The sequence below is a fragment of the Aquibacillus saliphilus genome, assembly GCF_020404745.1.
GTDB classification, from domain to species: Bacteria; Bacillota; Bacilli; order Bacillales; family Amphibacillaceae; genus Aquibacillus; species Aquibacillus saliphilus.
Window position 1 is genome coordinate 115,343 of sequence record NZ_JAIZAP010000006.1, and the last position, 57,671, is coordinate 173,013.

Below are 57,671 nucleotides of genomic sequence, written 5' to 3' on the forward strand. Positions count from 1 at the left end.
CATTTACATGGTTGATGCAAATACCAGAACCATTACTAGCCGCCAAAGCTTCTGCTGTTGAAATTACTGAAATGTTTTTACCGGCACTCCTAGTCGCTGGTGCACCATTAATTACGAAATTTGTTATTGCAGTCCTTTCCGTTTCAGCCATTTTGTTTTTCTCAGCCTTAATACCATGTATACTGTCTACTGAAATACCAATCAGTATTCCAAAATTAATCGTGATATGGATTGAACGTACTATTTTAACGTTGGTTATTGTTACTCCTATCGCTTATTTATTGCTTTAAAAGATTGTACAAAAAGCTAAAAAACTATAATAGGAAATAAATCGGGGTGTTTTACTATTTATAAATTACCGGATAAACAGCTTTGGAGTGGCCGGATTGATAGTCAGGAAAACCAAGATAGTTTTCGGTTCCATCAAATGGTTACTTTAAAATCAATCGAGAAACTATCGAAAGGTGAGAATGCTTTAAGTTTGATAGGTTTTGAGTCAGATGAAGGGGTTAAAAGAAATAACGGCAGGATTGGAGCTGCTATAGCGCCCAATGAAATTAAAAAATTTTTAGCGAAATTACCATATACTCCCGGTAAAGAAACGAGAGTGGTGGATATTGGTAATGTTGTTTGTGTAAATAGTGAGTTAGAGCAGGCTCAACAAGAATTTGGGGAGCATGTTGCTAAGCAGCTTAACAGTTCCTGCACACCGATAATTATTGGTGGTGGACATGAAACATTATATGGCCATTACCTAGGTGTAAGGGATTATATTGAATCCGATGCGACGCTTGGGCTAATTAACATTGATGCTCATTTTGATATGAGGGAAAGCGAAATCCCATCTTCAGGTACCATGTTTAAACAAATATTAACCCTGGATTCACGTGCAGGATATTTATGCCTAGCAATCCAAAATTTGGGTAATACAAAGGCTTTATTTAATGCGGCAGATAAATATGGTTGTACATATATTTTGGAAGAAAACCTCTCAAATGACTATTCGACCACCAAGATTATCGATGAATTTGCCGACAAGTATGACTATGTTTTAGTGACGTTATGTACGGATTCTATCATTTCTTCCGCAGCACCCGGGGTTAGTGCTCCATCACCATTTGGATTGGATCCAAAATTAGTGAGGTCACTTCTAAATTATATTATTTCAAAGGAAAACGTAACAAGCTTTGATATTTCAGAAGTTAATCCAATAGTAGATGAAAATGATAAAACTGTTAGATTGGCAGCACACCTATTAGCAGAAGTGATGAAAGCATTCAAAAGGAAATAAATCTAGGGTACTAGAATTATAAGAGTTGTTAGGTCTTGGCACTTTAATGCCCTAGGATCTAACAACTTTTGTCCTTCTTCCTTATTACCCATCTATATTTTGTAGTTTTATAAATTTGATTGTTACTTCGAAATGGACCAACCTAATCGACTCGTTAGTTCCTCTCTATTATTCTCAAACATCATGGCTGTTTCCATCATCTCAGGTCTACCCATAGGGCCATAAATGGTTAAAAATTTTAATTCTGAAGTAGGTATCTTATAAAGATGACTATATAGATGTTCAGTTAAACATGATTTATGGGGACGCTAGAAAAAGAAACAAAAGGTTTTATCATTATGATCTCATTCGTATAATGAATGAGTAAAAACCCATTGATGGGTTTTTACTCTCACTACCTTACACCGAGGGTATCATGTGTTTATGTCCATAAGGAAGATTATTACAAAACATCATTCGACATATTTCTACAATTCACAGACGATGACAGTCACAAGTCCGACTGTAAACTCTCGACCAGCTCGAATCACGTCTTTTTATGGTGTCTGTTACCAGAACTCATTAAAATAAAACAAAAAAAGCTACTATTACTACTAGCAACTCCACTTTCCACCTATAAGATACGAATCCGCTATTTGTATTTTTCCGGTGCTTGTCATCAGAATTTGCTCCACTAATTGTTCTCCCTACTGATTCAAATATCCCATTTTATCAACAGGTAGGGTCTGTAAGCTTACCCCTGTATTTACAAACTAAAGCATTTAACAAAAGCCTTTATCCATTCTATTACTCTTTCACAAACTTAAAGTACAAAAACTAAAACTGAAGCTGCTACCTAAAATCAACCCGCGAACTACAACTTTTAACTTTTTAAAATTTTTCACCCAAAACGCCCTTCAGGGCGTTCAAACTCTCCTATCACAACTTGTGTGAAAAAGTTCAAAAAGCGGCGGGAAGACTAGGCACTATGTTTATATATTTATTCCTACTATTAAATTCAAAATAAATATCAATAATTTTACATATATTACCAAAATAACAACTGTAGCTTGTGTACCTATTTTCTCCCTACCTTGATAATAGATTCAAGGAAAGGGAGATAGCCATGGATACTAATGTAGAATTTAACCGGTTATTCGGAAAATACATAAAATATATCCGACAAGAACATGGCATTACTCAACTGATATTAGCAGAAAGAGCAAGTGTAAGTACTAATAGTATTGGAGAAATTGAACGCGGGGAAACAGAACCAAAAAATTATACAATATTTAAACTTGAACAAGCCTTAAACATGAACGTCCATGAGATCTACAAGAAAATCAAAATAGAAATCGATCAACAACATCCTGAGTAATTTCGTTTTATCTTTCTACACAATACCTACCTCGTCCCATCTTTACGCCTCTCTTTGTGCAGCACACATTTCATCTTCATACCCCAACTAAAGGAGTTACCACAATGACAGAAATCCTATCTAACTACGACATTAACGAACGCACCATGGCAATCCTGCCTTCTTTTCAGATTGATTACGACGCCATTGTAATTGAACCAGGTCGAAAACTATTCGTCAAAAAAATGCCGATGGAACTAATTAGAACAGCCTGCCTTGAAGGTGGCGCATCTTATGAAGGAAGACGAACAGCCGTAATGTATAAAACCGAATCCCGGCAAAAAGTTCCGATTCCAGTTAACCCAAGCATGAACATCTACACCTTCCCTACCCACTCACCATCCCAATTCGAATGCAGTTGGATATTCTTCAACCACGTTAAGTCAGCAAAGCCCTACTATTCTGTACAAAAAACAAACCCACAATCGACTATCATCTTTAAAAACGGACAACAGCTTATATTGAACCAGTCTTATTACATGATCGAAAAACAAATGCAACGAACCGCTCTCTGTATGTTAAGATTCTCCGCTCCAACCACTATCAACCAAAAAGAAAGGAACATCCCCCTTGAATTATATTAAAGAAATGAACTCATTTTATTATCAAATTGAACTAAATCCACTGTCATCTTCTGCCGTTGCACTATGGCATACTTTAATGCATATAAACAATAAAACAGGATGGAAACAACAGTTTACCGTTGCTGCCTCTGTTTTAAGAATAAAGGCGGGTTTAAAAGAAAGCTCCTTTAAACGGGCACGTGAGGAACTAACAGAAAAGGGTTATCTTTCCTACCAATCTAGAGGTGGAAACCTGGCAGCTGTTTATCAGATGCAAAGCTTGTCGTCCATTATGGACCACAGCAGTGTCTATAGTGAGAACCAGAGTAGGGACCAACAAGCGAACCACAGTATGGCCCCATTAATTAAACAAAACGAAACGAAAAAGAAACAAAACAATACAACAACAACAGATGCAATTGCATTTTATCAGGATAATTTCGACCAGATTCGACCTTACATAGCTAATGAATTATTGGATTGGATCACTAACGTAGGTGATTCAATCGTTCTCGAGGCATTAAAAATAGCCCTTAATCGCGGGAAAGCGAACTGGGGCTATGTCAAAAGTATTCTTCAGGATTGGGACAAAAAAGATGTTACTAGCATTGACGATATACGAGCTGAACAATCAGCTTTTAAAAATCTAAAAAGGCAGAAGAAGCCGAACAACAGGAAAACGAAGCAGGAAGTAATTCCGGACTGGTTTAAGGAGCGAGCATCAAAAAAACAGTTGCCTAACAAACAATCGTTGCAACTGGAGCAAGTAGGAGTTGCTGATTTGTTAGCTAAATATAGAAGGAATAAAGCTTTGGGGTGAGACTGGTATATGGGGGTTCCATCTTGTCAATTTTCTCCACAGACGATTTGATAAAAGTGGTTTGGCATCCATATTCTTTGTTTTCTTCTCATCCAAGTGCCTTATCATCGTCTAAGTTTTATTTTCTTTATTCGTTTGTTGCATCGTATTTATTACAAGATAGCAAATATTGAACATAAAGTTGAAACAGCAAAATAAGAAAATCATGATTTTTCTTACTTTCGTTTCCGTTTTCCTCCTGATCTTGATGTGCCTGAAAACGCCCCGCCAAATACTTCCTTTCTTGATCTGTTACCGTCACTGTTTGGGGAGTGGTGGTAAGGAAACTTATCCGCATAGCGAAAATCACTCTTGCGTAAATCCTCAGAGGTGTAGGTTCCTTTATTCTGTTTCTGGGTTTTTACATGTTCTTCCTTGCTTCTCATCATTTTAATACGCGGAAGTATTACATTGTTATAAAACGCCTGTTTAAAGTGGCTCTTTACTTTTATCGCTAGCCTATCATCATCAATTAGAAAGTAGGTTATACGGTATCTGCCCATTTTTTTAGTGAAAATTTTTTCCGCATCTTGCTTTTCTATGAATATATTGATCTTTTTATCTTCGAATTTAACAGTAAAAGAATCTTTGCTAATACTTTGCCTATTATGAATTATAGACTTATCTAACGTAACTTTAACAACCGCTTTTTGATATGTATATTTTTTCTTGATCTTCAAAAAATATTTACTTCTTTTCTCTTTTAATGCTGACAATGGTACATCAAGAATATGTAGCTGATGTCTTATATCCTCCGAATTAATTACTTTTAATTTGGAACTTGTTTCCATCATTATTCCCCCAATCTGATTATTTCTTTGAAAATAACTAACACCTTCCTTTATCAGGGAAAAGCGTTTATTTATGCAAAATGTTTCACAATGACTAAACTTCATTAGACTTTTGTGTTCTTTTCGTTCTTTCGTTATGGCTTTTAAGTTAAGGTAGCTACCCTACTCGAGCTAGCTGGTAGCACGTTTCTTCAGACCTACCTTGCAGCCTTCTTTTTCAAAAGTAACAACAGAATAAAATAGCTTCTAAATTGGGTGAAAGGCAAAGATAACAAAATAAATTATACTTTTGTCTTAAAATTAAAAAGTATTTATATGAATTCGATGCAAGTTATAAATCACCTTCTTTTCGACAAATTAGTAGTATTATCTCTGGTTATATTTTAAATATATTTCCTATTCTTGGGAATGACAAATAGGGAGTACTAGTCATAGACTGGATTCGACGAACAGAAGGGAACCAAACCCATCTGCCGCAGGATGTCGACAGGCAGGGTCTGACCCATCTATCTTTTCTGTCACCTCTCTATGAGCGTACCACTGTATTCTTGTATTCTAGAGTCTGATTTATATATGATATTATCTCATGGTTGCGAGACGTTTGAAATTTTAAATTCCATTTCTTCTTGGAACTCTTGTACTTTTCCTTCAAACACGAAAGTATCACCAACCTCTATATATGGTACTTTTGTATCGCTAAAAATTACAGCTGGTATTGTCCCAGTTTCATTGGATATTTAATTCCATTTTGACTGTCATATTGAAAATCAATAACTTCAGCTTGAACTATTATCTTTTCATTATTTTGGTCATTAACCTTAATATTTGAAAGATTGTATTCAGTTGACAGAGTGGAATTTGATGGTTTACCAATACCGTCCTGTGATATATATACCAAAGTAGCAATTACCATTGCACCTAATATCCAATAAAAAATATTGCGTTTAACATTTGACACTGAATTAGATTTTTCTTTTTGTACTACCGCTTGAACATTAGCAGGTTTATTCTGTTCTTCTAGCATTTGCTTTGTTTGGTTGGTAAGTTGTTTTAATTCTTCAGTTTTTTGATCAATTTCACTAGATTTTACCTTAAAATTAATTTCATCTTCTGATAGCATCTCATTTGAAACTCTAATATTCCTAATAATATCTTCTATTTTATTCTTTGGAATGGCATTTGTTCGGAATTTACTTGCCCTAGCCAACCTTTCGTCTAACTGTGAATTCAGCTCATCTTTAAACATGTGAAAAGTAAAGAAATCATCTGCATTGTTCTTGTCCCAATTTTCAACAAACTTTTGCATATCGATTCTATTAAATCCATATTGTATGTTCACATAACCTATCAACTTATGCGGATCACCAAGATATTTATGGTTGGACAACAAGTATCCTTTTAAGTCATCTGCATGCTTTCGAACTTGTTGCAAAGGATTATTCAATTTATCTACTACAGAGAAGGATCCATTTGATTGGATACTTTTAATATAATTCAGGTTCCAATTTTTCACTTCAATCAATCGAAATCCGTAGCGAGGTGAAATTACTAGAAAATCCGGTTCATATTTTCCAATGACAGGTTGAGCTATAATATATGTATCTCCTGGTAAGTGGTTTGCTAAAAGATCTCCGACTTCAATTTCACCTTTAAGACCCTTTAGTTCATTATTGGTTCTACTCGATACTTGATCGATGTGATCAAGTAGTCTATCTCTCCCTATAAATTTCCCCATAGTAGTCCCCTTAATATTTCTGTTATTAACTAAAATTGTAACACATCAAAATTATTTCAATTAAACATAAAGGAACTAGGTGAGAAAATCTATAGAAGACATTGAATCGACTATCTAAAAACGAGGAAATGATTACTATGTAACCTCCATTTATTTCATCAATTTGTATTTTACAGAACTAAAAAGGGAGCTACTATTAATCATAGAAACTCCATTGTCCACCCATAAGATACAAATCCACCTTTTGTCTTTTTGCGGTGCCTGTCACCAATACGTGGATCTCTCACCGCACCGTGTACCGATCTTTTACCGATCTTTAGTTCTATACCGATCTTTTGGAGAAATATAAAAAGAAACCCGCCCAGGATAATATCTCAGGACGAGTTCTATGTTTTTAGACTACACAAAATTCAACGAAAGGGTCTGTTATATTTTCCCTAGGGAGCAGACACTCTTGAAAGGAATTAATACGCAAAGTAGAAAACCAGCACCTCCACTGTTAAATTACGTTTAACAATGGAGGTTCAAATTTATCCAAGTCTTTCTTTTGTTCTAAAAACCCATAGGCTAATTTATCTTTCTGTCTTCCTCAATTAAACCTCTGCTTTCTGTTTTTTGTTGGGAAAGACTAATGAAAACTGTTAACAATAGAGATACAAGTGCTCCTGCAGGTCCTGATAAGAAAGGTGACGGTAGATTAACCAAACCCATTGCTGGACTCAAAAGGGCTGAAGCCATAAAGCCACCTATCATGCCAATAAACGCTCCTTGTGAGGTTGTTTTTTTCCACCATAACCCTAATAATAAAGGGCATAAAAACGCACCAATAATCAAGGACTGTGCCAGCGCCATGACAAGGAAGATTAATTCAGGTGGCCTCAAGGTAACTAGAATTGTAAGTAAGCCAATAATAATTACAATCCACCTTGTAGCTTTAACTGCTTTATCCTTCGGTAAATCCTTTTTAAACAAAATAGGATATAAATCAGTCGTAATCGCAGATGCTGCAGTAAGTAATTGGGCATCTGTGGTAGACATAGCTGCAGCAATGACAGTTGCTACAAATAAACCAATCACAACTTTAGGAAACAATTCCTCTACTACTAGGAAAAATCCCATATCCGGATTAGATACCTCTGGAAAATTTGCAACTAAGTATAACCCGACAAAAACAGTTGCTAGATAAAAAACAGATAAATAAGTGATTGCTGATGATGTTGTTTTAACTGCTGTTTTTTCATCTATTGCTGCACTATAACGCATTACCACATGCGGGGAACAAATAACTCCTAAAGAAAGTAGTAAACCAAAACTTAAGCTAAATAAAGGTCCTGGCCCTCCCCAGATATTAATGGCAATTGGGTTATTAGACACAGATCCAGTGACTATTTGACTCCAATCCTGTGATAAAATAACAATAAGTGCTACAGCTACCATAGCTAAAATCATCATTAGGTTTTGCCAAAAACTCGTTGCAATAGAAGCATAAGAACCACCTAATGCAACATAGGCAATGAATACTAACCCTATAACCGCAACAGCAAGTTCGTAATTAATACCTAATACATACTGGATTGCAAAAGCCCCACCTTGTATTTGGGCAATCATATAGACAAACATAGTTATTACAGTAACAACTGCTGCTACGGCCCTCACTTTCTTATTAAATCTTTGTTCAAAAAATTGAGGAAAAGTAACAATTTTAGATTTTCTAATTTGAGGAGCTACAAATACCATTGCAATAATAAAGCCAAGTAGTAGTCCGATATTACCCCATAAAGCTGGTGCAATTCCAGCTGCAAACATCAATCCAAGTATTCCTAGAAACCCACTTGTGCTTGTATAAGTAGAAGCGAGCGCTCCTCCCCCAAGCCATGCAGGTATCGATCGGTTAGCTACTAAGAAACCTTCTTCGCCAGACCCAGCTTTTTTTCTATAAAAATAGCCAATTAAAATCATAATAGCTAAATAAATGATAACCATTGTTAGAATCATATAATCACCCTCCCATTATTCTTCATACTTAAATGTTTTTTTAGAAATAAACACTGCTAGAATCGCTACCATTGGTTGTAAGACCCACAAAAGAAACAATGATATTGGTAAGCTCATGATTTGTATATTAGAACTAGACAATAGAGTGTAAAATAAAATTGCACATAATATAAAAGTCATTATAGTAATAAGGGCTTTTCTGTATTTATGCCTTCCCATTTTTCCACACACCTTTCAATTTTATTGTAAACGCAATCATTTATTTGTTTATTCTAATGTATATCAACCTATAACTCTCTCAGTTGTTATAAAATAAAATCACTTCAAATAATCTGGTGTTTTTTCAGGTTTAATGTAAATACCTTTATCTATAAAATCTTTAATTGTTTCGAATGGGTCTCTAGCTTTTCTGGTCCTTGGTGATTCATTTAAAAACTGGTTTGGTTTATAAATGTCGTTTTCATAGATTTTCCTGTAAATATCATTCCTAAGCAAGGTTGGGAAATTCCTACTAGGATCTGTCCTCCTTCTTCTAAGTTCCTCTAAGTTTATAACAGAACTAATAATTCCTTCACCAGCATGATCTGCGTAAGCGGTTACAACTCCGTTATAGTTAACTATCATCGATTTACCTGGCGCGAAATTTTTAGGGCGTAAACCACCATAAATACCTCCCCAAGAAGCACCAATTAAATAAGCCACATTCTCCCAAGCTCTCATTTTGTTCATTGATTGCCAAATACTTTGTGGTTCTGACATCTGTGGGTCTGTTAGAAGTGGATGTAATATTACTTCAGCCCCTTGTATCCCCAAAGCTCTAGCAGTTTCAGGAAAATGACCATCCATACAGGTTATTGTACCAATTTTCCCTATTTCTGTATCAGTAACAGGGAAAAATGCAGATAAATCACTTCCATACATTTCAACATATTTATCATAAACATCATGAGGACTTACAGCCAATTCATAATGTGTTGCAACTGTGAGTTTCCGATACTTATGAATCACTACACCTGTTGGATCCATTACAAAGTGTGTATTAAAAAAATAGCCATCATCAATCCAATCTGGGTCTCTTTCTAAAATACAACCAGCTATAAATATTTTATGTTCTCTTGCTTTATCAGCAAGCAATTTCATTTCTTCCCCATCTAATTCAATTAATACCTCATTTACATAATGATCGTAAGACCAATGTCCCTCATGTCCCTGAATAAAAAATTCTGGAAATGAAACCAATTTAATTGGCGCCCAATTCCCTTCAAACCCTTCCTTGGCACTAGGCTGAACCTGCGGAGCAGCATCAACTAATTCTAAACACCTTTTTAAGTTTTTCATTATGTCCGCCCGTTTCTCTACCAATTTGATTTCTGGTTGAATCGCTACGGCAGTATAAATATCATAAACCATAAAACTTCTCCTCCTTTTCGATTATCGGAAACCTTTACCTATAATCGGTATTTATTTTATTTTAATTAAATAAAAAAAGAAAGTCAATACTAAATATTCAAAAAAATTTGACTATTTGTTTGTTTATTTTAGATAATGTACAATATTAGGAGACACAACTTAATTGTTTTTATTATTAATATTATATAAAAGAGGTTATAACATGAGTTCAAAAAGTTCTGGTTCTTTAGTTGCTGAACGGACACTCCAAGTCATTCTACTTTTCCAAAACAATAAAAAACTAACCCTATCAGAAATTGCAAAATCCTTAGAAATAAGTAACACTGCTACACATCGAATTGTATCAACACTTTGGGAACAAGGATTTTTATTGAGAGATGAATCCAAACGTTATATGCTGGGGTCAATTTTTATCAAACTGGCTCAGATGGTTGAACCCAATCTCAGAAATACTGCATTACCAATTATGAAAAAATTATCCAAAGAAACACAGGAATCCATTTATCTCAGCATTTCGCACAATCCAAGCTATTATGTTTTCATTGAGGGTGTAGAAAGTCCCCATCCATTAAAATGGTCTGTTGATTTTGGAAACCCCGCTTCAACATACGCTGGTGCTGGTGGAAAAACACATTTAGCATTTCACAATGAAGATAGATGGTCAGAGGTTATACATGGAAACGATCTCACCCCTTATACAAATAACACTATTATCGACAAGGCTAAATTGCTTAATGAGTTAGAAACCATACGTACACAGGGTTATGCAATAAGTAAAAGTGAGCGTTACCAAGGAGTAATTGCCATTTCTGTACCAGTGAACAATATTTCACGACAAGCAACGTCTACGATGGCTCTTAGTATTTTCATTCCAGAGTACAGATTTGAGGACAACAAACTTGATTTTTATATTTCCATGTTAATGAAAGCAGCAAGGGAAATAACACTAAAACTATAAGTGATACTATATAATAATCGACAGACTTAAAAATTAACAGTTACACATTTCTAAAGCCAACTGATTAGCAACATTTACAAGTTAAATGTTGCTAAATTTGATTATTATTAAGCGAGAATTTTTTCAGTACTTTACTGAAGTACTTGTGCAACGGATTGTAAACGCATACAATTTAAAGGTGGTGAACAAATTTTTAAAAGGAGGTCTATCTTACGAAGGAAATCCTAAATTAAGAAATGGAGTGTACATGCAAATGAATTTGGATTTATATACTGCAATTACTATACAACCGGTGGTTAATACGGCAAGAAGCCCAAAAGAGGTAGAAGAAAATCTTGAAAGAGTCCTAACTTTGATTAACTCTGCTGGATTTGCAGGTTCATCAACAGCTAAGTCAAGTGGATCTGGTGGAGTGGCTCCTTATGCCCCGGTTAAACTGATCACTTTACCGGAATTCTGTATTCAGGGGGAACCGTTCGATTTAGACTTCCCCGAGCGTAAAAAGAATATGCTTATTACAATTCCTGGCGCAGAGACGGACAAACTTGCGAAAAAAGCAATAGAATTAGAGACTTATATTGTCGGATCATTCCTTGAAATTGATCCGCAATGGCCTGATCGTCAGTTTAATACTACCATTGTCATAGATACAGCAGGGGATATTATTTTGAAATATCGTAAAATCAATCCAGCTATTCATTTTGAATTAAGCGCAAGCCCACACGACATGTTGGAAGATTATATTGATGATTCCAATATTCCGATTAGCCAACAATTATATCCAGTAGTAGATACAGAGATCGGTCGAATTGGATGTTTAATCTGTATGGACGGTCACTTTCCCGAAAGTTTCCGAGCATTGGCCTTGCAAGGTGCAGAAATTATAATAAGAGCCAACTTTCCTGAACCACTAATTTCCTCACCTAATGATATTTGGGAAGTTCAAAATCGCAGTGGGGCACATGCAAATCTTGCTTACGTTGTAGCTCCAATGTTAGGCGGAATGGCCAACAATACTGCTCCACAAAATATTACGCCAGGCCATTCTATGATTATTGATTATAACGGCATGGTAGTTGCAAGAACACCTTACCCTGGAGAAGCTATTACTGGAACGGTCATTAATATGGAACAATTGCGAAGAAGAAGATTGGACCCTTCAAGAAATTTCTTGACCCTCCTTAGAACGGAAAGTTTCCGTGATATTTACGATCGCTCAATTCTTCCACCAGATTCTTACAGCGGAGGAAAAACCCCTCCTGAAACATTTACTGGGTTAACAGAAAGAGCCACCACTCCTATTATTCAGTCATTCATCGAGCAAGGAATTTATAAAAAGCCAAACAGGTAAATTTGTGGGTGACAGTAGATGGAATGCGCCATGTGACAAAGAGTCACCTCCCTGCAAGTAGTAGAATGAAAATAAGAGTTAAGGTAACAAAATTTATTAATAAAGATTCGTGGGATAGACAAAGAGCAAAACACAGGAGGTATTTCCAAAATGGAATACACCTAAAGTGGAAGGCCATTTAATTATGCGCATATCAGTATCTTTACATTTAACAATATCAAACCCTTTTATTTCTCATCGCTCATAAAAAATCCTGTACAATCTTATTTCCAAAATAACGAATTGATTCGCTTGCTTGTCATCTAGAAGCATCGACAATGAACAAGGACGCAAAAAACCGTTCCTAAGAGTTTTTGGAAAATACGAGTAGTCATTGAAAAGAGGATGAAGAAAAAACAATATCTCATTGTTTCCACCTGATTGTTCCATAACTGTTCTGTAAACGCTTTCGACTGAAATGAACTTGTTGTTAAGAAACCACATCCGTCTCTTTGAAAGTTCAAATAGAAATCATCACCATTTACTGGCTACCTAAATTTCCACGAACACCTTTTACTTTCTTTCGTAGATTATGGATAATTCTTTCTCGGTGGGAATCCCACCCACTATATGTTGCAACCTATGCTCGGTCGCTCTGCCTGTCACCAACACCCGTTCTAATACTCTAGCATGCAAAAACGTTAGATAACTTTCCACTTTAGGTTCTGGAAAAAAGGAAAGTACCCTTGCTTTTGTAACAATTGACTCCGAATCAGAGTAGCTGACATAATCGTGATAACTACTCCACCGATAATTAGCTAAGTCCAATACCATATTGGCACGAATCGGATTCAAATGAATATATTTATTCACTTCTAATTCATATTCGACTGTATCTAGTAATTCTGATCCATAACGACTTTCAAACACATGTCCAGAGTAATGATATTTTTTGGTTGAAGTATTTTGCATATTTGGTATGAAGGTACTTGATGATATCTCCCGTGGAATGATTAAGGGTCTCTAATTGAAGGTGAATGTGGTTAGTCATAAGACAATACGTGTGGAGAAAAAATGGCATCAGCATCATTGTTTCTTCTAACAATCTGAGATACTCTAAACGATCCTCTTCATTGTGAAACAAAGTAGTCCTTCGAATACCGCGACTAGTAATATGATATTTGGCACCTGGATACCAAATGCGTTTTTTCCTACCCAAATGCATACCCCCTTGTAATCTCAGTTTGACATTAAATCGATTTATTCTTCACCAAAGTCAATTATCCTGCATAGATTTACAAAAATAAACAAAAAAGAACCAATATTAATCATAGAAACTCCGGGTCCACCCATAAGATACAAATCCACCTTTTGTCTTTTTGCGGTGCCTGTCACCAATACGATTTAATACGATTTAATACGATTTAATTACCCTTTCATGGAATCTGTAGTTACAGACCAATAATTTTAACAATTAAAATAGGCCATTAATGCTAAAGCAAATCAGCACTAACAACCTTATAGAACACTACACACCCCACTCATGAAACAATATTTTTTGGGAAGTGAGTAGTCTATTACATTCAAAAAAACTTTGTTTATCAGTGAGGTCATCACTTTACAAAAACTCTTCTTTTTTAAGAGTAGCATCTCTAATTCGATTAGTACTTTTTTGTTTAGTAACGCTCTTTTTCGAATTAGTAATGTTACCTTTTAATTATAATTCCATTTATCTTGGTTTTCCATTTTCAAATCTGCGAATCACTTATGCTTAATTCAGCTGCAATCTCCTTTAATTTTCGTTCGCCTTTACTTTCTTCCATATTCCAAAAGCTTAATCTCGCCTAGGATCTCATTTTCTTGGCATTACATGGCACCTACCTCCCGATTTCAGTTTATTATTTTACAAAAGAAAATTATTTAAGTATAATTAGTTCATCCGATATATTCGGTACTATTTTTATAGCGTTGTAGCTCAGTTGGATAGAGCGTCTGTTTCGCAAACAGAGGGGCGGGGGTTCAAGTCCCCCTAACGAATATTATCCGAGGTCTATAGACCTCGGTTTTTGCTTTGCAAAAGAAAAAGCAACGCATTGGGTGCTATAATTCTAATTCATCCTTTATTTGTTCATACCTGTCATTTAACTCATCTAATACATCTTTCCTCAAATTAGATGTATCCCCATTTTTTTTCAATTCCTCAATAATAGAATATAATTTGAACAAGTCTTTTCCAAGTTTAGGATGTAGCCTAACTATTTCTAATTTAGTCTCATTCCAATTATTAACTAATAAAAAGTCATCTCCAAACAAGTAAATCTCATTATTTTGAATATAATCATTCAATGTCTTACCGTGTTTATTTCTTCGTGTAAGATTTTCATAATTACTTTTCAATTCATCTGATAATGCTACTTGAGCTACCCATTTAGCATTGTTGTTGTTTTTTGCATTCGCAACAACCTCCCTTATCAAAATTGTTATTGCTGCACCTGCAATACCTAATAAAAAATTTAAAGCATATAACATAACTTACCTCCTCCTTGAAACGATTAACTTCGACAAAAAGGAAGTAAATTCCTCTTTAATTTACCAATTAAAAGGAAATGCATACATAACTGTCGAAGTAACGATTGAGGAGGTGATTAGAATGAATATGGTTTCTGTATCTTCAAGTAACCTAAGAGCAATTGGATATGATGAGTCCAGCAGAAAATTAGTAATTCAATTCCATAGCGGTACCTATGAATACTCTGGTGTTCCGAGTTTAGTCCATCAAGGGTTGATGTCAGCTTCTTCAAAAGGGCAATATCACCATCAATTCATCATCGTACAGAAAAGTAGGTTAATCTTGGTTAATCATGATTATAGCTGGCCCGGTGAATTTCTCGTTGTTACCTCCAGTTGTAATCGTGATTTCACTATGAGGTTCTACTACTATATTACTAATTCCTTCTCTTACACATAATTCTTCAGTTATTTGTTTTGTGCTAATATCTTTCATCCATTACACCGCCTTTTTATAATCATTTTGCCAATTTTCATTTTAATTATACAAATAAGACACCAGAAAGGGTGCCTTGCGACACTTATTATTGAAACAATCCCTGTAAAACAATATTTATCGAGGAGTAACAGTGCACCAGTCCTCATAGCTTTTTTTCAGTTCATACCAATACTTTTTCCTAGCACCCATCCACATTTCTTATTTCTTAGAAGAAGTTTGGAATAGGACAAATGTATAATCTCATATATTTAATTAATATATTTGAAGGGGCTTGAACAACATGACTAACGCTTTTTTATCACCTAATCAGTTAATAACTTTTCATCAAGAGAAGGTGAACAGGACAACGGCATTAAACTATTCTGAAGAAATGGAAAAGGCAAAAACTCCCTTTATCACTGTTGAAAAAAAACTTGACAATAATTATAACATTATCGGTGGATTCAAATATATCAACGGATTAAGACTTTTAGGTAAAACATTCCCTCTATACTGTACCATCGTTAATTCATTCAAATCGGAAAAGGCTAGGAAAATCGCTATGTTACAACGTTGTTTAGCATCTAATGAGAAGAATATTTATAAGGAACTATTGGTTTATGAACTCACTCATGATTTTGGAATGAATGAAAATTTGATTTCTGTTGAATTAGGATATGATGCTAAAAAAATAAAGCGATATATGTATTTCCAGGTAATTCCTGAAAACTATTTGGAAAGAGCAAAAATATTTAATGCTAAACATTTGGTGCAAGCTATTTATTTAGCTAATTCATTTACATCTACTGAAAAAAGATTGTTAACAGAATTAAGTTTACAAGAAGAAGAAAATTTGCGTTTTAAAGGTAAACACTTATCACTATATAAACTGTATAGACGGAAATATCCTTTATATGAGGACTTTGCTATGGCTAAAAATCAAATTCAACAAGCTATTCGATTGGATAGTGCTACAGATGAATACTGGAAAGGTATCCCCCACCCTTTAAATTATCAAACCGATAACACCTTAGATATAGAAACTTTCGTCAATTGAACAAAAGATGGTAACTATAACCAACTCTCCAATTAAAATTGAGAAGTTTATTATTTTGAAAATAATAAACCTTTTCTTGACCACCACATGTTACAAAAATTGGGGAGTGACAGGCACCAGTCCTATTTAATAAAAGAAACTGTTCAAAATTAATGAGCAAAAAGTGTTCAATTTAACTTGACGGTTACAGTCTTTCTTTTGGATGGACGATTAGAGTTGGATAATAATCGTGCGGAGAGAGCAATTAAGCCCTTTGTTTTGGGAAGAAAAAATTGGCTTTTCAGCAACACGGCGAAGGGTGCAAAAAGTAGCGCTCTTATTTATAGTGTCGTTGAAACATCTAAGGCGAATAACCTTAATCCCTATGCATACTTAAAATATTTATTTGAAGAACTTCCGAATGTAGATCTGACAGATTCTAATGCAGTCAAAAAGTATCTGCCATGGTCAGACTATATACCAGAAGGTTGTCGCATACCAAGTAAGAAGTAACCCAATCATAGCATGAGCCCAGACCTGAATAATAGGTGTGGGCTATTTGACGTTTACCTTATAATAATGTCACACAATTAGGTGTGCGCATTAATTATACAAAGGTATCGTGGTAAACGCCTGTCACTTACTGGTAAACTCTCTGTCATTCGGTGGTAAATAGTATGGCGAGGGTGGTCATTTCATTGGCAGTAATCAACTTAATTCCAGATGAGCGCATCTACTGCCTTTCAGGTCTACACACACCATTCCACCTCTTATGTGTCTATAGTTGGTGGCGGATCCAGTCTGAAGTTCTGGAGAATCATTTTATTTTAGCACACCACGGTATGCTATTCTTTAATGAGCGCCCTGAATTCATCAAGTAAACGTTAGATATAATTTGGAGCCTAGAAAGTGGAAAATGCTCATATTAGTAGAGCTCACGCACAAAGTGTTTTTTATACAAAAAGATACCCGTTAAGCTAGCTTTCAGCCCAAACGTGTATCTTTCGATAACCTAAATTACTAGCCTCAACCTCTTAATCCCTACTAAACAAATCTCTCGTGTACACCTTGTCCTTCACTTCGAGTAAATCACCCGATATTCGATTCGCCACGATTACATCAGAAATTTTCTTAAATTCTTCAAAATCGTTCACGACTCTAGAATTATAGAATTCGTCCTCAATCATGGCTGGTTCATACACCACAACCTCAATACCCTTTGCTTTGATACGCTTCATAACTCCCTGGATAGCTGATTGTCTAAAGTTATCCGAGTCCATTTTCATCGTAAGTCGATAGATACCTACAATCTTAGGTTGCCTTTTAATAATCATTTCCGCAACATGATCTTTCCTAGTTCTGTTAGCATCAACTATTGCTGCCATTATATTATTAGGAACATCTTCATAATTAGCTAGTAGCTGCTTCGTATCTTTAGGTAGGCAGTATCCACCGTATCCAAAGGAAGGATTATTGTAATGAGTCCCTATTCGCGGATCAAGTCCAACACCATCAATAATTTGTTTAGAATCTAATCCTCTCACCTCGGCGTACGAGTCTAGTTCATTAAAGAAAGCAACTCTATTTGCTAAATAAGTATTCGCAAATAGTTTAATAGCTTCCGCTTCTGTTGAATTCGTGAACAGGACATCTACATCCTCTTTTAAAGCACCTTCTACTAATAAATTAGCAAATACCTTAGCTCTATCTGACTGCTCTCCAACAACAATTCGCGAAGGATACAAGTTATCATATAAAGCCTTACCTTCTCTTAAAAACTCCGGTGAAAAAATAATGTTTTCTGTTTCAAACTTCTCACGGACAGTCTCTGTATAACCCACCGGTACTGTGGATTTAATAACCATCACTGCATCTGAATTTATAGACAGAACGTTAGCAATAACAGCTTCCACAGTCCTCGTATTAAAGTAATTCTTTTCCGGATCATAATTGGTAGGCGTTGAGATGATGACATACTCAGCATCTTTGAACGCTTTATAATTGTCGGTTGTTGCAGTTATTTTTAATTCTTTCGTTGCTAAAAATTCTTCAATCTCATTATCAACGATTGGAGATCTTTTATTATTGATCATATCTACTTTTTCTTGAATAATATCCATTGCGATTACTTCATTATGTTGAGCTAATAATACAGCATTAGATAGACCGACATAGCCTGTCCCTGCTATTGTAATTTTCATTTAAACATTTCCTTTCCCTATCAATCCCCTCCTGTATAATACTTTTGTATCATACACAATTAAAAGGTCTTATAAAACAAACATCTAACTACTACACTTATATGCTATATTGCTTTTCAAAATAACTTTGATATTCACCACTAATAATTTGTTCCCACCATTTCTTATTATCCAAATACCATTGAATAGTCTGAGCAATACCTGTTTCAAAATTATAGGTTGGCTTCCATCCTAATTTTTCAAGCTTAGTAGGATCAATTGCATAACGTTTATCATGACCTAAACGATCAGTTACAAATTCAATCAAGTCATCAGACTTTTCTAGAGTGTTGATTATTGTTTTTACTACTTCCAAATTAGTACATTCATTATGTCCACCAACATTATATACTTCACCACTCGTACCATCATGTAATACTAAATCAATGGCAGAACAATGGTCTTGGACGTGTAACCAATCTCTTATATTTTTACCGTCCCCGTAGACTGGAACTTTTTCGTCATTCAAAACTCTTGAAATAGTTAACGGTATTAATTTTTCCGGAAAATGATAGGGACCATAGTTATTAGAGCATCGAGTTATGTTGACAGGCATTCCAAACGTTTCATGATATGCACGGACTAGAAAGTCTGAGGATGCTTTACTGGCACTATAAGGACTATTTGGTTGAAGAGGAGTTTCCTCTGTAAAAAATGTAGTTGGGTCAAAATCTAGCTCACCATATACCTCATCTGTTGAAACATGAACAAACTTAGTAATATCTATTGATTTTGCTGCATCTAATATTACTTGAGTACCTAAAACATTTGTACGGGTGAAAATCTCAGGATCTGTTATGGATCGATCTACGTGACTTTCGGCTGCAAAGTGTACAACATAATCAAATTTTTCTTTTTTGAATAATGGGATGATTGTCTCTCTATCAGCAATATCCGCTTTAACAAAATGATAGTTATCCTTTGATTCTATGCCACTATGCTTGGTTAAATCTCCAGCATAAGTTAATTCATCTAAATTATAAACATCATACTCTGGGTACCTCTCAACCATGTATTGTACAAAGTTACCACCAATAAACCCTGCTCCACCTGTAACTAATACTTTCTTTTTTGACAATCTATTTCACCTCTTCTTTTAACTGCTCTAAGTAGTGACCCAAAGCATCCTGCCAGCTTGGTAAACGATTGAAACCTTGTTCTTGCAATTTATCCTTAGACAAACAAGAGTTCTTTGGTCGCACAGCTCTAGTAGGATATTCCTCTGTCGTAATAGCATTTACTTTTACTTGCTTGTAACTCTGTTTAAATATCTCTTTTGCAAATTCAGCCCATGTGCAAAAACCTTCATTCGAAGCATGATAGATGCCATACTTTTCAGTCTGAACCATGTTGATCAACAATTTCGCTAAATCAAACGTATAAGTAGGGGAACCAAACTGATCACCTACCACATTTAATTCACTATGTGTTTCAGAAAGTCTCAACATTGTCTTAATGAAGTTGTTTCCATTGATACCAAACACCCATGAGATACGGACAATGAACCAGTCTTCTAGAATTTCTTGAACAGCCTTTTCACCTTGACTTTTGGTTAAGCCATAATAACCAACCGGGCTTATTTCACTTGATTCTTTAAAAGGTATTTCTCCAGTACCTTGAAATACGTAATCAGTACTAATATATATAAACTTTGCTCCCACTTCTTTGGCTACACCAGCTAAATAAGTTGTTCCATTAACATTTGCATTCCAGCATGATTCTTTATTATCTTCAGCTTTATCTACTGCGGTATATGCCGCACAATGAATGATTGCATCAGGCTTAAGCTCTTTCACGTACTCATAAACGTCTTGTTCTTTTGTAATATCTAGTTGCTCTCGTCCGACACCATGCATGTCCAACCCGTGTTGTGAGCCTTCTTTAACAACATCATAGCCAAGTTGTCCTGTATAACCAGTTACCAGTATCTTCATATAATTAATTACTCCTCAAACCTGAAATTGTTTTCTGCGTCTTCTAAAAAAGGTGCTTTCTCATCTTTCTCAGATAGTACGGGTTCAATATCAATAGGCCATTCAATTCCAATAGCTGGATCATCCCAAATGATTCCTCGGTCGCATTCGGGTGCATACACTTCATCTACTTTATATTGCACTTCCGTATCTGCAGTCAAGGTCATAAATGCATGGGCGAATCCTTTTGGAACTAATAACTGCTTTTTGTTTTCCGAAGTTAATTCTACGCCATACCACTGTCCATATGTAGGACTTTCTTTTCTAATATCTACCGCTACATCAAAAATTGCTCCTCGAGTACAGCGCACAAGTTTTGTCTGTGCTTTAGGGCTTAATTGGTAGTGTAATCCACGTAAGGTACCTTTCGTAGCTGAAAAAGATTGATTATCCTGCACAAAATCCAAATCCACACCTGCCTCTTTGAATTTATTTGCACTATAAGTTTCCATAAACCAGCCACGATGATCACCAAATACTCTTGGCTCTATAACTTTTACTCCTTGTAACTTTGTCTCTATGATATTCATTCAATCACTCCAAATCTAGTATTTTATGTCACCATTTGCTACTTTCAAGAGATATTGGCCGTATCCAGTCTTAGAAAATAACTCCCCAGACTCAATTAACTTATCTTTGCTTATCCATCCATTTACATAGGCAATCTCTTCTGGAGCAGATATTTTAATTCCTTGGTGATCCTCGACAGTTTTAACAAAGTTTGTAGCTGAGACTAAACTTTCATGCGTACCAGTATCTAGCCACGTGTAACCTCTACCTAACAACTCAACATCTAGTTCACCCGACTGTAAGTATGCTTCATTTATAGATGTGATTTCTAGTTCCCCACGAGAAGAAGGTTCAACATTCTTGGCAATTTCAACAACGCGATTATCATAAAAGTATAAACCAGTTACTGCATAGTTAGACTTAGGGTGCTTAGGCTTCTCTTCCACGCTTAGAACCTTACCGTCTACATCAAATTCAACTACCCCAAATCTTTCAGGGTCTTTAACATGATACCCAAAGACTGTTGCGCCAATTTTTTTTTCGGCTGCTCGTTTTAATATCTTCGTTAAACCACTACCATAATAAACATTATCACCCAATACCATTGCTACTGAGTCATTACCAATAAACTCTTCACCAATGATAAATGCTTGTGCTAATCCATCAGGATTTGGTTGAACTTTATACTCTAGGTTTATTCCAAATTGAGAACCATCTCCAAGTAATGAACTAAAACGAGGAGTATCTTCAGGAGTGGAAATAATTAGAATATCCTTAATCCCTGCCAGCATCAAAGTGGACAAAGGATAATAAATCATTGGTTTATCATATATTGGCAATAATTGCTTACTAGTCACCATTGTTAGTGGGTGTAAACGAGTTCCACTTCCACCGGCTAAGATAATTCCTTTCAATATGACCACGCTCCAACATTTATTTTTATTATTAAATTTATTAAACCCTAAACTTCTATTTTTATCTCAAATTAAATATGCAGGTTTTTCATATCTTCTTCCAACAACCATCATAAACTTTTTAACAGTTTATTTAATTGGCATTATAAGTTGACATGTATTTTGATTTTCTACTAAACTGAACAACACACTTTATATATGGACCAAAAAACGCAGAATTTAGGAATACTTATTCCTGATTCATATTATTTATATTAAACTTTAACCTATAAAAATTAATTTCTAGCAAATAAAGTTTTACCTTTTCTTTATAAACAGAGATTTTATTACTGTAAACTCATCTTTTTCAAAACTGAAAAACAAAATGACTATATAGATAATTGTAGTAAGCGTACCTGTTAATATCTTATATACAAATGGAAGTTCAGCTATAAAAATTGACAATATTAACAGTCCAATTAATAAAGGTAGATTATATAGAAGTTTCTTACTAAAATGTGATTTAGTCACATACTTATTTGTAAAGATTAAGTATCCTATCAATAACAAGAAATCAGTTATCACCATTAATATCGCCGCTGCTATAGCCCCATAATAAGGAACAAATATAATATTAGACCCAACATTCACTATAGCTATTATTGATTGAATTTTAATTTTTTTTCTTATGAGATTATCTGTTGTTAGAATTGCTCCAATTGAACTTGCAACAAACCGCAAAGGAACTCCAAATAGCATAATGCTCAAAAAAATTGCTGAAGATACCTCATTACTACCATAAACAATATATACAAGTTCTTTCGTAAACAATAATAATACACTACAAGCTAATATCCCTAGAATTAGCATTGATTTATTAATCATTTTATAAAAAATTAAATATTTTTCTCTATTATCCTTACTCCACTTGAAAAACTTTGGATATAAGACCTGATTAAATAATACTCCTGGAAAGAAATTTATCAAATCTGTAATTTTTACTGCAACTGAAAAATATCCTACTTCTAGAGGACTTCTGAATGCCGATAATATCGCTGCATCTGAACGATGATACATTTGTTGCATTGATCCAGCAGTACCAAACTCTAAGGACTGACCAATTAATTGCTTATATGTTCCTTTTATTTTCAATGAAGTAAACTTTGAAAACAATTTGATTTTCCTTCCTTCCCAAATAAATAATATTACCGTAATAAAGAAGGAAAAAACCTGAGGCCAAAAAACTAATTGAAAGATATCAACCTTCATAATAATACATACTACTGTTAATATCCATTGCATAGAATTAATTATTAGATTCCAACTAGCGATGCGAGAATATTTTTGTTTAATCTGTAACAATGTAGTCATTACCATCATAATAGAACTTCGAAAAAAACTTATCCCAACAATATAGGCTATTAATTTTACTGTATTATCATAATTAAATTCGTTCAACCAAAAATATAATAAAATAAAAGCTATCAAAGTGTACACGATACTGGTATTTACAGTTAATTTTATCAATTCACTAATTTTAACATTGGAATTAACAGATAGCTTAAGGGTAGATTGTTGTAGACCAAAATCCGGTAAAAATGACAAGAAAGATGTAACAGCAATTGCTGAAGCATACAAACCATAATCCTCGGACCCTAAATATCTAACTACCAAAAGGGCAACTAATGGTCCCATTATCTTAGTAATATATTGTGCTCCTAATAATAATATAGGACCTGAAGCCTTAGAATTTTTAATACCGTATATCTTTTTCATTATTTATCCCACTTCTTCAAGATTACTAAACTTGGTGATATTATAGACATTTAATCTATTAGTAAATTATCAAATAACTCATTAAAATTGTCATGTGTAAGTTTAATTAATTTATTAGAGTTTTGATATATAATTGTTTTATCAAAATTTTTGTTTTTAAAAAAGAAAGAACTCATTTCACTAAAATCTATATTCTTATTTAGTGGTTCTAGACCCCATGTTTCTAAATATTTATCTAGTTTTACAATATTCTTATTCAAGCCTATATGTGGTACATTATATGACATTGCAGTAATATTAGCATGCAAACTTGTTCCAAATAAAAACTTAGCCGTTCCGATTATGTACATAATTTCCCATATAGTTAATTCATCGAAAAATGTATGTGGGACTTTTATTTTCTTTGATATTTTCCTTAGTGCAATAACATCATCGTGATTTGTAGCAAATCCTACAGGTAATAAGACTATTTCATTATCACCTTGAGATGCTATTTCCTCAATTTGAGAAACAATTTCATCGAAATGATTTTTGCTTTTCCGTAAACCAAATTGAAATACAATATGATCTTTTCCTTTTAAATTAATAATTTTATCATCTGTAATTTTTGTTTCTAACTCTTCTAAAGGAAATAATTCTCTTACAATAGAAGCAGAGTCTGGTGCCAATTTGGCAGTTACACCATTATTTAATATAGCCTTATGTGTATTTTTATCTCTGATTGAAACAAATTTTGATTTCAAAAGTCTGTCAACTATTATTTTATTATCATCTTTTTTTATTTCACCACTTATCAATCCGGATCCACTAACAGAATTATAAACTATATTATCCACATTATTTAATCCTTGGATAGGTACATAAGGTAATAGATTAGTTACTTGAAATTTCTCAGCAGCCTTATTCTCTATATATTTATTAGTAAGAATTTTCCGCATAACTCTTGCAATAAAATGTTCATTGTAAGAGTTCAAAGAATCCATATATAACCCTGAAGTATTTGCTCCTAGAACATCTCCACCTGCTACAATAATATCTCTAGCCGTATTAGGATTTAAATCCTTCCATGCATGTGTAGTTAATCCCCCTGCATCACTTAAATCCTTCTTCTCTAAAGCAACTGGAACTATTTCAGAATAATGTTTCCTAACATCTAGTCTATATTTGTTTATATATTCTTGAATAATAATAGGAAATAGCAAATCACCAAAATTATAACGATCAAAAGCCCCCATAATAACTAATTGCTTTTTCATAATAACCATTAACCCTCCAATTATATCTTACAATATTCATTTCAATAACATATTCATGTATTAATTCAACTATGTTCAAAGCACCCTGGGATTTAAATAAAGGATTAAATTATTTTGCTTTTAGTTTTTCTTTGACGTATCAAATATTTTAGCGCAATTAATACCAAAGATACATGTTCCAATCAATTACTTTCTATTTAGTTAGTATTCGATTGTATTCTCTATATTCTCCACTTAAAATTTGCTTCCACCAAACTTTATTATTCAAATACCACTGTACAGTTTGAGCAATACCAACCTCAAAATCATAAGTCCCTTCAAACCCAGTCTTTCTATTTTAGTAGGATCTATTGCGTAACGCTTATCATGACCTAAACGATCCGTCGAACTCTATCAACTCGTCCGATTTATCTAGTGTTTTTATAATTGTATTTACTACATCCAAATTAGTTCTCTCATTATGTCCACCAACATTATAAACTTCTCCGCTATCGCCCTCATTCATCACTAAATCAATTGCAGCACAATGGTCATGTACATGCAACCAGTCCCGAATATTCTTTCCATCGCCATAAACTGGAATTTTTTCATCATTTAAAACACGAGAAATAGTAAGAGGTATTAATTTCTCTGGAAAATGGTAAGGGCCATAATTATTGGAGCAACGGGTAATATTAACTGGCAAACTGTACGTTTCATGATAAGCACGAACTAAAAGATCAGATGATGCCTTACTTGCACTATATGGGCTATTTGGTTGAAGTGGTGTTTCTTCCGTAAAAAATGTAGTAGGATCAAATTCCAATTCACCATAAACTTCATCTATTGAGACATGAACAAATTTAGTTGGCTTGAATTCTTTTGCCGCATCAAGAAGCACCTGTGTTCCCAATACATTGGTATGTATGAATACTCAGGGTCTGTGAATGAGCGGTCCACATGGCTCTCGGCTGCAAAATGAATGACATAGTTAAACTTCTCTTTTTCAAAGTGATTAAAAATCTCTTCTCTATTCGCTATATCTGCTTTTATAAAATGATAATTAACTTTATCTTCTATCTGCTTATGCTTTGTTAAATCGCCAGCATACGTCAACTGATCAAGATTATAAATATCATAATCAGGGTATTTATCAACCATATATTGGACAAAATTACCACCAATAAATCGTGCTCCACCTGTTACAAGTAACTTTTTTCTTTCCATATTAGTTCACCTCTTTTTTTAGTTCATCAAGATAATGCGCCAAGGCATCCTGCCACTTGGGCAAAGAGTTAAATCCATTAGCTTTTAATTTTTCTTTTGACATACATGAATTTTTTGGCCTCACTGCTCGGGTAGGGTATTCCTCTGTTGTAATAGAATTTACTTTTACCTCTTTGTTACTTTGCTTAAAAATTTCAGTCGCAAATTCAGCCCCGCTGCAGTAACCCTCATTCGTCGCATGGTATGTTCCATATTTTTCGCTTTGGATAATCTCAAGTAACAACTTTGCTAAATCATAAGTATAGGTTGGCGAGCCAATTTGATCACCAACTACATTTATTTCATTTTTACGTTCAGCTAAACGTAACATGGTATCAATAAAGTTATTCCCATTTATACCGAACACCCAAGATATACGAACAATAAAAGAATTATCTAGTAGACTCTTTACAATCTTCTCACCCTCATGTTTCGTAAACCCATAATATCCGACTGGATTTATTTCAGACGATTCTTCAAATAAGGAATCACCATTACCATCAAAGACATAATCCGTACTACTGTATATGCAGCACAGTGGATAATTGCGTCTGGATTTAACTCTTTGACATAATGGTTAACCGCCTCTTTATTCGTTATATCCAAATCTTTGCTTCCCACTCCATGCATTTCCATGCCATGGTTATTACCATCACGGACAACATCATATCCAAGTTGTCCTGTGGCGCCCGTTACCAATATCTTCATTATTTCATCCTATATGAAAAGTTATTATCTGCTTCTTCAAGTAATGGAGCTTTTTCGTCTTTTTTCGATAAAATTGGCTTTATATCAATTGGCCATTCGATTCCAATTGGATCATTCCAAATAATTCCTCGATCACATTCTGGTGAATAATCATTATCTACTTTATATTGCACTTCTACATCTTCTGTTAAAGTCATGAAGCCATGCGCAAATCCTTTGGGAACCAATAACTGCTTTTTATTTTCTTCATTTAGCTCGATTCCAAACCATTCGCCAAAATTTGGACTGCCTTTCTGATATCAATTGCCACATCATAGATAGCTCCTTGCGTGCAACGGACCAGCTTAGCTTGTGCTTTTGGATTAAGTTGATAATGTAATCCCCTTAATGTTCCTTTTGTTGCTGTAAAAGACTGATTATCTTGAACAAAAATTCATTCATACCTGCTTCTTTCAATTTTGTATCACTGTAGGTTTCCATAAACCATCCGCGGTGGTCTCCAAAAACTGAAGGTTCAAGTATTTTTACTCCATGTAATTCAGTGTCTATTAGTTTCATATTGTTCACCCCTTTTTTTTAGTATTTAATATCACCTTTTGCTACTTTTAAAAGATATTTACCATAGCCGGTCTTATTAAAACGTTTTCCAGATTCTGCTAAGTCTTCTTTCGTAATCATCCATTCACATAAGCAATCTCTTCAGGAGCTGATATTTTAATACCTTGATGTTCCTCAACCGTATGTACAAAGTTTGTAGCCGAAACCAAGCTTTCGTGTGTGCCTGTATCTAGCCAGGTATATCCCCTACCTAATAATCCCACATTAAGTTCTCCAGATTGCAGAAAAGCTTGATTAATAGATGTTATCTCCAGTTCCCCTCGTTCTGAAGGCACGACATTTTTCGCAATATCTACAACACGATTGTCATAAAAATATAAACCAGTTATTGCATAGTTTGACTTTGGTTCTTCGGGTTTCTCTTCCACACTTAATACTTTGCCTTCTACATCAAATTCAACAACGCCAAATCGTTCAAGGTCTTGAACATGATATCCAAAAACTGTAGCACCAGTTCCTTTTTTACTTGCTTTTTGCAGTTTTTCTCTTAAGCCACTCCCATAATAGATATTGTCTCCTAATACCATTGCGACTGAATCATTACCAATAAATCCCTCACCTAGGATAAATGCATGGGCTAAGCCATCTGGACTTTCTTGAATCTTATACTCTAGGTTAATCCCAAACTGAGAACCATCACCAAGTAATGAGTCAAAGCGTGGTGTATCTTCAGGAGTTTATATAATAAGTATATCTTTAATACCTGGTAACATTAATGTGGATAGAGGATAATATATCATCGGTTTATCATAAATAGGTAGCAACTGTTTACTTGTCACCATTGTTAACGGATATAATCGTGTACCAGACCCACCAGCTAGAATTATTCCTTTCATTTGTTTAACCTCCATCTATTTTTACTAATATATCCTTTATAACACCTTTAACGCCAATTCTTGCCATCTTAGAGATTGTAACTCTAATTTCGGTAATTGATTGAGCTATCCCGTTCATTTAAAGTTTCAATTATATGTTTATAACTGTTCCCCAAAATTGTTGAAGGTAGCAATTTATAATAAGAAATTAAACTTATAATAACAATTGAAAAGTTTTCACGGTACTTGAAATGATTTTATAATTAATTCTTTTTCCAGTCTTATTTATCATTTATTACCTCTTATTTTTTTCACTTTCTAAGATGTCTTTTAAGATTAAATAAGAATCCAGTTCATTTTTATAGATGAATTTCAATTTATTAGAATCACTTTTTAGTGCCTTATCAGTAGAAGCATCTTCTTTATGGAATATACTAGTAATTGGGCTATATACAATTTTATACCCTTTAAGTCTACAGTTGTGATATAGAATATGCTCTTCTCCAAACATAAACGTTCCCGGGTGAAAAGCGTTTTCCTCATCTTTTATATAGAGAGGAGAATATATTAACGCTGACCCGTGCAACACAATATCTTCACTTACTGCAGAATGGAGTCTATTAAAATCCTCAGGTGGGGATTTTCTGACTTTTTTCAGCAATTTTCTCCAAAGATTAATTCTTCTTAGCCTTACTTTCAATAAGCTCTTTAATAGATTTTTCTTATAGTTCCTTATATAATCATTAATTTCTTCTAAACTAATTCCCTTTAATTTATACGGATTTTGATGTTTCCCATCAATTGTAATAATATCGGGGCCCATTACATGAAATTTTTTTGAATCATAAAGGTTAGTGATTTTCTTAATAAACTGAGGATCCTCAACTATAGTATCATTATTAATACATGCTACAAAGTCAGCATTTAGCTTTTCTTTAGCGAACAGATATCCTATATTATTACCTTTTGCAAACCCTATATTATTTTCATTTAAAAGTACATAAATATTTTTATTACTTTTGAATTTTTCTTCTAATTGTTTCCCAGAGTTATTCGACGAATTATTATCAATAATTACTATAGAATAAAAATTATAATCAACATTATCTTTGATGGAATTAACGCATTCAATAGTTTCTTCCAATACCTCATAATGTAGTATTACAAAGCAAAAATTATAAATAATAGGATCCTCCTCTCTTCTATATAAAAAATAAGTTAATAGGAAATATTAGATTTTTATATTGTAATTAGTAAAGAAGTATAGATAACTTTAATCTAATTTGTCAGTAGTTACCTATGTGGTTGCTTTATTAATTAAAGTTTGAATAAAGTCATTCGAATTTTTCATTCTATTCGAAGCATTACATTTTTGAGTGTAAATATCTTCAAACTAAATAAGAGTATTAATTATAAAATCCTAGAACTTCATTAAACTCTAATAATGCCAGTGGCTCTAATCAGTTTGTAAAGTCTTAGGTTTTAAAAAATTATCACTGTAAGATTCTTTCCTTATTAATAATGTTAACAAGGAAAAATATAATCATTAATTCAAACATTCCTGTAGAAAACATAAAACTGAGTTTAATTTCCATTGTGATAGTTAATAAAGCTATGATAGCTGTGGAATAATTAATAATTTCTAAGTAAACATTTTGTTTTAATAAAAATGTTTGTTTTATATTTCTTAAGCACTTAATAAATATATAAACATAAAAACTATATACAACTAACAACCCAACATAACCTATTGAATATATAGTATGTAGATACCCTGGATCAGTAGGAGCTTTCTCTGCAATTCCAAATATATATTTAGTCTCATATGGAAATCCTACTTGGCTCATAATAGTATCTTTTATCTCATAGTTAGCATAGCTATGTACCATATCAGCATAAGTATCATATAAAAACGGGAATAATTGGAGTATAAAATTTCTTACACCTGGCATTATATCCATTGAAAGCACTAAAAATATTACAACACCAAAACTAACTAAACTTAGAGTGCCAATCAAAAATAAACTTAATAGCTTTTTACCATTTTTCAGAGCTATGAATACTAACAAAATTAATAAAACAACCGTTACTATTATACTAACCCTAGATGTCATAAATACACCCACTATAAAGAAAGCACTTAACAAGAAATATATTTTTTTTGAGGTTTTGATATAACTTATAATAGCAATGAAAATCGCGATATTTAAGTAAGTTCCAGCAAAATCATACCCTGAAACTAATCCGTTACCACGCAATTCTAAAGCTTTTTTAGAATAACCATTAATTAAAGAAGTATATTGTTCTACATTAGGAAATAAAATTTGCAATAATATTACACTCGAATGAATAGAAAATACAATTAATGATGCATTTATTAGTGATCTAGGAGAAATTCTATGCACTGAGAGATAAATAAAAATTGTTGTAAATGTTAATACTGCCCTTATATATCTAAATGAAATAAAAAAGTTATAATTACCATTTAGATATAATACGATTAAAGAATAACTAATTATAACTAAGAAAAATAGATAATAACGTGTAATTTTTTTATTTAATAATACATGCCCTTTAGCAAAAATAATAGATTTAATAATCCAAAAAAAGCAAATGATTATTCTCAAATCTATATCATTGAACTGCACAAAAAATATCATTGTAAAAATGAAAAAAGCCAACTCAAGTAATGAAACCTCTTTTTTATTTTTAATACCATAAGGCTCCAACTTTGGACCTCCTTAAATCAAAATTTCTATTTCAAAACATCCTTCATTATATAATCCCAGTCAAAATTCTTTATAGCCATTTCTCTAGAAATACTAAGATCTTGAAAACTCAAACTATCTGCAAAATCCATTAAATTTTTAATGTTCACTGGAGTATTGTCATTTGGAATTTTAATATATGTTTTCTTCACAGGATTCACATTTTCAATATGACCACTTGTAATAAAAGGCACGCCTCTAACAAGATATTCAATTACTTTTAAAGTAGTATCTATATCGGCATTCCTTCTATATAAAGCTAAACAACCTACTGCAATATCCACATTATCAAAGATTTCATCTAAGTTTTCCCCGGTTCGCTTTCCATGAAATACTATATGATCTTCTATATTAAGACTCTCAGTTAATAATTTAAGTTTTTCAATACATTCACTTTCGCCTACTATATGAAATTTTATTATTTTTTGCCCAATCTTACCATCACAGTTCTTAATGCTGTATAGTATCTTCTCATATCCATGATAATTATATATTGTACCTAGCCCTAATATTTGAAATTCGTAGTCATTATATTTACATAATTTTGCTTTGATTAATTTAGTATTTATTCCATTTGTAATATTAAACATTTTTTTATATATTTTAACATTACTATTGCTTCGTATAACTACACATTTATCTATCAATATATATATTAATGGCCACAAAATACACTCTACCATTAATTTAAGAGAAGTCTTTACTTTATTCTTACTTCCTTTATATTGTTCACCAAAGTAGGGATATGTTGGTATTTCATAAATGATTTTCTTGTTTTTTTTCTTTGCAAATAATAATAATTTTAATAATTCAAATCTAGGAATTAACGCATGTCTAATATAAATACTATCTACTTCGTCATTTATTATTTTTTTTGACTCCAATAAAATATTCAAATATAAAGTATGATTATTAGAGGATATTTTTTTATTAGGTATTACCAATTCCATTTCTTCTCCATTAACAAACTTCGATATTAATACTTGACCATTTTTTTTACAAACTAAATAACAAACACTCTTATATCTACTTGCAGCCATGGCTTGATGTTTAACTTTTTTATAAATACCTTCGGTTTCGCTTTTTTCAATGTTTGATATAAATAAAACACTCATACTAACCATTCACCTCAATTAAAAAAACTCATCTCGTACGATTTCAAGTGATTCCGCAATAAACTTAGACTTCTTTCTAAAAGCTAATTTGCTAGTAACAGTACTCTCTAAATGTAGTACTTCTATATTGGCGTCATAGAAACAACGCTTATCACTCTCTCTAATTAGTTCTGCTATATACGCCTCTTCACTATACATTAATCCTTTATAAGGTCTAGAAATTAATATATCCGCCAACTCCGGTTTAATAATAAAGAAGCAACCGTGAGCTGAATATACATAACAACTATCTTGCTTATTTGCCCGCTTAAACCTAGCCTTATATTGAGACAATTTCACATAGGGGTAACCTAGGTAAGGATTATTAAAAATAAAAATTCTTTTATCTAAAGAAGATTTAGTATATCTAGTTTTATATTGCGGATTATCATAAGATTTTTTTGTTGGAGAGTAAACGGAAGGTGCGACACACCAAACATTTTCATCATAATTCGTCATTATTAGTTTTTTTATAAAGGTATTATCCGCAAATTCAATATCGGTATTACTCATTATGACAAATTTCGGTTTCTCATTTCTCTTTATATAATGTTCATATCCATATATTAAACCATTTAGGTAACCCAAATTTTTGTCAGGAGTATGAATTTCTATAAACATATCTAAATTACTAAGCTTATCTGACATTAGTCTGAACTTACTCTTATTTGTTTTATTCACAACTATTATTAAAGCAAGCTGATCATGAATTTCCTGCTTTGACAATTGAACAGCGTAATCATATACTTCAGCTTCATTATCATATAAAATTACAACATTTAGAATCTTGGACATATCTTAATTCCTCCAAAACTAGTAGTGGATTTAACAATTTACCTAACCACCACAGAAATTACTTAGGTTACTTTCTCCATACATTTTTATTAACGTAGTCTGTATATGATAATATAATTCTTAATACCTTGTCTGAAACATTGGGCATAGAGTAATCTTTAACTAATCTTAATGTATCTTCTTTTTCCATTTTTAATACGCTTAACCCTTGCATAACCCGCTCAGGTTCCAAGCCAACCATTGGCACTACGGCCTCTTCCATTGCTTCGGGTCTTTCATGAGCTTCACGAATGTTTAAAGCTTTAAAACCTAAGATTGAAGCCTCTTCGCTAATAGTACCACTATCACTTAATACTGTTTTTGATTTAATTTGTAATTTATTATAATCATTAAATCCAAGTGGCTTAAGCATACGCACTAGAGGATTAAATTTAATCCCTTTTTCTTCGATCATCTTACGTGTGCGTGGATGTGCACTGATGATAACTGGCACTCTATATATTTCTGCAATTCCATTCAAGCTAGCTACTAAATTCAAAAAGTTGACATTCGAGTTAATGTTCTCTTCACGGTGAGCAGAAACTAAGAAGTAATTACCTACCTCTAAACCTAAGCCTTCTAACACATTAGATTTTTCAATGTCTTCTTTACGAGAATTAAGTACTTCAAACATAGGACTTCCGGTTTTAATAATTCTATCTGCAGGTAAACCTTCTCTTAAAAGATACTCTCTGGCTATATCACTATACGTTAAATTAATATCTGCTGTATGATCAACAATTTTTCGATTTGTTTCTTCAGGTACCCTTTGATCAAAGCATCTATTTCCTGCTTCCATGTGAAAGATTGGAATTTGCCTTCTCTTAGCTGCTATTGCACATAAACAACTATTCGTATCACCTAATACTAAAAAAGCATCTGGCTCAACTTCTTCCATAACAGGATCAATTTTCACTAGGATATTACCTATTGTTTCTACAGCAGTGCCGGTAGCTGCATTTAGAAAATAGTCCGGTTTCTTTAATTTAAAATCTTTAAAGAACACTTCATTTAATTCATAATCATAATTTTGCCCCGTATGAACAAGTGTATGTTCTATAGCATTTGATTCTTCTAGTTTATTAATTACAGCCGATAATCTTATTATCTCTGGTCTAGTTCCAACAACTGTCATGACTTTTAATTTTTTCATCCATTATACCTCCGAGTAGTAAGTGTCAGGCTTCTCTGGGTCAAAGAGCTCATTGGCCCACATAATAGTGACCATATCGGTATCCCCTAGATTTTCTATATTGTGGGTATAGCCAGTAGGTATATCTACTACTGCCATTTTCTCTCCGTAGACAAAATATTCAATAACTTCATCGGATTCAATTTTTCTAAAACGAATCACGCCATTACCACTTACGACAAGAAACTTCTCATTTTTTGTATGGTGCCAATGGTTCCCCTTTGTGATACCTGGTTTAGATATGTTAACAGAAACTTGACCTCTTTCTGGAGTTTTAATAAACTCTGTAAAAGAGCCTCTATGATCTACATTCATCTTAAGGTCATAACTGAATTCATCTTCTGGTAAATAACTGAGATAGGTACTATACAACTTCTTCGTGAATGTATTTGACATATCTGGAACTGATCGTTCTTCTCGACTTTGTTTAAATGAAGAAATCAATTCGACAATTTTCCCGAGGGTAACAGCATGGACTACCTGAACCTTACAAAAATCACCTGACGAATTCTCATTAGCATTTAAAGCATTGATCAATTCTTCGATTACATCATCAATATATACCAAATTCATCTCAACACTAGGATCATTAATAGTGATAGGTAAATCATGAGCAACGTTATGGCAAAATGTGGCTATTGCACTGTTATAGTTGGGCTTACACCATTTACCAAAAACATTAGGAAAACGATATACTAGAGCCTTTGCTCCTGTTTCTTTACTGTGTTCAAAGAGTAATTCTTCTCCTGCTTTTTTACTGATACCATATGGATTATCAAAATCAGCTTGGATTGATGAAGAAATCATAACCGGGCTAGTGTTTTGATGCCTTTTTAACGTATCAAGCAGAGTTGACGTAAATCCAAAGTTACCATCCATGAACTCAGACTGATCCTTGGGACGATTAACTCCTGCAAGATGAAACACAAAATCTACTTCTTTACAATAATCGTCTAGTAAACTAGGATCAGTATCCTTACCATACTCATAGATATCAGTATAATTTTGGTTTCTTAATTCTGCTACAAGATTTTTACCAATAAAACCCTTTGCTCCGGTTACGAGTATCTTCATTATTTATTCCAACCTTTCAATTCATCCTGAACAAAATCTAAATTTAACAATTTATCCTTTACCGCCTCTATAGATAATCTCTCTGTGTTATGAGAATTATACTCTTCTTCGGTAGATAACTGTTGGTCACCCTCTTCGAAATACTTATCATAGTTAAGATCTCTCTTATCAGCAGGTACTCTATAAAAACCGCCTAAATCTTGTGCAACAACGTGCTCTTCTCTAGTTAATAGAGTTTCATATAATTTTTCACCATGACGTGTACCAATCGTTTTTATTTCATTATCAGCATTGAATAACTCTTTAATAGCATGTGCTAAATCTCCAATAGTGGACGCTGGTGATTTTTGTACCATGATATCTCCAGCTTCAGCGTTCTCAAATGCAAATACCACTAGTTCAACAGCTTCTTCAAGGCTCATCAAGAATCTTGTCATATTAGGATCAGTGACCGTTAAGGGTTGACCACTTTTGATTTGTTCAATGAAAAGTGGTATTACAGACCCTCTAGAAGCCATTACATTTCCATAGCGCGTTCCGCAAATAAGAGTTTTATCTGAATCCACTGTTTTTCCTTTAGCTACAAAAACTTTTTCCATCATCGCTTTTGAGATTCCCATTGCATTAATAGGGTAAGCAGCTTTATCAGTTGACAAGCAAATCACTTTTTCTACTCCACTCTCCACAGCACCATTCAAGACATTTTCCGTACCTAAAACATTTGTTTTTACTGCTTCTAAAGGAAAAAACTCACATGACGGAACTTGTTTAAGTGCCGCTGCGTGGAAAATATAATCAACACCATGCATTGCATTCTTCACACTTGCTAAATCACGTACATCACCTATATAAAATTTAAGTTTGTCATTTTTATAAAGTTTTCTCATATCATCTTGTTTTTTTTCATCTCGAGAAAATATGCGGATTTCTTTTATATCTGTATCTAAAAATCTTCTCATAACAGCATTACCAAAAGAACCAGTACCACCTGTTATGAGTAGTGTTTTACCATTAAACATTTTAAATCCTCCGACTTTTTTTATTGAAAGTTCTTGTCCATTTTATCCAGAAGATACTTTTTATCAAAATTCTGTTCATAAAATGAACGAGCATTTTCCCCCATAGTTTTTCGTTCCTTCTCTTCTAAGCTCATTAAATTAATAATTGAGTTTACTAATTCTTCTTCATCCCCAGTTTCAGTACAAAATCCAGACTTTGATGTGGCTATTATATTTTTTGTTTCACCACTTGCTGATGCTAAGATCGGTTTACCGCAAGCTAAATATGACTGGAGTTTAGCTGGGATAGTCATATTAAATAATTTATTATTTGCAAAACTCAAGAACGCTGAATCACTATGACTCATAATAATAGGGATTCTCTCTGCTGGTTGCCGATCAATAAAATTAAACATATCTATTAATTTCATTTGTCTAATATGCTCAACAAGTGTGTCTTTATATCGACCATCTCCAACAATATTGAAACGGATTTGATTTTCATATCCTTTAATTTTCAAGATCCTCGCAGCTCTATGCAACACATCTAATCCTTGAGCAGTCCCGATGTTACCAGTAAATGTAATGTTGAATCGATCGTCATTTGGTATTTCTAAAAAATCTAAACCTACAACTGGTTGATAAAAACTCTCCGCATATTGCGGCCAATACTCAACCTTTGATTTTTCTACATTGCGGTTAACAATAGCTTTAACAAAACTTTCGGAGGTTGTGAATATTTTGTCGCAATGTATATATATATAATCTACCATTTTACCAATTGTGCCAATCACAAATTTATTCTTAATTCCTGTTACTATTTCTACATTTTCCGGCCATAAATCTTGAACATATAAATAACAGGGTATCTTTCTCTTCTTCGCAAACCATACACCTGGTAACGCTTGAGTCATCGGCGATACTTCAAAAATATATACATAGTCAGCTTTTAAACTAGTAAAAACCTTCCAAAAGAAACCTGAAACGACAAATGATAAATAATTTAAAGCTAACATAATAGCATTGTTTCCTCTTGGTATAAGAGGTAATCTAATTACTTCAACGCCATTGTATGTTTCTTTTCTTTTCTTAAAAAGCCCGTATCCTTCAAAAAATTTTCCATGTGGATAATTAGGTATACCGGTTATTACCGTAACTTTATATCCTCTTTTTACCCACTCACTACAAATATCATTTATCCTAAATTCTTCAGGGTAGAAGTACTGTGCAATAACTAAAATATGTTTTTTCAATCCCGTCCACCCTTTCAACTTTACTCTTCTGTTGCTATTATTGTCTCTTTCATACCTTTAACACGATAATTTTCTTTATAGTCACTAACACCTGTATCATAAACTAAATTACCAAACACCTTATTTATAATCCCTATTTTCCCAATAATTGGCTTTAGGATTGGATTGAACACTCTTGTTAATCTAATCTTTTTTCCATGTGCTTCAGCAATCATCTTTACCATTTCACTAGTCTTTACGTACTCACTATTCTGCGGGAAAAAAAGTCCACTTTCATCATTCTCCATCATTAACCGAATGAACTCGCAAAGATTGTCTATATGAAGCATACTGCGCTGGTTATCAATGTTAGGAAACACAGGGAGTTTCTGAGCTGCTTTAGCAAGTTTAGGATAGTTTCCTTTTGAGCCCTTTCCATATATCATCGGAGGCCTCACTATGACAACATTGAAGTTATTATTTTCAAGGGGATTGATGCCCAATTCCGCTTCAAGCTTGCTGTTTCCATAAAAATTACTTGGTTTTGGTTCAGTATTTCTATCTATCACTCTTTTGTCGCTACTACTATCTCCATAGACTATAATACTACTCATAAAAATAAACTGCTTAACGCCATCACTCTTAGCCTTCCTTGCAGTCTCAATTGTAAGATCGCGATTCACTTGGTAATACATATCTTCCATCTTAGGGTCTGACGATACATGTGCTATCCCAGCCACATGGAACACAACATCGTATTTCGAAAAATCCTTTTTTTTCCATGAGTTATCTCTAACACTTATAGCATCCATAGAATAATCATCGGGGTATTTTTCCAACCAACTTTTTAAGCTGTTTCCTATATAGCTGTTAGATCCTGTTATCAGTATCTTTTTCATTTTGACGTGTGCTCCTTAGTACTAGCAACTTCCTTCTTAACATCAGATTGGCCTTCAGCAACACCATCACTTTTCACAACACTCACGATGGTCCCGAAGAAGCATTTAACGTCCATTCTAAATCCAATTTTTCTAACATATTCTCCGTCAAGTTTAGCTTTAATATCTATTGGAAGCTCATCCCTACCATTAATCTGTGCCCAACCAGTCAGACCTGGAAAGATATCATTAGCACCATATTTATCTCTTTCTTCAATCAAATCATACTGGTTCCAAAGTGCTGGCCGAGGACCAATGATACACATATCGCCTTTAAGGATATTTATAATTTGTGGCAACTCATCTAAACTGGTTTTTCTAAGAAATTTACCCATTTTCGTAATAAACATATCAGGATTTTCCAACATATGCGTCGGCATATCTTTAGGAGTATCTACTCTCATTGTCCTGAACTTTAAGATATAGAAGTGACTCTTATCCTTCCCAATTCTATTTTGTTTGAAGAATAAAGGACCTTTTGAATCTAATTTAATAAGGATTGCTAAAACTAAAAATGCCGGCCAAAGTATAACCAATGCTGTCAATGACAGGAAGAATCCTAATAGTCTTTTAATTTTTGGGTATACATTCATGAAATCACCTCTCCGCTTGGGTAGAACTTTACTTTTAAATTTAAAATATTTCTTTTTAATAAAAGCACTACTTTTATTAAGACCCCTCAGCCACAACCATTTCCCGTTCCGCAAACACAATCCCCATCAAAGCATCCTTCAATTCAACATCAGAGTACCCATTAAACCGATCAATCAAGTCTAGTAGTCTAACCGAATCAACCTCAACGGTTCGACCAACATAGATTTTCTCATAAACCTCACCAGGCAATACCTCGTTCTCATTAAGCAGTTCCTCAAACATCTTCTCACCTGGTCTAATTCCGGCAAACTTTACTGGAATCTCATCTTCTGTATAGCCTGATAGTTTAATAAGGTTGCGTGCTAAATCAACGATCTTTACAGGTTCACCCATATCAAGGACAAATATTTCTCCACCTTTAGCGAGTGTTCCTGCTTGAATAACAAGTCGTGATGCTTCAGGTATTGTCATGAAATAACGCGTCATATCAGGGTGAGTAACGGTAACTGGTCCACCTTTTTCAATTTGCTTTTTAAACAACGGAATAACACTACCACGGCTTCCAAGTACATTACCAAACCGGACAGCAACTATTTTTGTTTTGCTCCGCGTTGCTAAATCCTGAATCACCATTTCCGCTAGTCTCTTTGTTGCACCCATAACGTTTGTTGGGTTAACTGCTTTATCCGTTGATACAAGTACAAATGTCTTCACACCAAACGTGTCAGCAGCCTCTGAAACATTCTTGGTACCAACCACATTGTTTTTAACCGCTTCATGCGGGTTATATTCCATTAATGGGACATGTTTATGTGCTGCAGCATGATAGATAATCGTAGGTTTGTGTGTTTCTACTATATTAAATATCCGCGTGCGGTCTTGTACATCACCAATCACTGGAACGATCTCGATTTCTGTATCACCGTATTGTTCACGAAGCTCCATATCTATGTTATAGATACTGAATTCCCCGTGGCCAACAAGGACAATTTTACTTGGTGTAAATCTCATCAGTTGTCGACATATTTCCGATCCGATTGATCCACCTGCACCGGTCACCATAACTGTGTTTCCTGTAACATATTCAGATATTGTGTTGATATCAAGTTCGACAGTCTCACGTCCGAGTACGTCCTCGACTTCGACATTTTTTAACGTACTTACCGATACTTTCCCCGACATAATATCCTCAATTTTAGGAAGCATCTGCACCTTGGCTTTTGTTTCATTACATATCGATATAACTTTTTTCAGTTCCCCGTTGTGTAGCGACGGAATCGCAATTATAATATGTTCAATATCTAAATCAGTAACTAGCTGCGGGACATCTTTGACACTACCTGCAACAGGTAAGTTGTATAATTGCATCTTTTGCTTAGACAAATCATCATCGACAAAAGCAACCGGGTATAGCTCTGCATTTTTATTTTCTGTTTTCATTTGACGAGCAATCATTGCCCCAGCTGCCCCAGCACCAATGATCAGTGTTCGCTTTTGATTTACATCATTGCTTGCGATGTAACGGTCCCGGAAGATACGCCAAACAAACCGCGATCCACCAATTAAAATAATATGGAGCATCCACGTAACAAGTAATGCTCTTCGATAAATTGAAAAATCATTTACTATGAATTGGACAATTCCTGTTGCTAGAATCGACAGGGTAATCGCCTTAACGATTACAACCAATTCCCCCACACTAGCATAGGACCAAACCTTATTGTATAGCTTATAGACAGTAGCAAATAAATGATGAAATAATAAAAGTGCAATTGCGCTAATGATGATCGCATCTAGCTGTAACGCTCCAATCGTGCTAGGATAGGCGATCCATAGCGCAATAAAAATAGCTGTACTGACTATTAACGAATCAAGAAGCACGAGCAATGCTAATCGTTTTCGATAACTCATCTAACCAATCCCTTCTCAAGGGGGTAAACATCTGATTGATGTTACCCTTTAACATCCTGGGCTATTAATTCTCTAAGGATTTTTTCAACATCAGGACCTAACTCTTTATCATTTAAAGCAAATTCGATTGTTGTCCGAATAAATCCTAACTTCTCACCAACATCATAACGTTTGCCTTCAAAGTCATAGGCAAATACACCTTGATTTTCATTTAGCATTTCAATTGCATCAGTTAGCTGGATTTCCCCACCAGCACCAACGCTCTTTCTTTCTAAAAAGTCGAATATTTTCGGTGACAAAACATATCTACCCATAATTGCTAGGTTAGAAGGTGCTGTGCCTTTTTCTGGTTTCTCAACAAAGTGATCCACCGAGTAACGACGACCTTCTTGACCACTAGGATCTACAATTCCATAACGATGTGTTTCGTCTTCAGGTACTTGCTGAACACCAATCACAGACCCACCGGTTTCTTCATACTGGTTCATTAGCTGTTTCAAACACGGCGTTTCCGATTGGACAATATCGTCACCAAGCAGTACCGCAAATGGCTCATTACCAATAAACTTGCGCGCACACCAAACAGCATGTCCTAACCCTAGCGGTTCTTTTTGTCTTATATAGTGAATCTCAACCTTTGCTGGGTGCTTTGCTTTTTCAAGCAAGTCAAACTTACCCTTTTTTATTAGATTGTCTTCTAATTCGAAGTTGTTATCAAAATGATCCTCTATCGCACGCTTCCCTTTACCCGTAACAATAATAATATCTTCAATCCCAGATGCAACTGCTTCTTCTACTATGTACTGAATCGTTGGTTTATCTACAATCGGCAGCATTTCTTTCGGCATTGCTTTTGTCGCTGGCAAGAATCGTGTACCAAGACCTGCTGCTGGTATAATTGCTTTCGTTACTTTTTTCATATTAATTCCCCCTGTTCGTTAAGTTGAAACCGCCAATTACGGTAAGTCCCACTATAGTTATGTTCCAATTAGACCTGTTCGATTATATGTATTCTAGTGTGGGGGTGACGAAAGGTTCACCGTAGTCTATATTAATTCAATAGTTTTTCAACTAGTTAGATTGAACTATCAAGCTAGTTGCCGACCATTAGATTGCAATTTTATTCCATTTCTTCATAATATAGTAAATCAATAATATAGTAAATAAGTAATCCTACAATTCACCTGTAAAATTACCTATTATTAACAATAATTAAAATTATATCTTCTATCCACTAAAACAACCCAAGGAATTTCTTTCTCACAACTCGTTCTGGCACATCACCAACAACAGTATCTCCGTTGATTAAATACTGTGCATTTTCCATAAAATAATAAACAACCGAATTGCCATAGTTATCTTTTATATCCGCAAAGGCTTCTTGAATGCAGAACCCACGAGTTGTTGTGTTGTGTGCATCTGAAGCAATAAAATGCGTTAAATTAGATTCAATTAATTGATGTGAGAATGTTTTAATTTTTTTACCGAATTTACCAGCTACACTCGCTGCTGTTACCTGAGTTAATGTTCCATTTTTGACAAACTCATACAGCTGATCAGGATTCTCCATTAATTCTTTATTACGTTCAGGATGGACAATTACTGGCTTAATTCCGTGGAGTTGTAAGTCATATAGAAGTTTACTAGTATATCTGGGGACATTGCTTGAAGGGAGCTCAACAAATAAGTATCCACTCGTTATATTAAGAGGCAGCAGGTCTCCTTGTTCTAAATCGCTAATCATCTCTCCGTTTATCCGCGTTTCTTGACCTGGTAGAACTGTTAAAGGAATGTTATCTTCTAGTAATCGTTCATTAAGTCTCTCTACTAGTTCAACGATATCCATTTTATAATTTTCATATCTTCCATTTAAATGGTGAGGAGTTGCAACAATAGTATGTATCCCTTGCGCTACTGCTTCTTTAGCCATTGATACACTTTCTTCCATATGACTAGCTCCATCATCTATTTGTGGCAGAATATGACTATGTATGTCAATCATGTTCGACATCCTCTCTAACGTTTCTATTAAAATAGCATACTTTTCTTAATTATTATCAGTATATCAGGTTATCAATAGATATTAAACAGGACTTCTTGTCGAAGTTTGTCAGATTTTAATCAGATTAATAGTAAAAAAGGAATAAAAAACCAATAAAGCGTTTCCGCAATTATTGGTTAGGTTCTAACCTATTAGATTATTCCGAACAGCTTCTTCTTTTTGATTCGATGAGGTTCATGTCCGATGACAGACTCACCTTCCTTTAATGCGTCTGCATTTTGAATAAAATAATTAAATGTAGATTTCCCATATGTCTTGTTAATTTCCCGATATGCTTGTTTTAAACAAATCATACCCTTATCTTTGGCTCCAGTTGCAATAAAGTGAACTAAGTCCGCCTCAATCAATTGTTGACTGAACTTTTGAACTTTCTTACCAAACTGCCCTACGAGACTACCAGCAGTTATTTGAGTGAGCGCACCATTCTTCACTAGATTATACAAATGGTTCGGACTTTCGATTAACGTCCTGTTCCGTTCAGGATGAACAATAATCGGCCGATACCCCTCAATTTGTAAATCGAAGATAAGCTGACTAGCATATCTCGGTACATGATTCGTTGGTAGTTCCAATAGTAGATATCCGCTCGTTTCATCTAATGGCAATAAATTACCTTGTTCAATACTATTAATTAACTCCCCATTGATACGCGTCGCTTGACCAGCCAGCACTGTTACCGAAATATTTTCTTTTACTAATCTTTCATTCAATTCTTTAACATTTTCCATTATTTCCATTTTAAAATTATGAAATCTACCATCCATATGATGCGGAGCCGCAATTATTGTATCAATACCTTGATTGACAGCCTCTTTTGCCATTGCCAAGCTCTCTTCCATATGTTTCGCTCCATCATCGACCGCTGGTAATATATGACTATGTATATCAATCAACTTCCCACACCCCATTCCGTGCTTTATATAGAACAAATTAAACTATTCAAAGTATAACAAAGTTTTTTGATAAAGTGTATGAGAGGTTTTGTCGAATTATGGTAAATATATGGTCAAATAGACCCTATAAAATGATAGGGATATTGTCACGATAACGTTTATAGCATAAAAAGCGCAAACAAAAAAAGATTCTACTCTTAAACAAAAGTAGAATCTTTTTGATATAGTTTATTTTGTGCCATAGTAATAATAATAATTGTCTTTCTTTTGCTCGACATCATTCAAAACAACACCTAGCAGTTTCGCCTTAGCAGCTTTGAGTAGATCACGCGCCTTCTGTGCCGCTTCATTCTCTGTTTGCTTACTTCTTACAACCATTAGCACACCATCACAAATGTTCGCTAAAATCGGTGCATCGGTAACAGCAAGTACTGGTGGCGTATCAAAGACAATCAAGTCATATTGTTCTGAAGCATCACGAATCATTTTCTCCATTGCCTTTGAGCCTAACAACTCAGAAGGATTTGGTGGAATCGGTCCACATGTCATAATATCCAAGTCTTGTACATCCGAAGAGACGATAGACTCATCTAGCGCTCTCTCACCTACAAGTACATTACTTAAGCCACTTCTATTATCAACCCGAAATGTATAATGTAATGTTGGCTTTCTCATATCCGCATCAATCAGCAGTACTTTTTTACCCTGTTGCGCAAAGACAATAGCAAGGTTAGCAGTTACCGAAGATTTACCTTCTGATGGCCCAGCTGATGTTACCAACATCGTTTTCAGATCACCATCTACCTGTGAAAACTGTAGATTAGTTCGAACCGTACGGTACTGTTCCGAAATCGGGGAATGAGGGCTGGTCTTAGTTATTAAATGTCTAGCATTGTTTTTAAACAGATTTTTTCGTCTGGCCATCGAACTCTCCCCTTACTCTACGTTTTTTGGCAGCATGGTTAAACTGACTAGTTACTAAGTCTTCGTCTTTCACATGAGGAATTACCCCAAGTAAAGGAAGTTCTAATCTATTTTCAACATCCGCTTGATTTTTAATTGTATTATCTAAGTACTCCAATAAGAATGCTAACCCAACACCGACCATTGCTCCAAGTACGAGCCCAATCGCTATGTTTAGTAGTGGCTTCGGACTTACTTGCTGAGGATTTGCTGGAACAATTGCCTCTGATAAAACATTTACATTATTTACATTCATCAACGTAGGTACTTCATCTTGAAATACTTCAACCGTTGTATTGGCAATATCCGCTGCTATGTTTGGATCAATGTCAGTTGCTGTAACTGTCACTACCTGAGAACTCTGCGCATTCGAGACATTAATTTTGTTACTAAGCGCTCCGGCAGAAATAGATAGACCCAATTCATCTACTACCTCATCTAGGATTCTTGTGCTTTTTATAATCTCATTGTACGTATTGATGATTTCAACATTTGATCTAATCTCGTTAATATCAACATTCTCTGTTTGATTATTATTTTCGCTAACAATAAACTGTGAGCTAGACTCATAGGTTGGAGTTAAAACAAAGAAACTTATAATAGCACTAATTCCGGCTGCACCCACCATAAGCAAAATAATTAACAACATCCGTTTCTTTAATACTTCAAATATTTCCTTTAATGAAATCGTTTCCTCCATGCAAGTACCTCCGGGTTAATAATAATGAGTTTATAGTATAATTTTATTTATATCGCATATAAACGAGATTATAACATAATATGATTGCTGGCGACATATTTTTTATGTGAGATAAGTGGAATTACTCATGAATGATTACAATTAATTACGAACGCACATTCTGAACACTTGAATGAGAATAAACCCTAGCTAAACGCGCATTTCTACCTCTTGTATGAGAATAAATCATAGCTGAACGCGCATTTCTTACTCGCGAATGAGAATAAACCATAATAATGAAAGCACCCAAAGGTGCCTTTTTACTTAACTATCAATTTTGTTTGATGGTATATCATCTTACTCATTAATCTATTTTTGAAATCTTCATTTATACAATCCGGATAAATGGTTGAGTAGTAATTATACAGTACTTGGTGAAAAAACTTCATAAAAAAACACCCTGGAGTCTTTAATCGCACGGAGGTGTAATAGTATTCGGTAGCTGGCTAGCTTCGTCGGTTAAACTTAAGCCCCTGTAGTTTTGCGTCCTCACTTCTCAATGAGTTTGCCTTTTCGTACGATTATTTAATTATTTAGAATTGTATCATACTTTTCTACCATATAACACCCCTAATTCCCATAATGTGGCAGGTTTTGGGGTGATAACTACTCATCGTTTCTAAGACTGAGGTAATGTCGTTACTCTTTCACTTGGATCTAAATGCTCATTACGAAGCTTTAGGAGATTTGAATGTATTTTTTCACAACTCGGCTCTATCCAAGGTTTATTCAGTTTCTTCTGAAATAGAATCAACCATATTTTCAACTTTTTCCGGATCAGTTGACTGTTTATCAGACTCTGAATCGTAAGATTCTTCCGTTTCATTCGGATCTGCTGTGGCATCATCCTCAGATGGCTCAGAAATGCCGGAATCAGGTGTTTGTTCATCTGATTCTTCTTGCTCCGGATTTGATTCAGTTTCTTCTTCGTCTAATCCTTCTTTGACTGGTTCATCTGTCTCTGAAGTTGGTTCGGATTCTTCCGGCTCCGTCTCTTTTTCAGACTCTTCTAATTCGTTTTGTTTCTCGGATTCATCAGTTTCCGAATCTGAATTATTTGCACTTTTGTTCGACTGATTACTTCTATTAACCGCTGTCTTCTTTGGTTCGGTAGTTTTAGTTTCAGTGACATCTCTAATAGATTCAGTTGACGAAGGACTTGTTGAATCCGAGACTGGTTCCGTATCATCCAGTTCAGACTGCAAATCAGCAGCCAACTCCTCCTCTTCCTCTATATCTCTATCTATAAAGTTTTCAATTGATAAACTGTCTCCAGCTATTGTTAAATTTTGAGTGATTTCACGCTGCAGATGACTACTTGCTAACTTAGTCTGAACTGAGTTATTTTGATTAGTCAAAACAGTCTTCCCATCTAAAATACTTTTACCAAGAAAAAGACCTCCAGCGCCAAGAGCCACAAGTAACATTATTGTCGAAGTAATAGCAACCGCTTCTTTACTAAATCGCAAGGTGATCGCCCCTTATTTTTGCTAGTCTATTTACCTAATCCTACCACTATTTTGCAAGAATAGTAATAAGTGCTGAAGTTTAAATAAGATTAAGACCTTGAATGAAAGTAAATCCAACTCAACAATAAATTATTTAATAGAGGAATTTCATTAACTAGAACTTCGATACTCGTTAAGATTCCAAGTTCACCTAATTATCTCTACTTATCTATTAATAAGATCCATCATTAAAGTGCAATCAAAATCTAGGAACGAGCAAGCGCGCATTCCTTAGCCTTGAGTGAGAATGAATCCAGCACGAGCGCGCATTCCACGACTTGAATGAGAATAAATCCAAGGCGAGCGCTCATTCCATTGCCACCAATAAATGAAGAAACGGCGGCTAGTCGGCCGCCTTAATTAGAATGATATAATCTGTCCATCTTCTACTAGTCTTTGACTTAGTTTTTGATAATTCACTTGCTGAATACTTATCTGTTCCTCAATAGCTAATGCGGCTGCTGTTACGGCTGATTGAGCTAAAACCATGAATACGGGTTCCATTCGGATCGAGCCATAAGCAATATGTGAAGCTGACAGGCATACGGGCACCATCAGGTTTGTACATTCTTCTTCTAATGGAATCATTGAGCGATAACTAATTGGATAGGGTTTTGGAATAGGGATTTGGACGTCACCTTCATTTCTAACGTTACCTTTTTCATCCACATAGCGTTGAACATTGTGTGAATCCATCGTATATGCGCCAAGTCCAACTGAATCTTCTATCGGTAGTTTACTCATAATGTGATTATCATTCATCACCACTGAACTTACCATTCTTCTTGATTCTCTAATATAGAGTTGCGGAGTCCAGTGGTCATTTTCAACGAATTCATCTAATGGCAAGCCCCACGGTGCAAAGCGCTCGCGGATTTCAGTTGGTACTCTTGGATGGTTTTGAAGCGTCCATACTAGACCCTTTTGATATGTTTCGTGCTTTTTGGCAATTCGTTCACGTTCCAGATAACTTGCCTCCGGATAATCATAATTCATACCAATATAATCCGTCGAGAAGCCACTGTCATTGTTCGAGTCTGTTTTCCTATTAGGTACCCCGTTAAATTTAAAGAATGTTTTTTCCCCTTGCTCAATAGATCGGAATAATAGTTCGAATTCGCGTTCATCGTAATCGTTTGGTTTTTCTATCACCAGCCGGTTCTCTGGTACATCGGTTAGACACATCCGATAACAATATGCTTGAATCCGGTTATCCGCTTCACCATCCTGATTCTCTGGTGCGGGGTTAACGCTTGGAAGCAGTCCGCTAGACGGTTCGCCCTGGATGACATAAGGATCGACCCCTAACGGAAGTTGATTTTTAACAGCGGTGGCTGTTTGAATACCATTATACGTTTCTTGATATTGGCTATTTGACTCTCTACCTGTCACATAGGTAATCCCAGCTTGGGCCATCAGGTCGCCTTCATAGGTCATATCCAAAAATATTTTCGCCTTGAATACTTTCCCTGACTCCATCTCGATAGATTCAATCTGATTTCCTGACGTAGTTACGCCCTTTTTCTCCCTTAATCTTTCTCCATAAAAAACTGGAATATCATATTCTTTAACAAGATCCTCAAATACTTCAAGCGCGACTTTGGGTTCAAATAATAGTGCCGGTTCTTGCTTGTTATATTTAGCACCGACTCTAGAATAAAACTCACCTGACAGCCCTCCGATGACTGACTTTTCACCGAAATCAGTATCTCCTAGTCCTCCACTACTCAGTCCTCCTAAGCGATGAGAAGGTTCAATCAATGCTACTTTTTTATTCATTCGAGTGCCTTGAACAGCACCTATCACTCCTGCAGATGTACCTCCATAAATTAACATATCAAACTGGTTAAGGTCTGATTTCTCTATCATCAAAACATCTCCTCTTTTATGTAAACTCGTTATTAGTCATGTAGTTTTTTTATAGAAATAGCAATACTCCATCTAGGATGGAGTATTCTAATTGCCAAAGCTATTGCAAGTTTAGCGTTGGCTCTAATTCTGCTTCAAAAGTTCTAGGCCATGGTAGTTCTACGTGTACATCTTCCAGTTCAGTGATTGTATTGTAGAAATCCTTGTTTCCTCTAGAACCAATATAAACACTTTTGCCATCAAAATGCTGATACCAATTTTCCGTTTGTTCAGTAAGATTATTTTTGACAAATTCATTCACTTCTTGATAGTCTTCTCCTAAATTCCAAGCATTAGCGCCTATTTGAGCAATATACTGATTGGCAGCTCCTTGGACAACATTTTTGTAGCCTTGATCTTTGGAGAATCGGTGTAGTAAAAATTCATAATGTGCCTGTGCAGTTTGTTGGTACAAAGGAACACCAAAACCAGACTCTTGCGCAAGAAAAGCATCTCTTGCTAATGCGTGACCAACTGTAATTCCAAGAGCATTGCCAGCTGTATTCCATCCGCTGTATGCATGAATTTTCGTTAAATCGACTTGCTCAGCAAGTTCATTTACAAATGCTTCATCAGCCTTATTAACAACTCGTACATCGCCAATAGCCACTCGCTTATCATCTGAAATTAAGCGACTAATTTCATCTACCATGCCGTTAATGTCGGATTGTCTTTCACCGTCTGTCTCAGAAGGCGTATTTAAGATCAGATGAATATCCGCTTCTGATTGATCTGCAGTAAGCAACCCTCCTGCAGAGATAATATGCTTTTCTACATTTTCATCAAAGGTTGTGTCTTCAAATGGTGCAGTCCAATCTCGACCATGAACTCCTCCATATTGCACATAAAATTTTGGAGCTTCGTTAAATAAATCGGCAGCAAACCTCGAAGTAAGCACTACATCTACTTCATCTGCTCCAGGGAATACAGAGACTTTATTTTCAACTTGCAAAGTCTCAGTCTTTTCCACTAATATTTCACGTTCGGCTCGATGTAATCCAAATGGAGCAGCATCATCCTGTGCAAGAATAAGATAATCAATGTAATCTTCGTCAACCCAGTCAATTAGCGTTTTATTTACTTCGTGATTCCGCGCTCTGGCAGCTTGATAATCCTCTAAAACACTCGTTGGTATGTTCGCTTCTAATTCTTCTAATTGTTCACGATCATCTTCAAAACCTAGATTATGAACCTTATCATAGAGAATTGCCCACTCACGTACTTGTGAATAATACTGGGCATAATCTTCACTAATTGCTGTAACAGCTAACCTTTGAATCGTGTCATAAACATAAAGCGGTTTATCAGGATACTGTTCCTTGATTGTTTTTAGTACTTGAATGTTATCAAGTGACTCTTCTAACGATTTTTCACCTGTTCTTGATGTGATCAAGCCACCATAGGCAAGCATGCTTGTTGAAATAACAAACCCATCTGCATCATCACCGTTTTCAAGTAACCATTTACTTATTTCTTGTCCATCACCAGGCTCTGTGTAATAGCCAATCATTTCTTCAGGTGGTGTAACGACCTCAATACCTGCTGACTTTCCAACCTGTGTTGGAAAATACAGATTTGCCGGTCGATCATCTAAAGGTACCATTAATAACTTAGCTAAATCCTTATCTGAGTTAGCCTCTACACTAGTAACGGCTGGGAAGAAAAAAGCAAAAACAAGAGCCAACGCAATAATGTTTTTTATTAACTTCAATCAATTTCCTCCTTCGATAAATTTAGGTTTTCTTAAAGATTGTTACCTTTTCTCTGGTTCTGTAGGAACAGCACGAGTAGAATCGTTCTTTGATTCTGAGGCTTTAGACTCTGCCGAAGCGACCGTATGCGTCTGGGAATGCGCACTCTACCTGGATTTATTCTCACTCAGCTTCCCGGATTGCGCGCTTAAACTGGATTTATTCTCACCCAGCGTCCAAGAATGCGCACTCTACCTGGATTTATTCTCACTCACCGTACCGGAATGCGCGCTCATCCTGGATTTATTCTCACTCGGCGTACCAGAATGCGCGCTCAACCTGGATTTATTCACTCGGCGTCTCGGAATGCGCACTCAACCTGGATTTATTCTCACTCGGCGTACCAGAATGCGCACTCAAACAGGATTTATTCTCACTCTGCGTCCCGAATGCGCACTCAAACAGGATTTATTCTCACTCAGCGTACCAAAATGCGCACTCAAACCGGATTTATTCTCACTCGGCGTACCAGATTGCGCACTCAAACCGGATTTATTCTCACTCAGGTGCGCTCTATTTCATCAGAGTGGAACTAAAAATTACATCGCACTATCAATACTAGCCAACTTTATTGACTTGTTTAATTCGATTTCCCGAGCGTCTCCTTCATCCTTTCAACCGGATCATCCACAACGGAATCATCCCATTCCAATACTTGGCCACAAACGAGAAGCTCTTCTCGTAGTTCCTGGTAATCCACCTCTTGTACGGTTGATTTATTTTTAATTGAAAGGGCTGCTGCAATACCAGCAGACTGTCCAAGTATCATAAATACCGGCTCCATTCGAATTGAACCATAAGCAATGTGTGAACTCGATAAACAGACTGGGACCAATAGATTGGTGCACTCCTCAGATTTCGGGCGAATCGATCGATAAGATACAGGATATGGAGAGATTGGGATTTCAACATCTCCCTCGTTCACACACCTTCCGTCGATCACTACTCGCCTACAGTGATGCGAATCCATATGATAAGAGGCCATCCCAATCGAATCTTCTATCGTTGTCTGTCGTAAACTATTATTATCTGTCATCACGTAATCGGAAATCATTCTCCTACCCTCTCGGATGTACAATTGATGTGGCCAGTGCCCAGTATCCTCAAACTCATCTTTAGGTAATCCCCATTCAGCTACCTCTTCACGAATATGCTTTGGAACACGCGAATCATTAGCTAAAAAATAAAGCAAACCAACATCATAAGTCACATGGTCTTGAAATATTTTTTCACGAGTTTGATAGTCTCCGTCTGGCCACTCGTAATTCATACCAATATTATCGGTTGAGAAAGCACCATAGTTATTTAAATCAGATTTGCCATTTGGCATCATTGTGTGAAGATTCATCGCATCCCAGTAACCTGCATTGATATACCTCAATAATAGTAGATATCGATTCGAATCATAGTTAGCTGGTTTTGGAAAAGCAAGACGGTTTTTTGGGTCTTTTGTAAGACAAATCCTGAAATTATAGGCCTGGATTCTGTTATCGCCTTGACCGTTAAATCCAAGTGAGTCCTGATCTGTTTCAGTTATTCCTGGTAAGACACCACTTTCTTTATTTCCTTCAATCACATAAGGGTCAATCCATTTCTCGAATTTATGATGAGGACTACCAAAGTGGGCGCCGTTATAGATTTCTTTATAGGTTGAATTCGACTCGCGCCCAACAAAATAAGAAACACCTGCTTTTGCTAGTAGGTCACCTTCATAACTTGTATCGATAAAGACATCGCCAGTATAACTGTGACCATTTTCCATCGTAATCCTCGTTATTTTTCCGTCTTCCATTAATACTTCATCAAGGTGTTGATTAAAATAGACTGCTATATTATGATCTTTTATCCACTTTTCAAACACATATTTAGCTGCCTTTGGCTCAAATGTCCACTGTTCACTTTTGCCATAATAGGTACCCATTTCCCGGTAAAATTCCCGTGACAACCCGCCAACAGCATCCTTAGCACCTAGGTCTGTTGCACCTAATCCACTTGCCGTTATTCCTCCTAGATTATTGCTGAATTCTGCGATCGCAACAGTTAGCCCTAATCGACTTGCCTGCACAGCAGCTGTAATTCCAGCCGGAGTTGCACCGTATATAATTAAGTCTTTTTTTATATTCTCTGGATTACTAGATTTCTCGACTGGAACATAATAGTGAAGATTATCCAAACTCATCTATGAAATTCCTCCTTAACAAACTTACTTGATACTACCAGCTGTCATCCCTTCAATAAATTTCCTCTGTGCGAAGAAGAAGACAATTAATAAAGGTATCGTAGCTAGCGTAGTTGCACTCATTAAATGGTGCCATGCCGTACCTGTCTCGTCGGTAAATAGTGAGAGTCCAACAGGTAATGTCATCAGTTCCCTACTATTAATGAAGATTAGCGGATATAAAAACTCATCCCAGTTCGTTATAAACGTAAAGATAGTAAGTGTTGATAGTGCCGGAACAGATAATGGCAACATAATTCGCCAGTAAATCTTAAGCTTTGTACAGCCGTCCATGACAGCAGCATCCTCTAATTCTTTTGGAATAGTTAAAAAGAATTGTCTCATTAAAAAGATTCCGAACGCACCAGGCGCACCAAAAACAGGTAAAATCATTAGCGGAAAATGCGTATTAACTAGCTCTAAGTCCCTCATAAATAAGAACAATGGAATGATTGTTACTTCTGGAGGAATCATCATTACACTTAAAAATAAAATAAATAGGAAACTACTACCTGCAAATTTTATTCTAGCGAAGGCGTAGCCTGCCATCGAAGCAAATACAAGAACTAAAAGGGTAACGACGACAGCGATATAAATACTATTCCAGTACTGTTTTAAAAAGGTTACTTGACTTAAAACTTCGGTGTAATTTTCCCATCTAATCGGGTTTGGAAAGAATTGTGTGAAAATCCTTGTGGGTTCCTTCAATGAGGTAGCAATCATCCATATCAAAGGACCGATCATTAAACTAGTGATCAGCAGAAGTGTTATATATTTACCTATCAATCCTTTTTTAATCCTCATAAAAAACCCACCTCTTCCTTACTACCCATGATATAACGGTAAAAATTAACAAGATAAAGAACAGTACAAATGCTAAGGCAGAAGCATAACCCATTTCAAAATGCCTAAATGCGGTTTCCCAAATATAATAAACGAGCACCTTAGTACTGTCTCCTGGTCCACCACGAGTCATCACGTAAATTTGACCAAAAATTTTCATTGCTCCAATTGTTGTAATAATCATCGTCAGAAAAATAGTTGGCGTAATTAACGGGAGCGTTACATTGCGGAACTGCCTAGACCTCGTTGCCCCGTCAAGCTCTGCCGCTTCATATAGTTCTCCAGGTACTTGTTGCATAGCCGTTAAGAATAAAATCATATTTAACCCTACATTTTTAAGCACGCTGACTACAACGACAGCTGGTAGAGCGGTATTTTGGTTAAATAACCATGTCGGACCATCAATCCCGACAAACGCTAGCATTTGGTTAACGAAACCAAGTTCAGGTGCTAGCAGGTATTTCCAGACAATTGCCCAGACAATTAGTGATGTAACTACCGGAACAAATATCGCTGTTCGAAAAAAACCAATTCCCACGAATTTCTCCTTCAACAATGTCGCCAAAAGCATCGCAAGAATGATGTTTAACGGTACTAACCCTAAACTAAACAACAAGGTATTGATTAACGAGGTAGTAAAAGTATCATCACTAACTAAACTTCGGTAATTTTCAATCCCAAGAAATGTCGCATCCCCGAGTAATGGCCATTCATGCAAACTCATAAACATCGCATAGAGTAATGGACCAAACATGAAAACGGAAAATCCTACCAACATTGGCGAAATAAATAGCCAACCCGCTAATGTATCTCTGCCCTTACTATTCAACCGTCTTTTTTTAAAGTTACTATTTATTTTTTTTTGATTTGTACTGATTGGTAACGACATATAATCATCCCTGTGCTATTGATATATTTTGATTATGTTTTTGAAACATAGAAACAGTCTGATAGATTGACTCAGCAGTAGTACCTACTGTTACTGTACCAAGCATAACTGCGTTAATACCGATTTCCTTAAGTACTGTTAGATCTTCAGGGACTAACTTTTTCTGTGAAGGAACGATAAGTGGCAAGTCTGTACTGTTTCGATAATCCTGATAAGTGATCATATCAGCGAAATTCAAACTTTTCCCGTAGTCTTCCTTACGAACTACAGATAACTCAATCGCCTCCATTCCAAACGATTCAATTGCTTTTAGCTGACCCGTGCTAAATGTATTATCAACTGCCACAGTACTTGCTAGCACATTCTGCTTTAAAACAGTAGACGGAATGTCTTTTGCATATAATGAGTAGTAATCAAAGCCTACCTCGCTTAATTGTTCAATATCTACTTGTTTAACCTTTTCAATATCGTCACCAATTACAGTCCCTAGAGGCCCTTTGAAACTGCTTCTTACCTGATTAAAAAATTCTTTATATGTTGCTAGACTTTTAAATTCATTTCCACTAGCACGATGAAACACATTAATATGAAACTTGAGCGCATCCGCTCCAGCTTCAATTGCAGCCTGCGCTAACTTTAAATCATTTTCAGGCAAGCTAACGATAATAGGCATATCCTTTCTTTTTAACAATTCACTTAAAGATGATCCCATCAAACTCACTCTCCCTTGATTGTTGACTTATATCATCAGGCTGCCAAGATAATCTCGGGCAGCCTGATTGTTTTTTCTAATTTAGTCAATTTCATCATACTGATTCTATTACTGTAACAATGGAGTTATCTTTTCTTCCATTTCTTGAAGTATTTCCTCTGGTGGAGCCATCTCTGAGAAGAGTTGGTCAAAACCACTGATTATTTCACTTTCAATCTTGGTCCAATCCTCATGAAGTGGATAGATGTAGCCATTATTCATTTGGTCAATTACCGCTAATTCGATTGACTCCCTAGAAGGATTATTTGGTATCTCAATAAATTCGTCTGACTCTAAAACACTCTTTCTAGGTGGGACGAAGAAGGCAGATTGTGCCTGAATACCAGTTTGACTACCTAAGAATTTTAATAGTTTCTCAGCTTCTTCCGGATGATCACTGCCTTCAAAAACAACAGTACCAGCTTGCCCTAATAGTGGATATCTTCCTTCAGGGCCCTTAGGTAATGGCGCAATATCCCACTCGAAATCAGTTATTCCTCTAACATTTGCAATGTAACTATACATAAACGGGAACATGGCAACTTGACCACTTTCAAAATTCAAACTTTCGCCTGGTGGTACATGTGACTCGTCTTCAAAAATCATTCGATCAAGCATGGCGAACGTATCTACACCTTCAGGAGAATTCCAGGTAAACTCTGACATGTCATCAGAGAACATTTCTCCTCCAAATGATAAGGTGTGCGATGGCATCGTTGAAAAGTTCGTCCATTCATTAAATAACCGTGCACCATATGTTCTATCGGTACCATCTCCACTAGATAATGCTTTAGCAGACTCCTCAAACTGTTCCCATGTCCACTCATCTTTCAACGCTAATTCTTTCGGCGTTTCGAGTCCAGCCTCTTCAAACATGGTCTCGTTATAATACATAATCATTGGTGGTGTTGAGAAAGGCAATCCCAATAATTCCCCATCATGTTGCCATAATTCTAAAGTCGATGGAATGTAATCATCAAAATCAAAGTCTGGATCATCTTGGAAACTTGAAATGTCAGTCATGATGTTATTGTTTACAAATTGAGGGACCATTCGTTCAGCAACCCAACCAACATCAGGTAATTCGTTACCCGCAGCCAATACGGACAACTTCTGTTGATAATCACCATGAGGAATGCTTTGAACCGTCACACTTATATGTGGATTCTCCTCATAAAATTCTGTTAACAATTCCTCATACATCTCAATATGCTGATCATTTCCCCAGGTAGTAAATGTTAATTCAACCTCTTCTTCTGAACTAGCATTGTCTGAACTGCTATCTTCTGTAGTACTACTATCGTCACTACCGCTATCCGAATCCTCCTCCGAACTCGTTCCACTATCACTACTACATGCAGAAAGTATAAGAAATACTAAACCTAACACTAAAATTAACTGTTTTTTAAATCTCATGTTACTCCCCCTTTCATTTGTAATCATTGTAACAAGGTTGTAAGCGCTTTATAATATAGGTATCTTAAGAAAAGGTTTGTAATATTAAGAAAATTGCAAGCGCCTCGAGGGGCTAGGCGCTGGAACTAGACATCAGGGCGCAAAATTTTATGCCTTCTTATCTATTAAGAAAATTTATCTTTCTTCTCTATATTGATTTGGAGTTTTACCAATAACCTTCTTGAATACGGACGCAAAATGTTTCGGATTTGAATAGCCAGAAAGATTTGCAATGTCATAGATTTTAAGCTTCGTTTCTACCAGTAGTTTCTCTGCTTTGTTCATCCTTTTAGTTACAATATAATCAGATAAATTAACCTTTGTTTGTTGTTTGAAAAGTTGGCTAATGTAATTAGGGTGAAGATTTAACGTTTTAGATATGAAGCTTAATGTCAGATCTTCTTCTAAATGGGTTTCAATTACTTCTTTTATTTGACGAATATGTAGCGATTCTTCAGAGTTATTTGAACCTGACTTTTTGCTCTTATCTTCTTTTGCAATATTGTGTAAAATACTAGCTAACTCACTGCGATTGACTGGCTTTAACAGATAGTCTTTAACTCCCAATTTGAGCGCATCCCTCGCATAATTAAAATCATCATAGCCACTAAT

General features: G+C 35.1%; 47 protein-coding genes, 7 pseudogenes and 1 riboswitch (2 of these 55 running past the window's edge). Of the genes and pseudogenes, 10 read left to right on the forward strand and 44 right to left on the reverse strand.

Annotated elements, in window-relative coordinates; genetic code table 11:
- The 5 genes and pseudogenes from LD272_RS08250 to LD272_RS08270 all read left to right on the forward strand — a co-directional run.
- Positions 1–290 (forward strand): annotated as a pseudogene (locus LD272_RS08250) (YjiH family protein); its annotated part reaches 772 nt to the left of the window's first position; the annotation flags it as partial.
- A 95-nt stretch (positions 291–385) separates the two neighbouring features.
- Positions 386–1,291, forward strand: a complete 906-nt coding sequence (gene hutG / locus LD272_RS08255; RefSeq protein WP_369413952.1) for a formimidoylglutamase — start codon at positions 386–388, stop codon at positions 1,289–1,291.
- A 1,105-nt stretch (positions 1,292–2,396) separates the two neighbouring features.
- Positions 2,397–2,648 (forward strand): helix-turn-helix domain-containing protein, encoded by a 252-nt coding sequence (locus LD272_RS08260; RefSeq protein ID WP_226036133.1) that lies wholly within the window; start codon positions 2,397–2,399, stop codon positions 2,646–2,648.
- A gap of 104 nt (positions 2,649–2,752) precedes the next feature.
- Positions 2,753–3,271, forward strand: coding sequence for a competence protein ComK (locus LD272_RS08265; protein WP_226036134.1), 519 nt, complete (start codon positions 2,753–2,755; stop codon positions 3,269–3,271).
- Positions 3,258–4,070, forward strand: coding sequence for a DnaD domain-containing protein (locus tag LD272_RS08270; protein ID WP_226036135.1), 813 nt, complete (start codon positions 3,258–3,260; stop codon positions 4,068–4,070). The genes LD272_RS08265 and LD272_RS08270 overlap by 14 nt, the downstream gene beginning before the upstream one ends.
- A gap of 215 nt (positions 4,071–4,285) precedes the next feature.
- Here LD272_RS08270 and LD272_RS08275 read toward each other — a convergent pair whose 3' ends face one another.
- From LD272_RS08275 to LD272_RS08290, 4 genes are all read right to left on the reverse strand, one after another.
- Positions 4,286–4,900: a hypothetical protein gene (locus LD272_RS08275; RefSeq protein ID WP_226036136.1), complete on the reverse strand. Its 615-nt coding sequence runs from the start codon at positions 4,898–4,900 to the stop codon at positions 4,286–4,288.
- A 703-nt stretch (positions 4,901–5,603) separates the two neighbouring features.
- Positions 5,604–6,635, reverse strand: coding sequence for a nuclease-related domain-containing protein (locus LD272_RS08280; RefSeq protein ID WP_226036137.1), 1,032 nt, complete (start codon positions 6,633–6,635; stop codon positions 5,604–5,606).
- A gap of 567 nt (positions 6,636–7,202) precedes the next feature.
- Positions 7,203–8,630 (reverse strand): sodium:solute symporter family protein, encoded by a 1,428-nt coding sequence (locus LD272_RS08285; protein WP_226036138.1) that lies wholly within the window; start codon positions 8,628–8,630, stop codon positions 7,203–7,205.
- Between the two features lie 318 nt (positions 8,631–8,948).
- Complete coding sequence (locus LD272_RS08290) at positions 8,949–10,040, reverse strand: nitrilase-related carbon-nitrogen hydrolase (RefSeq protein ID WP_226036139.1); 1,092 nt, start codon at positions 10,038–10,040, stop codon at positions 8,949–8,951.
- A gap of 202 nt (positions 10,041–10,242) precedes the next feature.
- On the opposite strand from LD272_RS08290, the gene LD272_RS08295 reads away from it, so the two are divergent.
- A complete protein-coding gene (locus LD272_RS08295) occupies positions 10,243–10,998 on the forward strand; it encodes an IclR family transcriptional regulator (RefSeq protein ID WP_226036140.1) in 756 nt (251 codons plus the stop codon).
- Between the two features lie 88 nt (positions 10,999–11,086).
- Positions 11,087–12,349: a nitrilase-related carbon-nitrogen hydrolase gene (locus LD272_RS08300; protein ID WP_226036141.1), complete on the forward strand. Its 1,263-nt coding sequence runs from the start codon at positions 11,087–11,089 to the stop codon at positions 12,347–12,349.
- 552 nt (positions 12,350–12,901) lie between these two features.
- On the opposite strand, the gene LD272_RS08305 is transcribed toward LD272_RS08300, so the two are convergent.
- The 3 genes from LD272_RS08305 to LD272_RS08315 all read right to left on the reverse strand — a co-directional run bounded on the left by LD272_RS08305 (position 12,902) and on the right by LD272_RS08315 (position 14,857).
- Positions 12,902–13,258, reverse strand: a complete 357-nt coding sequence (locus LD272_RS08305) for a hypothetical protein (protein ID WP_226036142.1) — start codon at positions 13,256–13,258, stop codon at positions 12,902–12,904.
- Positions 13,251–13,547 carry a transposase gene (locus LD272_RS08310; protein WP_226036143.1) on the reverse strand — a complete coding sequence of 99 codons (297 nt, stop codon included), beginning with the start codon at positions 13,545–13,547 and terminating at the stop codon, positions 13,251–13,253. The genes LD272_RS08305 and LD272_RS08310 overlap by 8 nt, the downstream gene beginning before the upstream one ends.
- 881 nt (positions 13,548–14,428) lie before the next feature.
- Positions 14,429–14,857 carry a hypothetical protein gene (locus LD272_RS08315; RefSeq protein WP_226036144.1) on the reverse strand — a complete coding sequence of 143 codons (429 nt, stop codon included), beginning with the start codon at positions 14,855–14,857 and terminating at the stop codon, positions 14,429–14,431.
- Positions 14,858–14,984: 127 nt separating this feature from the next.
- Here LD272_RS08315 and LD272_RS08320 point away from each other — a divergent pair.
- Positions 14,985–15,143, forward strand: a pseudogene (locus tag LD272_RS08320) (KTSC domain-containing protein); the annotation flags it as partial.
- A 30-nt stretch (positions 15,144–15,173) separates the two neighbouring features.
- On the opposite strand, the gene LD272_RS08325 reads toward LD272_RS08320, so the two are convergent.
- Entirely contained in the window at positions 15,174–15,332 is a 159-nt protein-coding gene (locus tag LD272_RS08325; protein ID WP_226036145.1) for a BC1881 family protein, read from the reverse strand.
- A 283-nt stretch (positions 15,333–15,615) separates the two neighbouring features.
- On the opposite strand from LD272_RS08325, the gene LD272_RS08330 reads away from it, so the two are divergent.
- Together LD272_RS08330 and LD272_RS08335 are read left to right on the forward strand one after the other, a co-directional pair.
- Complete coding sequence (locus LD272_RS08330; protein WP_226036146.1) at positions 15,616–16,371, forward strand: hypothetical protein; 756 nt, start codon at positions 15,616–15,618, stop codon at positions 16,369–16,371.
- Between the two features lie 192 nt (positions 16,372–16,563).
- Positions 16,564–16,863 (forward strand): annotated as a pseudogene (locus LD272_RS08335) (IS66 family transposase); the annotation flags it as partial.
- Between the two features lie 521 nt (positions 16,864–17,384).
- Here LD272_RS08335 and LD272_RS08340 read toward each other — a convergent pair.
- From LD272_RS08340 to LD272_RS08515, 36 genes and pseudogenes are all read right to left on the reverse strand, one after another.
- Positions 17,385–18,551, reverse strand: coding sequence for a nucleotide sugar dehydrogenase (locus tag LD272_RS08340; RefSeq protein WP_226036147.1), 1,167 nt, complete (start codon positions 18,549–18,551; stop codon positions 17,385–17,387).
- Positions 18,552–18,648: 97 nt separating this feature from the next.
- Positions 18,649–19,668 (reverse strand): dTDP-glucose 4,6-dehydratase, encoded by a 1,020-nt coding sequence (rfbB, locus tag LD272_RS08345; protein WP_226036148.1) that lies wholly within the window; start codon positions 19,666–19,668, stop codon positions 18,649–18,651.
- 1 nt (position 19,669) lies between these two features.
- Positions 19,670–20,524: a dTDP-4-dehydrorhamnose reductase gene (gene rfbD / locus LD272_RS08350; RefSeq protein WP_226036149.1), complete on the reverse strand. Its 855-nt coding sequence runs from the start codon at positions 20,522–20,524 to the stop codon at positions 19,670–19,672.
- Between the two features lie 8 nt (positions 20,525–20,532).
- Complete coding sequence (gene rfbC, locus LD272_RS08355) at positions 20,533–21,093, reverse strand: dTDP-4-dehydrorhamnose 3,5-epimerase (RefSeq protein WP_226036150.1); 561 nt, start codon at positions 21,091–21,093, stop codon at positions 20,533–20,535.
- Positions 21,094–21,108: 15 nt separating this feature from the next.
- Positions 21,109–21,987 (reverse strand): glucose-1-phosphate thymidylyltransferase RfbA, encoded by an 879-nt coding sequence (rfbA, locus tag LD272_RS08360; protein WP_226036151.1) that lies wholly within the window; start codon positions 21,985–21,987, stop codon positions 21,109–21,111.
- A 297-nt stretch (positions 21,988–22,284) separates the two neighbouring features.
- Positions 22,285–23,742: a flippase gene (locus tag LD272_RS08365; protein ID WP_226036152.1), complete on the reverse strand. Its 1,458-nt coding sequence runs from the start codon at positions 23,740–23,742 to the stop codon at positions 22,285–22,287.
- A 50-nt stretch (positions 23,743–23,792) separates the two neighbouring features.
- On the reverse strand, positions 23,793–24,998 hold the full coding sequence (locus tag LD272_RS08370) for a polysaccharide pyruvyl transferase family protein (RefSeq protein WP_226036153.1): 1,206 nt from the start codon (positions 24,996–24,998) through the stop codon (positions 23,793–23,795).
- A 193-nt stretch (positions 24,999–25,191) separates the two neighbouring features.
- Positions 25,192–26,204 (reverse strand): annotated as a pseudogene (gene rfbB / locus LD272_RS08375) (dTDP-glucose 4,6-dehydratase).
- A 1-nt stretch (position 26,205) separates the two neighbouring features.
- Positions 26,206–26,951: pseudogene (locus tag LD272_RS08380) on the reverse strand (SDR family oxidoreductase).
- Positions 26,951–27,509: pseudogene (gene rfbC / locus LD272_RS08385) on the reverse strand (dTDP-4-dehydrorhamnose 3,5-epimerase). The pseudogenes LD272_RS08380 and rfbC (LD272_RS08385) overlap by 1 nt, the downstream one beginning before the upstream one ends.
- Before the next feature lie 18 nt (positions 27,510–27,527).
- Positions 27,528–28,405 (reverse strand): annotated as a pseudogene (gene rfbA / locus LD272_RS08390) (glucose-1-phosphate thymidylyltransferase RfbA).
- 274 nt (positions 28,406–28,679) lie between these two features.
- The gene (locus tag LD272_RS08395) at positions 28,680–29,570 is read right to left on the reverse strand and encodes a glycosyltransferase (protein WP_369413954.1); all 891 of its coding nucleotides are present in this window, start codon (positions 29,568–29,570) and stop codon (positions 28,680–28,682) included.
- A gap of 307 nt (positions 29,571–29,877) precedes the next feature.
- A complete protein-coding gene (locus LD272_RS08400; RefSeq protein WP_226036154.1) occupies positions 29,878–31,113 on the reverse strand; it encodes a hypothetical protein in 1,236 nt (411 codons plus the stop codon).
- Between the two features lie 26 nt (positions 31,114–31,139).
- Positions 31,140–32,267 carry a glycosyltransferase gene (locus LD272_RS08405; RefSeq protein ID WP_226036155.1) on the reverse strand — a complete coding sequence of 376 codons (1,128 nt, stop codon included), beginning with the start codon at positions 32,265–32,267 and terminating at the stop codon, positions 31,140–31,142.
- An 18-nt stretch (positions 32,268–32,285) separates the two neighbouring features.
- The gene (locus LD272_RS08410; RefSeq protein ID WP_226036156.1) at positions 32,286–33,101 is read right to left on the reverse strand and encodes a hypothetical protein; all 816 of its coding nucleotides are present in this window, start codon (positions 33,099–33,101) and stop codon (positions 32,286–32,288) included.
- A gap of 67 nt (positions 33,102–33,168) precedes the next feature.
- Positions 33,169–34,293: a non-hydrolyzing UDP-N-acetylglucosamine 2-epimerase gene (gene wecB / locus LD272_RS08415; RefSeq protein WP_226036157.1), complete on the reverse strand. Its 1,125-nt coding sequence runs from the start codon at positions 34,291–34,293 to the stop codon at positions 33,169–33,171.
- Between the two features lie 3 nt (positions 34,294–34,296).
- Positions 34,297–35,406: a capsular polysaccharide biosynthesis protein CapF gene (locus tag LD272_RS08420; protein WP_226036158.1), complete on the reverse strand. Its 1,110-nt coding sequence runs from the start codon at positions 35,404–35,406 to the stop codon at positions 34,297–34,299.
- On the reverse strand, positions 35,406–36,425 hold the full coding sequence (locus LD272_RS08425) for a nucleoside-diphosphate sugar epimerase/dehydratase (RefSeq protein ID WP_226036159.1): 1,020 nt from the start codon (positions 36,423–36,425) through the stop codon (positions 35,406–35,408). Before LD272_RS08425 ends, LD272_RS08420 begins: the two co-directional genes overlap by 1 nt.
- Positions 36,426–36,445: 20 nt before the next feature.
- Positions 36,446–37,657, reverse strand: coding sequence for a glycosyltransferase family 4 protein (locus LD272_RS08430; protein WP_226036160.1), 1,212 nt, complete (start codon positions 37,655–37,657; stop codon positions 36,446–36,448).
- Between the two features lie 20 nt (positions 37,658–37,677).
- On the reverse strand, positions 37,678–38,535 hold the full coding sequence (locus LD272_RS08435; RefSeq protein WP_226036161.1) for an NAD-dependent epimerase/dehydratase family protein: 858 nt from the start codon (positions 38,533–38,535) through the stop codon (positions 37,678–37,680).
- Positions 38,532–39,167: a sugar transferase gene (locus LD272_RS08440; RefSeq protein ID WP_226036162.1), complete on the reverse strand. Its 636-nt coding sequence runs from the start codon at positions 39,165–39,167 to the stop codon at positions 38,532–38,534. Before LD272_RS08440 ends, LD272_RS08435 begins: the two co-directional genes overlap by 4 nt.
- Before the next feature lie 76 nt (positions 39,168–39,243).
- Entirely contained in the window at positions 39,244–41,079 is a 1,836-nt protein-coding gene (locus tag LD272_RS08445) for a polysaccharide biosynthesis protein (RefSeq protein WP_226036163.1), read from the reverse strand.
- 41 nt (positions 41,080–41,120) lie between these two features.
- Positions 41,121–41,999 (reverse strand): UTP--glucose-1-phosphate uridylyltransferase GalU, encoded by an 879-nt coding sequence (gene galU / locus LD272_RS08450; protein WP_226036164.1) that lies wholly within the window; start codon positions 41,997–41,999, stop codon positions 41,121–41,123.
- Between the two features lie 314 nt (positions 42,000–42,313).
- Positions 42,314–43,081 carry a tyrosine-protein phosphatase gene (locus tag LD272_RS08455; RefSeq protein ID WP_226036165.1) on the reverse strand — a complete coding sequence of 256 codons (768 nt, stop codon included), beginning with the start codon at positions 43,079–43,081 and terminating at the stop codon, positions 42,314–42,316.
- Positions 43,082–43,272: 191 nt separating this feature from the next.
- A complete protein-coding gene (locus tag LD272_RS08460; protein ID WP_226036166.1) occupies positions 43,273–44,034 on the reverse strand; it encodes a tyrosine-protein phosphatase in 762 nt (253 codons plus the stop codon).
- A 228-nt stretch (positions 44,035–44,262) separates the two neighbouring features.
- The gene (locus LD272_RS08465; RefSeq protein ID WP_226036167.1) at positions 44,263–44,958 is read right to left on the reverse strand and encodes a CpsD/CapB family tyrosine-protein kinase; all 696 of its coding nucleotides are present in this window, start codon (positions 44,956–44,958) and stop codon (positions 44,263–44,265) included.
- Positions 44,933–45,697, reverse strand: a complete 765-nt coding sequence (locus tag LD272_RS08470; protein WP_226036168.1) for a YveK family protein — start codon at positions 45,695–45,697, stop codon at positions 44,933–44,935. Before LD272_RS08470 ends, LD272_RS08465 begins: the two co-directional genes overlap by 26 nt.
- A 473-nt stretch (positions 45,698–46,170) precedes the next feature.
- A riboswitch (cyclic di-GMP riboswitch) is annotated at positions 46,171–46,256 on the reverse strand.
- Between the two features lie 205 nt (positions 46,257–46,461).
- Entirely contained in the window at positions 46,462–47,205 is a 744-nt protein-coding gene (locus LD272_RS08475) for a hypothetical protein (protein WP_226036169.1), read from the reverse strand.
- A gap of 399 nt (positions 47,206–47,604) precedes the next feature.
- Positions 47,605–49,113, reverse strand: a complete 1,509-nt coding sequence (locus LD272_RS08480) for an FAD-dependent oxidoreductase (protein ID WP_226036170.1) — start codon at positions 49,111–49,113, stop codon at positions 47,605–47,607.
- Between the two features lie 100 nt (positions 49,114–49,213).
- Positions 49,214–50,863, reverse strand: a complete 1,650-nt coding sequence (locus tag LD272_RS08485) for a DUF4127 family protein (RefSeq protein WP_226036171.1) — start codon at positions 50,861–50,863, stop codon at positions 49,214–49,216.
- A 620-nt stretch (positions 50,864–51,483) separates the two neighbouring features.
- Positions 51,484–53,082 (reverse strand): FAD-dependent oxidoreductase, encoded by a 1,599-nt coding sequence (locus LD272_RS08490; RefSeq protein WP_226036172.1) that lies wholly within the window; start codon positions 53,080–53,082, stop codon positions 51,484–51,486.
- A gap of 24 nt (positions 53,083–53,106) precedes the next feature.
- A complete protein-coding gene (locus tag LD272_RS08495; RefSeq protein ID WP_226036173.1) occupies positions 53,107–53,925 on the reverse strand; it encodes a carbohydrate ABC transporter permease in 819 nt (272 codons plus the stop codon).
- Positions 53,915–54,853: a carbohydrate ABC transporter permease gene (locus LD272_RS08500; protein WP_226036174.1), complete on the reverse strand. Its 939-nt coding sequence runs from the start codon at positions 54,851–54,853 to the stop codon at positions 53,915–53,917. Before LD272_RS08500 ends, LD272_RS08495 begins: the two co-directional genes overlap by 11 nt.
- Before the next feature lie 4 nt (positions 54,854–54,857).
- Positions 54,858–55,565 (reverse strand): hypothetical protein, encoded by a 708-nt coding sequence (locus LD272_RS08505; RefSeq protein ID WP_226036175.1) that lies wholly within the window; start codon positions 55,563–55,565, stop codon positions 54,858–54,860.
- Between the two features lie 108 nt (positions 55,566–55,673).
- Positions 55,674–57,020 carry an ABC transporter substrate-binding protein gene (locus tag LD272_RS08510; protein WP_226036176.1) on the reverse strand — a complete coding sequence of 449 codons (1,347 nt, stop codon included), beginning with the start codon at positions 57,018–57,020 and terminating at the stop codon, positions 55,674–55,676.
- Positions 57,021–57,194: 174 nt separating this feature from the next.
- Positions 57,195–57,671: the 3' portion of a response regulator transcription factor gene (locus LD272_RS08515; RefSeq protein WP_226036177.1), read on the reverse strand. Its footprint extends 243 nt past the window's final position; 477 of the gene's 720 nt are visible here — the last part of the coding sequence; its start codon lies off the right edge, out of view; its stop codon occupies positions 57,195–57,197.

What these genes read in the sequence shown, in the direction of transcription:
- LD272_RS08260 (WP_226036133.1), top strand. Translation starts at nt 2,397, where the DNA reads ATGGATACTAATGTAGAATTTAACCGGTTATTCGGAAAATACATAAAA.
- LD272_RS08265 (WP_226036134.1), top strand. Translation starts at nt 2,753, where the DNA reads ATGACAGAAATCCTATCTAACTACGACATTAACGAACGCACCATGGCA.
- LD272_RS08275 (WP_226036136.1), bottom strand. Translation starts at nt 4,900, where the DNA reads ATGGAAACAAGTTCCAAATTAAAAGTAATTAATTCGGAGGATATAAGA.
- LD272_RS08280 (WP_226036137.1), bottom strand. Translation starts at nt 6,635, where the DNA reads ATGGGGAAATTTATAGGGAGAGATAGACTACTTGATCACATCGATCAA.
- LD272_RS08285 (WP_226036138.1), bottom strand. Translation starts at nt 8,630, where the DNA reads ATGATTCTAACAATGGTTATCATTTATTTAGCTATTATGATTTTAATT.
- LD272_RS08290 (WP_226036139.1), bottom strand. Translation starts at nt 10,040, where the DNA reads ATGGTTTATGATATTTATACTGCCGTAGCGATTCAACCAGAAATCAAA.
- LD272_RS08295 (WP_226036140.1), top strand. Translation starts at nt 10,243, where the DNA reads ATGAGTTCAAAAAGTTCTGGTTCTTTAGTTGCTGAACGGACACTCCAA.
- LD272_RS08315 (WP_226036144.1), bottom strand. Translation starts at nt 14,857, where the DNA reads ATGTTATATGCTTTAAATTTTTTATTAGGTATTGCAGGTGCAGCAATA.
- LD272_RS08325 (WP_226036145.1), bottom strand. Translation starts at nt 15,332, where the DNA reads ATGAAAGATATTAGCACAAAACAAATAACTGAAGAATTATGTGTAAGA.
- LD272_RS08330 (WP_226036146.1), top strand. Translation starts at nt 15,616, where the DNA reads ATGACTAACGCTTTTTTATCACCTAATCAGTTAATAACTTTTCATCAA.
- LD272_RS08340 (WP_226036147.1), bottom strand. Translation starts at nt 18,551, where the DNA reads ATGAAAATTACAATAGCAGGGACAGGCTATGTCGGTCTATCTAATGCT.
- rfbD (WP_226036149.1), bottom strand. Translation starts at nt 20,524, where the DNA reads ATGAAGATACTGGTAACTGGTTATACAGGACAACTTGGCTATGATGTT.
- rfbC (WP_226036150.1), bottom strand. Translation starts at nt 21,093, where the DNA reads ATGAATATCATAGAGACAAAGTTACAAGGAGTAAAAGTTATAGAGCCA.
- LD272_RS08365 (WP_226036152.1), bottom strand. Translation starts at nt 23,742, where the DNA reads ATGAAAAAGATATACGGTATTAAAAATTCTAAGGCTTCAGGTCCTATA.
- LD272_RS08370 (WP_226036153.1), bottom strand. Translation starts at nt 24,998, where the DNA reads ATGAAAAAGCAATTAGTTATTATGGGGGCTTTTGATCGTTATAATTTT.
- LD272_RS08405 (WP_226036155.1), bottom strand. Translation starts at nt 32,267, where the DNA reads ATGAGTGTTTTATTTATATCAAACATTGAAAAAAGCGAAACCGAAGGT.
- LD272_RS08410 (WP_226036156.1), bottom strand. Translation starts at nt 33,101, where the DNA reads ATGTCCAAGATTCTAAATGTTGTAATTTTATATGATAATGAAGCTGAA.
- wecB (WP_226036157.1), bottom strand. Translation starts at nt 34,293, where the DNA reads ATGAAAAAATTAAAAGTCATGACAGTTGTTGGAACTAGACCAGAGATA.
- LD272_RS08420 (WP_226036158.1), bottom strand. Translation starts at nt 35,406, where the DNA reads ATGAAGATACTCGTAACCGGAGCAAAGGGTTTTATTGGTAAAAATCTT.
- LD272_RS08425 (WP_226036159.1), bottom strand. Translation starts at nt 36,425, where the DNA reads ATGTTTAATGGTAAAACACTACTCATAACAGGTGGTACTGGTTCTTTT.
- LD272_RS08435 (WP_226036161.1), bottom strand. Translation starts at nt 38,535, where the DNA reads ATGAAAAAGATACTGATAACAGGATCTAACAGCTATATAGGAAACAGC.
- LD272_RS08440 (WP_226036162.1), bottom strand. Translation starts at nt 39,167, where the DNA reads ATGAATGTATACCCAAAAATTAAAAGACTATTAGGATTCTTCCTGTCA.
- LD272_RS08445 (WP_226036163.1), bottom strand. Translation starts at nt 41,079, where the DNA reads ATGAGTTATCGAAAACGATTAGCATTGCTCGTGCTTCTTGATTCGTTA.
- galU (WP_226036164.1), bottom strand. Translation starts at nt 41,999, where the DNA reads ATGAAAAAAGTAACGAAAGCAATTATACCAGCAGCAGGTCTTGGTACA.
- LD272_RS08455 (WP_226036165.1), bottom strand. Translation starts at nt 43,081, where the DNA reads ATGATTGACATACATAGTCATATTCTGCCACAAATAGATGATGGAGCT.
- LD272_RS08465 (WP_226036167.1), bottom strand. Translation starts at nt 44,958, where the DNA reads ATGGCCAGACGAAAAAATCTGTTTAAAAACAATGCTAGACATTTAATA.
- LD272_RS08470 (WP_226036168.1), bottom strand. Translation starts at nt 45,697, where the DNA reads ATGGAGGAAACGATTTCATTAAAGGAAATATTTGAAGTATTAAAGAAA.
- LD272_RS08480 (WP_226036170.1), bottom strand. Translation starts at nt 49,113, where the DNA reads ATGATAGAGAAATCAGACCTTAACCAGTTTGATATGTTAATTTATGGA.
- LD272_RS08490 (WP_226036172.1), bottom strand. Translation starts at nt 53,082, where the DNA reads ATGAGTTTGGATAATCTTCACTATTATGTTCCAGTCGAGAAATCTAGT.
- LD272_RS08495 (WP_226036173.1), bottom strand. Translation starts at nt 53,925, where the DNA reads ATGAGGATTAAAAAAGGATTGATAGGTAAATATATAACACTTCTGCTG.
- LD272_RS08500 (WP_226036174.1), bottom strand. Translation starts at nt 54,853, where the DNA reads ATGTCGTTACCAATCAGTACAAATCAAAAAAAAATAAATAGTAACTTT.
- LD272_RS08505 (WP_226036175.1), bottom strand. Translation starts at nt 55,565, where the DNA reads ATGGGATCATCTTTAAGTGAATTGTTAAAAAGAAAGGATATGCCTATT.
- LD272_RS08510 (WP_226036176.1), bottom strand. Translation starts at nt 57,020, where the DNA reads ATGAGATTTAAAAAACAGTTAATTTTAGTGTTAGGTTTAGTATTTCTT.